Source organism: Microbacterium sp. NPDC077663 (genome assembly GCF_044542795.1).
In the GTDB taxonomy this organism is placed as follows: domain Bacteria; phylum Actinomycetota; class Actinomycetes; order Actinomycetales; family Microbacteriaceae; genus Microbacterium.
In genome coordinates, this window is record NZ_JBITVE010000002.1 from 733,298 (window position 1) to 787,469 (window position 54,172).

The following is a 54,172-nucleotide window of genomic DNA, read 5'->3' on the forward strand; positions in this document are numbered from 1 at the left end:
TCTTGCGGTCGGCGTCGCTGGTGAGCACGAGCTGCGCGCACTTGAGCCCCGGGAGGTTCCAGGCCTTCGACGCGCTCATCGCCGTGATCGTGTGCTGCGCTGCAGCGGGGGAGACCGTCGCATAGGGGATGTGGCTAGAGCCGCTGTAGACGAGCGGCGCCCAGATCTCGTCCGAGAACACGCGGCCGCCGTTGCGTTCGACGACCTCGGAGATCGCGACGAGCTCCTCCCGCGAGAACACGCGACCCACCGGGTTGTACGGGTTGCACAGCAGGAGCAGGCCCCCGCCGTCGTCGAAGGCGCGCTGCAGGGCGTCGAGGTCGAACTCGTAGCGGCCGCTCCGGACGGCGAGCGGCACCTCGATGACCTCGCGCCCCCGCATCGGCGGCACCATCAGGAACGGCATGTACGACGGCGTCGGCACGATGATCTTCGAGCCCGGCGCGGAACAGTGCTCCATGGCGAGCTCGAGGCCCATGATGACGTCGGGGATCGGCTGGACGTCGGATGCCGCGACCTGCCATCCGTACCGGCGGTCGAGGAACTCGGCTGTCGCCTCGGACAGGTCGGCGCTGATCCGGCGCGGCATGTAGCCGAACGAGCCGTCGTCGACCGCACGGTGGAGGGCCTCGGTGATCTTCGGGTCGATGCCGAAGTCCATCTCCGCCACGAACGCCCCGAGCGCCCCGTCGTCGGCCGACCACTTGGTCGCGCCCGTCGCCCGCAGCTGTTCGATGGTCGTCGCATCCACGCGTCGTGCGAAGTCACTCATGCTGCTCCCTTTTCTCGGCCCCTCCGATTCTGGTCGATCGGCGGCATTCTCGTCGCGAGCGCGCGCGTGATACCCACCGCCGACGATCCATGCAACCTCATGGATCGATTTGATCCCGGTCAACGGTCTTCGTTAGCGTCGATACGGGCCTTGAGCCCTCGACGACCAGTCCGCGCCCCTTCGAACCGACATCCTGAGGTGTCGACGACGAGCGGGCGTATGGTCGGCGGTCTGGATGACGAGCCCGATGTTCGTCGTCGGAGCACTGCACTCGAGTGACGTTTTCGCTCGTGCGGATGCCGGTGATCGCCACCCGGGCGCTACCGATGCGGACGCGTGCGCGCCCGCCGAGGGAAGCACGTGACACCTGCCGCTGTCGAAGCGAAGAACCTGTTCAAAGTCTTCGGACGATCTCCCGCCCAGGCCGTCAAGCGCCTGCAGGCGGGAGAACGCCGGGACGCCGTCCGCGATGCGGGTACCGCCGCCGTGATCGACGCGAGCTTCCGCGTCGAGAAGGGCGAGATCTTCGTGATCATGGGCCTGTCGGGATCGGGCAAGTCCACGATCATCCGCATGCTCAACGGGCTGCACGACGCGACCGACGGTGAAGTGCTCGTGCACGGCGAGCCCATCACCGGCATCCCGGCGGCGAAGCTGCGCGGCATCCGTCGCGAGCGCATCGCGATGGTGTTCCAGCACTTCGCCCTGCTGCCGCACCGCACCGTCGCCGCCAACGTCGCCTACCCGCTCGAGCTGCAAGGCGTCGGCAAGGCCGAGCGCCTCGCGAAGGCCGAGGAGATCCTTGCCCTCGTCGGCCTCGAGGGCTGGGGCGACAAGCTGCCGTCCGCGCTCTCGGGTGGAATGCAGCAGCGCGTCGGGATCGCCCGCGCGCTCGCCGCCGATACCGACATCCTGCTGATGGACGAGGCGTTCAGCGCGCTCGACCCGCTCATCCGCCGCGAGATGCAGGAGCAGCTGCTCGAGCTGCAGCAGACCCTGCAGAAGACGATCGTCTTCATCACGCACGACCTCAACGAGGCGATGTTCCTCGGCGACCGCATCGCCGTCATGCGCGATGGCCGCATCGTGCAGATCGGCACGCCCGAGGATATCCTCACCGACCCCGCCAACGACTACGTCGAGCAGTTCGTGCAGGACGTCGACCGGGCCCGCGTCCTGACCGCCGCCAACGTGATGGAGCGTCCCGGCTCGGTCTCGGTGACGGATGCCGCCGGCCCCCGCACCGCCCTGCGCACCATGCGGGACGCGCGGATGGCCGCCGTGTACGTGACCGATCGCAGTCGAAAGCTGCTCGGCATGCTGACCGACCGCGACGCGCTCAAGCTCGTCCGCCGCGGCGAGACCACGATCTCGTCGCTGCTGCGCCCGGTGCCGCAGGCGGTGGGCCGCGACGACGTCCTCATGGACCTCTTCGTCCCCGCCGCCGAGTCCCCGCTGCCGCTGGCGGTGACGGATGCCGAGGGCCGCCTCGTCGGCGTCATCCCGCGCATCACGCTGCTCACCGCCCTCGGCCCCTCGACGACCGAGACGACGGAGATCCCCGTGATCCTCGATCCGGTGCCCGGCGCCGAGATCGATGAGGCCCTCGCCCGTGACGCCGTCGGAGCGACGGCGTCCGAGAAGGAGGAGGTGCGCTGATGGACGGGTTCCGCATCCCCATCGGTCAGTGGGCGGACGCCGGCGTCGACTGGATCCGCGACACTCTCGGCTGGCTGCTGTCGGGCATCTCGGCCGTGGTCGGCTGGTTCGTCGACGCGCTCGCGAACGCACTCCTGTCGCTGCCCATCGTCGCCGTCATCGTCGTCTTCGCCGCCCTCGCGTGGCTGCTGCGCTCCTGGCGCTTCGCCATCGGCACGGTCGTCGGCTTCGTCCTCATCCTCGGCGTCGGCCAGTGGGTGACCTCGATGCAGACGCTCGCGCTCGTTCTCGTGGCGGCGATCATCGCCGTCGTCATCGCGGTTCCGCTCGGCATCGCGGCGGCGCGGAACGACACGTTCAGCGCGATCCTGCGCCCCGTGCTCGACCTCATGCAGAGCATGCCGGCGTTCGTCTACCTGATCCCCGCGATCGTCTTCTTCAGCATCGGCGTGGTCCCCGGTGTCGTCGCCACGGTGATCTTCGCGCTGCCCCCGGGTGTGCGTCTGACCGAGCTCGGCATCCGCGGTGTGGACAGCGAGACGGTCGAAGCGGGACACGCATTCGGCGCGACCCCGTCGCAGATCCTCCGCGGCGTGCAGCTCCCGCTCGCGATGCCGAGCATCATGGCCGGTGTCAACCAGCTCATCATGCTCGCGCTGTCGATGGCGGTCATCGCCGGCATCGCCGGCGCCGATGGTCTCGGCAAGGAGATCGTCCAGGCCATGTCGACGGTCGACATCGCGAAGGGTGTCGAGGCCGGCCTCAGCGTCGTCATCCTCGCCGTCTACCTCGACCGTCTCACCGGGGCGCTCGGCGCGCTGAAGAACCAGCGCGGCTCGCTCCTCGGCGCGATCGCGCGTCGCCGGGGACCCGGTCAGAAGGGCGGCGAGACGTCGCATCCTCGGGATGCTGCGCAGGATGCCGCCACCGAGGCGGAGCGCGAGCAGGCGTCGCCTCGCCGGGCGCCGATCGCCACGGGCGGCATCTGACCCCACACACGTGCGGCCTCGGTCGCACGGTCCGGCAGCACCCGGACCTGCACGATACGGAACCAGCAATCACATACGGAAGGCATTCATGAACAAGCGACACCTGACCGGCATCCTCGCGATCGGGGCGACGGCATCCCTCGCCCTGGCCGGCTGCGCCACCGGCAACCAGGCCGCCGGCGGCTCCCAGGAGGGCGGCGAGGACAGCCTCGGCACGATCACGCTCGGCTACCTGCCGTCGTGGACCGACGGTCTCAGCACGGCGTACCTGCTCGAGGACCAGCTCGAGAAGATCGGCTACACGGTCAAGATGCAGGAGCTCACCGAGGCGGGCCCGCTCTACGCCGGCCTCGCGCAGGGTGATGTCGACATCTACCCGTCGGCCTGGCCCGAGCTGACCCACAAGTCGTACATGGACAAGTACGGCGACAAGATCGAGGACCTCGGCGAGTACTACGGCGGCGCGAAGCTCACGATCGCCGTCCCCGAGTACGTCGACATCGACTCGATCGAGGACCTGACGGACAACGCCGACCGCTTCGGCGGCAAGATCTACGGCATCGAGCCCGGCGCCGGTCTGACGGCGCAGACGCAGGACTCGATGATCCCCGAGTACGGTCTGAGCGACAGCTACCAGCTCGTCACCTCCTCCACGGCGGCGATGCTCACCGAGCTCGACAGCGCCGAGGCGGCGCAGCGCGACATCGTCGTGACCTCGTGGCGCCCCTTCTGGGCCAACGACCGGTACGGCCTGAAGGACCTCGAGGACCCGAAGGGCGCGATGGGCGAGGCCGAGGCGCTGCACTTCCTCGGCACCGACGGTTTCGCGGAAGAGTACCCGGAGGCTGCCGAGTACATCGCCGGCATCTCGCTGGATGACGAGCAGTACGCGTCCCTCGAGGACATGGTCGTCAACGAGTACGGCGAGGGCAAGGAAGCCGAGGCGGTCGACGCCTGGCTCGAGGCGCACCCCGACGCGTACGACACCATCGTCACCGACTGATCCGTCAGTGACCTCGAGGGGATCCGGCTGCGGCCGGGTCCCCTTCGTCGTTCAGGCCGCGGGCGGAGGCTCGGTCGAGGGCTTCTCGGTGAGCGGCTGCGCGACCTGCTTCTCGAGCACTTCGACGGCCTCGTCCGACAGGGCGATGAGGCCGTCGATCTCCTCGCGGACGCGCTGGTAGGCGAGGTGCCGCTCGGCAGGCGTCGCAGCGTCGTCGGTGGCGACGGCCAGCATGCGGGATGCCGTGGCGAGCCGTTTGCGCTCGGCATCCGTCAGTCCCGAATCCCGCACCCGACGGGCCTCGCGCTCAGCGAGGTCGAAGGCGACCTCGAAATCGGTGACGGCCTTGCGGTACTCCCGCACCTGGTCGGCGGAGGGCTTGACGCCGTCGGCCGGGCGCGTGCGGTCGGCGACCTTCTTGGCGCGCAGGAAGCCGGCGGTGAGCGCGTCGCGGCCGTCGCTCATCGACGGGAAGGCGATGAGCTTGGCGACATCGAGCTCGTAGTCGAGCCAGCGATGGGTGACCTCGTCGTGCACGGCGCGCAGGTCGTCGAGCTGGTCCACAAGCGATTGCGACGGTGCCTCGACCTCGGCGGCGGACGCCGATCCGACGCCGCGCTTGGCGGCGGCGCGCGCGGCGGTGAGCTCCGCCTTCGCCTTCATGATCTCCAGGCGCTGCTTGTGCCGACGCTTCGAGGCGGACGCCCATGAGCCGCTTGCTGCCGACGCGAGACCGAAGAGCGGGAACACGAGCCACCAGTAGTTGCCGGCGAAGGCCCAGAATCCGTCCACTCGCTACACCTTACGTGCGAGGTCGATCGTCTCGACCGCCGCGTCGCGACCGGTAGGCGTCGAGAGCGGATGCCGCCCCTTCGGCCGCGCGCGTGATGCCGTCGACCGAGCGGGCGATCGCCTCGCTCGCGATCACCGTCCAGACGGGTGCGGGGGACTCTTCGGACGGAGCGTCGGCCGGGCGGTGCCCGGCGCGGCGCCAGGCCTCCTGCTCCGCCGCCGCGAACGCCCGCCCGGCGTCGTCGACGGCCGCGCGGTACATCGTGAACTGCTCGGGGGTCAGCTTCGTCGTGGGGGATGCCGGGCGGTGCTCGCGAGCGATGCCCTCGAGGCGCAGGAACTCGGCCGTCGCGGGGACGCGCACGTCGCTCAGCGCGGGGAAGGCGAGGCGGCGGGCGGCATCCGTCTCGTACTCCATCCACCGCGCGGCGATCGCATCGTGGGTGGCCATGAGGCGGGCTAGGGGGAGGTGCTTCGGGTCGGTGCCGCGGGCGGGGACGGCGGCGCGCTCCGCACTCACCCGGGCGCGGGCGACGCGGATCGTCGCCGTCGCCGCGGCCTTGGCCCGCTGGGCGGTCTCGAGCGCACGGCGAGCGGCGCGCACGTCGTCGGGCCGGGCGCGGCCCGCGGCGCGTTCGGCTTCGGCGCGGGTGAGCTCGGCCTGCGCGACCCGTGCCGCGGCGCGCGCGCCGATCGCGTCGGTGCGCGCCTGCTGCAGCTCGTGCTGCGCCGCCTTCAGCCCGAGGCGCCTTGCGCGGGTCGACCGCCCGCGGCGCACGCCGACGAACCCGACCGCACCGGCGCCGACCGCGGCGGGGGCGACCCACCAGAACTCCGCCACTGCGGCCCCGATCGCGACGATCCAGAGCTGCATTCCGCCATGCTAGCCGCGCACGGTGACAGTGCTCTCAGGTGTTCACGCTCCGCGCACGCATGAACCGCGTGACCACCCCGGGGTGCCCGGCGGGCATCGCCAGGACGGAGTCCGGCGCTCTATCCGCGAGACCGGGGAACCCGGCATCCGCCAGCAGTCCGTCGTCGAGGCGCTCGACCTCGGCGCGGACCAGCGGCCACGGCTCGTGCTCGTTCGCGGCCCAGATCGAGCGTCCGAGGTGCCGTTCGTGGAAGCCCCAGCGCGCCGTGAGGAACCGGCTCAGCTCGTCGTCCACGCCCTCGGTTCCGGGGACGACGCGGATGCGGGTGCGTACGCGTTCACCGAATCCCGGATGCCGTCGCGACGCGTACTCGACCGTGTCGCCGTGCGTGCGCACCGCGGCCTTCGCCCACCGGTACGGGAGGCCGAACACGGCGCGGGCGCCGAGCACCGGCAGCAGGTGCTCGGCCTCGAGCGTCTGGAAGACGACACCGCGGCGGCCGTCGGCATCCTTCGCGTACGTCCGCACGTTGATCTCGACGAACCGGCCCACGAAGGGGACCGGGGGCAGCGGCAGGAAGCGGAACTCGCTGAGGACGAACGGGACGAGCCCGACCCAGGCCGAGCCGTCGAAGAGGTCGGGCTCGGTCCCCGCCGGCAGCAGCGGCACGACCTGCGACGGCTCGACCCGCCAGTGGAGGAAGCAGGCGCCGCTCCAGCGCTGCTGCAGCACCGCACGTCCCGGCAGGGCAGGCGCGGTGGCGTCCATGACCCGGGTCAGCCGAACAGGAGCGTGAGGACGGTCGCGCCGCCACCCACGAGCACCATCGAGACGATCACGGTCCACGCGATCACCTTCGTCCGGGCGCGCCTGCGCCCGACGAACTCGGCGTACTCCGGGTCGTCGCTCACGCGGGGACCTCGTCGACGATCGGACCGAACGCGGCGGGAAGGGTCGCCTTCGCGATGCGGCGCAGCTCGGGCACCGGGATCGAGAACACGTCCTGCACCTCGAGCGTCGACTGCTCGCCCTCGGGCGCGGAGTCGGTCACACCGATGCGCAGGACGGGGTAGCCGCGGCCCTCGCACAGGCCGCGGAACTTCACGTCCTCCTCGCGGGGCACCGACACGATGACCCGGCCGGTCGACTCGCTGAACAGGGCGGTCGCGGCATCCACTCCGTCGCGCTCCATGATCTCGCGCAGCCAGACGCGGGCACCGACGCCGAACCGCGTCGTGGCCTCGGCCAGCGCCTGCGCGAGTCCGCCGGCGGACAGGTCGTGGGCGCTCGAGACGAGCATCTCGTCGCGCGCGGCCTGCAGCAGGCCCGCGAGGGTCTTCTCGCCCGCGAGGTCGACCTTCGGCGGGCGCCCGCCGAGGTGGCCGTGGACGGTGTCGGCCCAGGCCGAGCCGTCGAGCTCGGTCGCGGTCGTGCCCAGCAGGTAGATGTTCTCGCCGGCATCCTGCCAGCCGCTCGGGATGCGGCGGGCGACGTCGTCGATGATGCCCAGCACGCCGACCACGGGGGTCGGGAAGATGGGCTGGTCGCCGGTCTGGTTGTAGAAGCTGACGTTGCCGCCGGTAACCGGGACGCCGAGCTCGAAGCACGCGTCGGCGAGGCCGTCGACGGCCTGGCCGAACTGCCACATGACCTCGGGGTTCTCGGGGCTGCCGAAGTTGAGGCAGTCGGTGACCGCCGTCGGCTGCGCACCCGTGACGGCCACGTTGCGGTACGCCTCGGCGAGGGCGAGCTGCGCACCCGCATACGGGTCGAGCTGGCAGTAGCGGCCGTTGCAGTCGGTCGCGATCGCGAAGCCGAGGCCAGACTCCTCGTCGACGCGGATCATCCCCGCGTCGTCCGGGAAGCTCAGGGCCGTGTTGCCCATGACGTAGTAGTCGTACTGGTTGGTGACCCACGACGTGTCGGCGAGGTTCGGGCTGCCGAGCAGCTGCAGGAACTGCTCGCGGAGCACCGTCGGGTCGTCGGTGCGCTCGAGGTGCGCGGCCGAGTCGTCGCGGAGGGCGTCGATCCAGGTGGGGTAGGCGACGGGACGCTCGTAGACGGGGCCGTCGACCGCGACCGTCGAGGGGTCGACGTCGACGATCTGCTCGCCGTGCCAGAAGATCTGCAGACGGCCGTCGCCGGTGACCTCGCCGAGGACGCTCGTCTCGACATCCCACTTCTCGACAACGGCGAGGAACGCGTCGAGCTTCTCGGGGGCGACGATCGCCATCATGCGCTCCTGGCTCTCGCTCATGAGGATCTCCTCGGGCGTGAGCGACGGGTCGCGCAGCAGCACCTTCTCGAGGTCGACCTTCATGCCCGAACCGCCGTTGGCGGCGAGCTCGCTCGTCGCGCACGAGATACCCGCGGCGCCGAGGTCCTGGATCGCCTCGACGAGTTCGCCCTGGTACAGCTCGAGGCAGCACTCGATGAGCACCTTCTCGGCGAACGGGTCGCCGACCTGGACGGCGGGACGCTTGGTGGGGCCGCCGTCGGCGAAGGTGTCGGATGCCAGGATCGAGGCGCCGCCGATGCCGTCGCCACCCGTGCGGGCACCGAAGAGGACGACCTTGTTGCCGGCTCCGGTCGCGTTGGCGAGCTTGATGTCCTCGTGGCGGAGGACACCGACCGCGAGCGCGTTGACGAGCGGGTTGCCCTGGTAGACCTTGTCGAAGACGGTCTCGCCGCCGATGTTGGGGAGGCCGAGGCAGTTCGCGTAGAAGCTGATGCCGCTGACGACGCCGTGCACGACGCGCGCCGTGTCGGGATCGGCGATGTCGCCGAAGCGGAGCTGGTCCATCACGGCGACGGGGCGCGCGCCCATGGAGATGATGTCGCGCACGATGCCGCCCACGCCGGTCGCGGCGCCCTGGAACGGCTCGATGTAGCTGGGGTGGTTGTGCGACTCGACCTTGAAGGTGACGGCCCAGCCCTCGCCGACGTCGACGACGCCGGCGTTCTGGCCCATGCCGACCATGAGCCGTTCCTTCATCTCGTCCGAGACCTTCTGGCCGAATCGGCGCAGGTAGATCTTCGAGGACTTGTAGGAGCAGTGCTCGCTCCACATCACGGAGTACATGGCGAGCTCGCCCGAGGTGGGGCGGCGTCCGAGGATCTCGCGGATCTTGTCGTACTCGTCGGGCTTCAAGCCGAGGGCGCCGTACGGCTGCTCCCGCTCCGGCGTGGCGATGGCGTTCTCGACGGTGTCTGCGATCGAGGGGCTGACTGGGGTGCTCACGCGGCTGGGCTCCAAGACTCGGGATGCCGGGGGACGCCCCCATCCTATCGGCGGCATCGTGTGCGGAACGGTCCGGTACCGGTACGCTGACGCCGTCAGCTCGGCGCGCACTCCTGGGGGAACACATGTCGACAGCAACGCGTCGCAGGCGCCTTCCCGCTGCTGCCGCCGCAGGGGTCATCCTCCTCCTCGCGGCCACGCCCCTGCTCGCGGGGTGCGCGGAGGTCATGCTCGGGGTCGCACGAGGGATCGTGCGGGCGGAGAACGGGCCGGTCGTTCCGCCCGAGGACGACGATCCGTCGTCGCATCTGCAGGTCAGCCTGAGCGCGCTCGATGTGGGCGACTGCTACGACATCCCCGAGCTCGACGAGTCGGCGCCCTCGTGGAGCTCGGCGGTCTATCCGGTGTCCTGCGACGAGCCCCACATGTACGAGCTGTACGCGGACATCGTTCTGTCGGAATCACGGTTTCCGGCGGACGAGTTCCCGGACGACGAGTATCCCGGTGAAGAAGACGTCTGGGCGGCGGCGGACGAGGTCTGCTACCCCGCCTTCGAGGCCTATGTCGGTGAGGCGTACGAGGACTCGCCGTTCGAGTTCTGGTACTACACGCCCGCCGAGCAGTCGTGGCGTCGCGGCGACCGTCAGGTCTTGTGCGTCCTGGGCCACGAGGAAGAGATGATCACGGGCAGCGCCGAGGGCAGCGGAGGGGAGACATCATGAGGCAGGCGCATCGTGCGGTTGTGCTGGGCGCCGCGGGGTTGCTTCTGGTCGGTCCCCTCCTGGCGGGATGCAGCGAGGCGAGCTTCTACGAGATGTCGGGCATGGTCTACCGCGATCCCGGCGGCACCATCACGGTGGGCGGTGAGCTCGACGTCTTCGATCTCGTGGTGGGCGACTGCTTCGCCGACGACGAGGGGGACGGCGGACCGGACGCGGACGGCAGGGTGTCGTCGGTGCGCGCGATCCCGTGCGATGACCCGCATCCGTACGAGGTCTTCCACGTCTTCTCCCTGCCGTGGCAACCGTACCCGGGCGACGACGCCGTGGTGCAGGCCGCGGACGACGGCTGCTATGCGGAGTTCGCGGACTTCGTCGGCCAGCCCTACGAGGACTCGTCAGTCGACTTCTCCTACTTCACGCCGCTCGAGGGCGAGTGGAAGGGCGGCCGTCACGACCGGATGGTGCAGTGCTTCGTCATCCCGAGCGGAGACGTGTCGGGGACGCTGGCGGACAGCGGACGCGAGGCGTCCTAGGCTCCCGGTTCGTCCGTCTCGCTCGGGTCGGAATCGATGACGCCGATACCGACGGCGTGGTGGCTGGGCTCCTCGTCCTGCTGCGCCGGCGCCTTGGGCTCCTCGCCGGGCTCCTTGGCGACGCTGGGCTCCTCGAGCTCGTCGGTGTCGGGCATCTCCTCGGGGTCGGCGTGCTCCGTGCCCTCGTTGTCCGTGCCTTCGTTGTCGGCCATGGCGGCTCCTTCCGTTGCGTCCACTGTGCGGGTGGGATGCCGCGGTCGCGACGGTCTTGACGACCTCGCCGTCGGTGGGTACGCCTACGCTGACCGGATGGATCCGATCGAGCGGCTGAGGGAGCGCGAGCGTGAGCTGCGGGCTCAGCTCGCGCGCCTCGAGGCGGATGACGCGGCCCTCCGCGTCGATCGCTCGGACGCGACGGCGGACGACGAGCACGACCCCGAGGGCTCCACGCTCTCGGGCGAATGGCAGCGGGTCGATGCTCTCCGGGCGTCCACGCGCGACGAGCTCGCGCAGGTCGCGATCGCGCTGTCGCGGGTGGATGCCGGGACGTACGGCGTCTGCGAACGGTGCGGACGGCCGATCCCCGAGGCACGCCTCGAGGTGCGCCCGCAGGCGACGATGTGCGTCGCGTGCGCCTCGCTCGGCTGAGGTCGCTCGAGTCGCGAATCGCTCTTGACGCCGCGGGTCCGCTGCCCTAACGTACAACCAAATGGTTGCACAAATGGAGCTCAGCGATGACCAGATCGACCGCGTCTTCCACGCGCTCGCCACAGCGACGCGCCGCGACATCCTGCGTCGCACCCTCCAGCACGAGCAGTCCATCTCCGCGCTGGCGGCCGACTACGACATGTCGTTCGCGGCGGTGCAGAAGCACATCGCGGTGCTCGAGGCGGCCGAGCTCGTCGTCAAGCGTGCCGACGGCCGCGAGCGACTCGTCCGAGCGGACCCCGAGATGATCGCCCGGGCTCGCGCGCTCCTCGCGCAGTACGAAGACCTGTGGCGTGCCCGCATCGACCGCCTCGATGCGCTGCTCGCCGAACCCGAACCCGAACCCGAACCCCAGAACTGACCGATCGTCCACCGAAGGAGAAGGACATGCCCGTCACCGACATCACCACCGACACCGAGAACCTCACGATGACGCTCACCGCCGACGTCGACGCCCCCGTCGACCGGCTCTGGCGAGCGTTCACCCAGCCGCGTCAGCTCGAGCGCTTCTGGGGCCCTCCCGGCTGGCCGGCCACCTTCACCGCCTTCGACTTCACCGTCGGCGGCCACGCGCACTACGCGATGACCAGCCCGCAGGGCGAGAAGTCCCGCGGAACGTGGGAGTTCCTCGCCATCGACGAGGGGCGCAGCTTCGAGGTCCTCGACGCCTTCGCCGATGAGAATGGCGAACCGATGGCGGAGTTCCCGTCGATGCGCATGGTCTTCGCGTTCACCGAGACCGCCGGTGGGTCGCGCCTGTCCAACGTCACTCACTTCACCTCGGCCGAGGCGCTGGAACAGGTCGTCGCGATGGGCGCCGTCGAGGGATCCCGCATGGCGATGGACCAGCTCGACACGGTGCTGCACGGGCTGCGCGAGTGGTTCCAGAGCAAGGGCACGAACGTCGAGCTGCTCGACGACACCCACGTGCGCATCACCCGCCTCGTCGACGGACCCCGCGAGCTCGTGTGGCGCGCGCACCACGAGCCGGAGCTCATGAAGAAGTGGATGCTGGGTCCCGACGGCTGGTCGATGGTCGAGTGCGTCGTCGGCGACCACTACCGCTACGTATGGGAAGAGGGCGGCAACCCCGAGAGTCGCTTCGGTTTCGAGGGCGAGACCCTCCTGGTCGACGAGCCCCGACGCTCGGTGAGCACCGAGAAGATGATCGGCATGGACGGACCGTCGACCACGAACGACCTGCAGTTCTACGAGGAGGACGGCGCCACCCTGCTGACGCTGCTCATCGAGTACCCCGACAAGGACACACGCGACATGATCCTCGCCACCGGCATGGCCGACGGCATGGAGAGCTCCTACGCCCGCCTCGAGCGCGAGGTGCTGCAGGCGGCCTGACGTCGAGGCTGCGCAACGGCGGTTCAGGCCCGGGCGAGGGCGTCCTCGAGCGCGACCCACGCGAGCATCGCGCACTTCACACGGGCCGAGAACTTCGACACTCCCGACAGCGCCGCCGCGTCGGCGAACGTCTCCTCGTCGAGAGGGATCGCGCCGCGCGAGCGGAGCGCCTCGCGGAACCCGTCGATCAGCTTCACGGCATCCTCGCGCGGCAGTCCGTCGTTGCCGCCGTCCTCCTCGACGAGAGCGGCGAGCATCGACGCGGACGCCTGAGAGATCGAGCAGCCCGACCCCTCCCACGAGAGGTCGACGATCCGCTCGCCGGCGTCGTCGACGCGCACGCGCAGCGTGATGTCGTCACCGCACATCGGGTTGTGCTGGTGCGAGCTCGCGGTCCGTCCCTCCTCCGGCGACAGGCCGCGCCCGTGCGGATGCTTCGAGTGGTCGAGGATGAGCTCCTGATACAGCGAGTCGAGACCGTTCATGCGTCCACTCCGAAGTAGGAACGGATGCCTCCTACGGCATCCACGAGGGCATCGACATCCTCGTCGGTGTTGTAGAGCGCGGCGGAGGCGCGGACGGATGCCGTCACGCCGAACCGCCGGTGCAGGGGCGCCGCACAGTGATGTCCGACCCGCACGGCGATGCCCTGCGCATCGAGGTACTGACCGGCGTCGTGCGCGTGCACGCCGTCGACCGTGAAGCTCCACAACCCGACACGCTCCGAGCTCTCGGCGTCGCCCAGCAGGCGGATGCCGGGGATGTCGACGAGCCCCTCGCGCATGCGCGACGCCAGGCGAGCTTCATGCGCGTGCACGGCGGGCATCCCGGCATCCTCGAGGTACGACACCGCGGCGGCCAGGCCGATCGCCGGACCGATCGGCTGGGTGCCCGCCTCGAACCGCTGCGGCGGCGGCAGGTACCCCGCCTCCTCCAGCGTGACGGTCGTGATCATCGATCCGCCGGTGAGGAACGGCGGCAGCGCCTCGAGCACGTCGCTCCGGCCGTACAGGCCGCCGACGCCGTAGGGGCCGAGCATCTTGTGACCGCTGAAGACCGCCAGGTCGACGCCCATCGACGGCAGGTCGAGGCGCATGTGCGGGGCGGACTGGCAGGCGTCGAGCACGGTGAGCGCGCCGACCGCCTGCGCCAACGCGACGATCTCGGCGACCGGGTTCACGATCCCCAGCACGTTGGACACGTGCGAGAAGGCGACGATCCGGGTGCGCTCGCCGATGATCTGGGCCGCGGCATCCAGGTCGAGCCGGCCGTCGTCATGCACGGGGATGTGCCGCAGCACCGCGCCGGTGCGCGCCGCGAGTTCCTGCCACGGGATGAGGTTCGCGTGGTGCTCGGCCTCGGTCGCGACGATCTCGTCGCCGGGCTGCAGCGCGAACCGAGCGGATGCCGGTGCCCCCCGCCCGAGCGTCGCGTTGCCGATCGCATACGCCACCAGATTCAGCCCCATCGTCGCGCCGCTCGTCCAGACGAGCTGCTCGGCGCGGGCGCCGACGAAGCGCGCGACGGTGGCCCGGGCATCCTCGAACAGATCGGTCGCCTCGGCGGCGAGCGTGTGCGCGCCGCGATGCACGGCGGCGTTGCTGCGGGTGAGGAAGTCGTACTCGGCCTGCAGGACCTGGCGCGGCTTCTGGCTCGTCGCCCCGGAGTCGAGGTAGACGAGCGGGTGCCCGTTCACCTCCTGCTGGAGGATCGGGAAGTCCGCGCGCAGCCGGGCAGCATCGAGCGTGGCCGACTCGGACAGGGCAGGAGAAGTCACCCCTCTAGGCTACGCCGGTGGCGGGTCCCGAGGCCGGTCGCGCCGGGCGTCAGAGCTCGGAGTACGGACGGTACGTGATGGATACGACCGTTTCATCCGCGGGGTCGATGTTGACCCACGGCGAGTACCCGTCGAGCTCCGCATCGTCTTCCGGCGCGTCTGCGCGGTCGATCGCGAAGAAGAAGCGCGGTTCACCCTCGGGCATCTCCACCTCGCGGTCGGGTCCGAGGGCGCGCACCTCATCGGCGGTGAGACCGATCGCGAGGTCGAACTCCGGCGTGATCGCGACGTCGCCCACGTCGGCGCCCGTGATCGTGACGAAGGCGGGGATGAAGTACTCGTCCCGCGACTTGCCGCCCTCGGTCGGGATCATGTCGAAGTACGTGAACCCGTCCCACATGTACGAGGTGTAGTCGGGGAAGTGCGTGCCGTCGCCCTCGTAGATCGACTGCGACGGCTCCGCGCCGAACGCGTCCGTGAGCGCCGTCACGGCGGCATCCGCGTCGTCGCGCCACCCGTACGTGTACAGCTCGGACCCGTCGTCCGCGACGATCGTGAAGCCTTCCGCACCCACGACGGCCTCGCTCGCCATCGGGTCCGCTGTCTCTGCCCCGGTCTCGGTGGGTGTCGGCGCCGCCTCGGACGGACCGGAGGCCTCCGGCGCCGGCGAGCCTGCTCCCGGAGCTGCGACCGATGCAGGCATCCGATTCAGCAGCAAGACGATCGCGACGACGACGGCGATCGCGAGCACGCCCGCGAGGGTCAGCAGCGGGATGAGGTTGCGTGGACGTCGAGACTCGGCCATGCGCCTCATCATGGCAGTCCGCGCACATTCATCCATCAGTTTTCGGAATGCTCCACCAAACCGTAATGACGCTGGTCGACACGGCCGCCACGGTCGTCACCGGGGAGTGGCCGCGAGCGGCGTCCGTAGACGATCTCGGACGAGTCGAGCAGCCACGGCACGAGGGTCACGGTGACGCCGTGCACCATCATCAGCTGCTGCGCGATGCGGCGTGCGCGGCGGTTGTGCAGCGGAGTCTCCCACCAGTGGCCCACGATGTACTGCGGCAGGTAGACGGTCACGACCGACGGTCCGTGCTTCTCGCGGTACTTCTCGATGAAGCCGGTCAGCGGCGACGCGTAGTGGCGGTAGGGCGAGTCCACCACGACGAGGGGCACCGGCATCCGGTGGTACTCCCAGTCGGCCTTGAGCTCGGCGATGTCGTCGGTCGTGACGGCGACGTGGACCGCGAGGGTCTTGTCGTGCTTGGCGGCCAAGGCGTAGTCGATTGCCTTCGCGACGGGCTTCTGCAGCTTGCCGACGAGGATGATGGCGAGGTCGCCCGAGGAGCCGTATCTCACGGAGTCGTCCATCTCGATCTCGTGCTCGACGTCGCGGTAGTACCGGTTGACGCCGATCATGAGGAACGCGAGCACGGGCATCGCCAGGAAGACGAGCCACGCGCCGTGGGTGAACTTCGTGACGGTGACGACCACGAGGACCGCCACGGTGAACGCGGCTCCCACGCTGTTGATGACGAGCCCCGCCGTCGCCTCACGCCGGGCCGACGCGGGACGACCCTTCAGCAGCCGCAGCTCGCGGCGCCAGTGACGCACCATGCCGATCTGCCCGAGCGAGAACGACACGAACACACCGATGATGTAGAGCTGGATGAGGGTCGTCAGGTTCGCCTGGAAGACGACGAGGATCGCGATCGCCGCGCCGCCGAGGATCAGCATCCCGTTCGAGAAGACGAGGCGGTCGCCGCGCGAGTTGAGCGCCTTCGGTGCGTAGCTGTCACGGGCGAGCACCGAACCGAGCAGCGGGAACCCGTTGAAGGCGGTGTTGGCGGCCAGCAGCAGCACGCACGCGGTCGCCGCCTGGATCACGAAGAAGAGGATGGAATCGCCGCCGAACGTCGCAGCGGCGACCTGGGCCATGAGGCTCGGCTGGGGTGCGGATTCGCAGTCGAAGCCGATGAGCTTGCAGGGGTTCTCGGCGTAGTGCACACCCGCGATGAGGGCGAGGGCCGTGAGTCCGGCGAACAGCACGATCGCGATGCCGCCCATGAGTACGAGGGTCGTCTGCGCGTTCTTGACCTTCGGCGTGCGGAAGGCGGGCACGCCGTTGCTGACCGCTTCGACGCCGGTGAGGGCGGAGCATCCGCTCGAGAAGGCGCGCAGCAGGAGCAGGATGAACGCGACCTGCGACAGGCTCTCGGCCTCGACGGTGAAGTCGGCGCTCGAGGCGACGGGGGCATCGCCCACCGCCCACCGGAACAGGCCGGTCACGATCATGAGGGCGACCGACCCGATGAAGACGTACGTCGGGATCGCGAAGGCCTGCGACGCCTCGCGCACGCCGCGCAGGTTGACGATGACCAGCAGGATGACGAAGCCCACCGCGAGCTCCACCCGCCACGGGTCGAGCATCGGCAGCGCCGAGATGATGTTGTCCACGCCCGACGAGACCGACACGGCGACCGTCAGCACGTAGTCGACGAGCAGAGCGGATGCCACGACGACACCGGCCTTCTCGCCCAGGTTCGTGCGCGCCACCTCGTAGTCGCCGCCGCCCGACGGGTAGGCCTTGATCAGCTGCCGGTAGCTGAGCACCACGACGATGAGGAGCACGACGACAGCGGCCGCGACCGGCGGCGCGAAGGCCATGAACGCGGTGCCGCCGAGCAGCAGGATCATCAGCAGTTCCTGAGGTGCGTAGGCGACCGATGAGAGCGCGTCCGAGGCGAAGATCGGCAGCGCCCGCTTCTTGGGCAGGAGCTGCCCCTCGAGCTTTTCGGTGTCGAGGGGTTCGCCGATCAGCATGCGCTTCACGGCGGGGGAGGGGGCCGCGTTCGGATCGCGGCTGTCACTGGTCACGGCGGGCGACATTACGCCTACCGCGAACGCGGTGCAACGTGAGGCGAATGCGGCGTCGTCCCTAGACTCCAGGGATGACCGGCCAGATCTTCCCCGCTGCGGTGGCCGTGCTCTTCGGAGCCGTGGTCGGACTACTGCTCTTCGTCCCGATCGTCGCGATCAGCTACCGGCGACGGGGGCGATTGACCCTCGGCCGACTGGGCTTCTGGGCGGCATCCCTCGTCTACTTCATGGCGCTGTGGACCTACACGCTGCTGCCCCTTCCCGCCTCCGACGACTATCGCTGCGCGGGCGCCGTGCTCTCGCTCGGGCCCACCGTCGACGATGTCGTCGGTGCGTTCGCCGACGGTGCGGCCCTCACCGACGTCCGGCTGCTGCAGGTCGTCTTCAACGTGCTGCTGTTCGTGCCCCTCGGCTTCCTTCTCCGGGTCGTGACGCTGCGGGGGGTGATCGTCGCCCTGCTGGCGGGCCTCGGTCTGTCGCTCCTGATCGAGCTGACGCAGCTCACCGGCGTCTGGGGCCTCTACCCCTGTGGTTACCGCCTCTTCGACGTCGGCGACCTGACCACCAACACCCTGGGCGCCCTGATCGGCTCCGTCGCCGGCCTGCTCGTCCCGACACGCGTGCGCGGGCTGACCAGGGCAGCTGATGCCGGTGCCCCACGCCCTGTGACGCGGAGGCGCCGTGTGCTCGCCGCCCTGTGCGACCTCCTCGGCGCCACGATCGTCGGGGGCGCAGCGGGCACCGTCATCCAGCTCTTCCTGCAGTTCGCGCTGCGTCGTGAAGACCTCGTAACCGACGCCGTGATCGCGGACATCGCCGCGGGATGGACTCCGATCCTGATCTGGTCGACCGTGGTCCTCGCCACCGGTCGCACGGTGGGCGACCTGGCGGTCGAGCTGCGCTACGAGGGCGGGCGTCAGGCGGAGTGGGTGGCGCGGCTGCTGCGCTTCGTCGGCGGTATCGGCGGGTACCTGCTGCTCGGTCTGATCGTCGGCGATGGCGGCGCGATCGCCGGGCTGTTCGCGCTCGTGTCGGTCGTGCTGGTCTTCACAACACGCTCCGGCCGCGGCCTTCCGGGGCTTGTGACCGGGCGTCACCTGACCGACGCGCGGGCCCCCGTGTCACAGATCGACGTGACGGGCGCCGAGGATCACTGACCGCGGGCGCGGAACGTGTACGTGATCGTCGCGACCTTCTGCGCGGATTCGTCGGACTCGACGAAGGCGCTGAAGACCCGCTCGCCGTTGTTGTAGAACGTGCCGCGGCCCTCGCCGTAGGTCAGGCGCAGACGACCGTTCGTGAGCGCGAACTCGTCGAACGGGCCCTTGCTGCGAGCCTGGTCGATCGTGTCACCGACGGCGACACCGAACTCGTTGGTGACCTGGACGTCGGCCGGCAGGCCCGCGCTGACCGTCACCCACGTCGGTGCCGGCACCTCGCTGCGCGAGCGTCCGCCATCGCCGAGGAAGACGTCGTAGAGGCGGAAGCCGGGCCACACGTGGATGTCGTACGCCCAGTTCTCGGCGTCGCCGTTGACGAAGTCCTCTTCGGGAGCGGTGCCGAACGCTTCGGTGAGTGCCGCGATCGCGGGAGCCGCGTCATCCGCCCACTGGTGCGTGAACTCGCCGTCCGCCGACGTGATCGTGAAGCCCGAGCCGTTCACGGCGATGATCGACGCCGCCGCCGGGGGCTCTTCGGCGGGAGTCTCGGAGGGCTGCGGCTGCTCCTGCGGGGTCGTCGACGTCGGCTGCGGGGCGGCGGAGCTCGGGGCCGGCGGTGCGGCCGTCGTGGGCTCGGTCGCGCGCAGCAGGTACGCGCTCACGACGACGATCACGGCGACCAGCAGCACGCCGGCGACGGCGCCCAGGATCATCGGGACGCGGTTCGGGTTCTCGGGGCGCTCCGGCTCGCGGTGCTCCTGCGGGTCGAGGGGGGCGAAGGGCAGCCAGTCGTCGTTGCTCATGCGAGGAACTCCCGCGCGGCGACGGCGAGGGCGTCGACACCGCGCTCGATGGTCGGATGCAGAACGGGGGCGAAGTACGGAGAGTGGTTCGTAGGGATGTCGCGCGAGATCGTGCCGGCAGCGGCGGCATCCGCGTACTGCTGCGGGTCGACGCCGCCCCAGAACCAGTAGACGAGCGGGGCACCGGATTCGCGGGCGAACCACGAGACGTCCTCGCTGCCGGTGAACATGCCGGGGTCGACGACCGTGCCCTCGCCGAACGCGCGGTCGAGCGCGGCGGTCAGCCGGGCCGTCGCATCCGCGTCGTTGATGGTCGGCGGCAGGGAGTGCAGCGTCGCGATCGTCGGTTCCTGCTCCGCACCGGATGCCGCGGCCTCGGCCCGGACGACCCGCTCGACACGGGCGAGGATGTCGGCGCGCGCCTCGTCGTTCGGGTAGCGCAGGCTCAGCTCGAGGGTCGCCTCGGCGGGGATGATGTTGTTCTTCAGCCCCGCGTGGATCGCACCGACGGTGACGACGGCCATCTCGCGCGGGTCGACCTCTCGGGAGACGATCGTCTGCAGGCGCATCACGGTGGCCGCCGCCATCACGACGGGGTCGATCGTCGCGTGCGGGCGCGAGCCGTGGCCGCCGCGGCCGTGCAGCGTGACGGTGATGCCGTCGGATGCCGCCATCTGCGTTCCCGGACGCACACCGATCGTTCCGGCCGGGAGCGGGGTCAGGTGCTGGCCGAGGACGACGTCGGGCTTCGGGTACCGGTCGAACACGCCGTCGGCGATCATCGCCTGCGCGCCCGCGCCGTACTCCTCGGCGGGCTGGAAGACGGCGACGACGGTGCCGGACCACTCGCCCCGCGTCGCCTGCAGCTTCTCGAGGGCGCCCAGCAGCGCGGTGACGTGCATGTCGTGGCCGCAGGCGTGCATGACCGGAACGTCCTGCCCGGCCGGGTCGACGCCACGGGCGGTGCTGGCGTAGGGGAGGCCGGTCTGCTCGGCGACGGGCAGGCCGTCCATGTCGGCACGGAGCCAGACGACCGGACCGTCACCGCTGCGGACGACGGTGACCACACCCGTGCGGCCGACGCCCTCCTCGTACTCGAGGCCGAGCGCCGCGAGCTCGCGCGTGATGACGCCGGCTGTCCGGGTCTCCTGGAACGACAGTTCCGGATGCCGGTGCAGATCGGTGTAGATCGCTTCGAGATCGAGAGGCATGCCCACGAGCCTACGGCGCGGGAGCCCTCGGTACCTCCGCGAGTCCTCCATGCGGAGCGCTCGTCGAGGTGCGTTCGACCAGGCGGAACGACAGCTCCCCGAGCTCGGCGCGACCGTCGACGGCGGCCAGGACGGCGTCCGCGGCTCGCTCGCCCTGCTCGTGCGGGAACTGCGCGATCGTGGTCAGCCCGAAGAAGTCGTCCATCTCGTGGCCGTCGACGCCGACCACCGAGAGGTCGCCGGGGACGTCGAGTCCGTGATCCCGCGCCGCGAAGAGGGCGCCGAAGGCGAGTTCGTCGGACGCCGCGAAGATCGCCGTCGGGGGCTCCGCGCCCCGCAGCAGCGCGTCGGCCGCCCGGTAGCCGCCGTCGATCGTGAAGTCGGCGGCCACGAACGGGGCAGCGGGGATGCCGGCATCCGCCATCGTCGTCGCGAACCCGTGCCGGCGCAGCGACGGGATGTCGAGGCCCGGGTCCCCGGGGTACCCGGCGCCGATGTGGGCGATGCGACGGTGTCCGAGGGCGAGCAGGTGCTCGGTGGCCAGGCGCGCGACGGCGACGTCGTCGACCCGCAGCGCCGGCAACCGGGGGCTCGGGGCCCCGAGCCCCACGACGGGGAGGTCCAGCGCCAGCAGACGGTCGACCTCGTCGTCGGCGAGGGTGAGAGAGAGGACGATGAGCCCGTCCACGCGCCCGCGGCGCAGCGAGACGTCGAGCACACCGTCGCGTTGGGCGCGGTCGGCGCTCATGCTGTAGAGCGTCATGTCGTACCCGCGCGGGGTGAGCCGGCTCGCGATCCCGTCGAGCACGTTCGCGAAGAACCAGCGGTCGAGCAGCGGCACCACGACACCGATGTTCGCCGCGTGCCCCGTCGCGAGAGCGGATGCCGCCGCCGAGACCACATAGCCGAGGTCGGCCGCGGCGGCGCGCACGCGGGCGCGGGTCGCATCCGAGATGCGCCCGCGCCCGCTGAGTGCGCGAGAGACGGTCGCCGCCGACACGCCTGCGGCGCGGGCGACGTCGTCGATGCCGGTCACGTCAGTCCGCGGCGATCCACACCGTGGTGTCGGCGGGCAGTTCCCGACCGAGGAACGCGTCGCTCTCGACGAGCAGCGTGCCCTTGGGCAGGGCGACCGGCGTCGAGCCGACGTTCGCGACGACGGTCACGTCGCCGTTGCGGAACGCGATGACGTCGTCGCCGAACCCGTCCAGCCACTCGAGGTCGCCCGAGCCGAGCTCGTGCGCGCGACGGGTGGCGAGCAGCGTGCGGTAGAGCCACAGCGTCGACTCGGGCTGGTCCTCCTGCACGTCGCGGGCGAGGGCGCTCCACTCGGCCGGCTGCGGCAGCCAGCTCTCGCCCGTCGGGCTGAAGCCGAACGCGCCCTGATCGGCGGTCCAGGGCAGCGGCACGCGGCATCCGTCACGTCCGTAGCGCTCGCCGTCGGTGCGGAACCAGGTCGGATCCTGGCGGACGTCGTCGGGCAGCTCCATCGCCTCGGGGAGGCCCAGCTCCTCGCCCTGGTACAGGTACGACGAGCCCGGCAGGGCGAGCATCAGAGCGGTCGCGGCGCGGGCGCGGCGCAGACCCGCGGCGGCGTCGGGCTTGCCGGGGGTCTTCGGTCCGACACCGTGGCCCTGCGGGTGACCGGGCATCGCGAGCCGGGTCGCGTGGCGGATCACGTCGTGGTTCGACAGGACCCAGGTCGCCGGGGCGCCGACGGCGGGGAAGGCCCGCAGGGACTCGCTGATGACGACGCGCAGCTGCGCGGCATCCCACTCGCTCATCGCGTAGGGGAAGTTGAACGCCTGGTGCATCTCATCGGAGCGCACCCACTTGGCGGTCTCGTCGACCGTCGGCAGCCACGCCTCGGCGCACAGGGCGCGATCGCCCTCGTACTCGTCGAGCACGCGGTGCCATTCGCGCCACACCTCGTGCACGCCGTCCTGGCCCCAGTAGGGGACGGGCTCGGCGCCGCCCATCGAGTCCGCCTCGGCGGGCGGGGTGTAGTCGGGCAGGCCGTCGGCCTTGATGAGGCCGTGCGCCACATCGACGCGGAAGCCGTCGACACCGCGGTCGAGCCAGAAGCGGAGCGTCGCCTCGAACTCGGCGCGCACCTCGGGGTTGTTCCAGTCGAAGTCGGGCTGCGAGGAGTCGAAGAGGTGCAGGTACCACTGGCCGTCCGCCACGCGGGTCCAGGCCGGGCCGCCGAACACGGACTCCCAGTTGTTGGGGGGCAGCTCGCCGTCCTCGCCCGTGCCGTCGCGGAACATGTACCGCGCACGCTCGGGGCTTCCGGGTTCGGCCGCCAGGGCCTGCTGGAACCAGACGTGGTTGTCGGAGGAGTGGTTCGGGACGAGGTCGATGATGACCCGGATGCCGCGGGCGTGGGCCGCCTCGAGCATGTCGTCGAAGTCTCCGAGGGTGCCGAAGAGCGGGTCGACGTCGCGGTAGTCGGCGACGTCGTAGCCGGCGTCCTTCTGCGGCGACGTGAAGAAGGGGCTGAGCCAGACGGCGTCGACGCCGAGCGAGGCGAGATCGTCGAGGTGCGCCGTGATGCCGGGCAGGTCGCCGATGCCGTCGCCCGAGGCGTCCGCGAACGAGCGGGGGTAGATCTGGTAGATCACGGCGGTGCGCCACCACTCGGCGCCGGGGCGGCTCTCGCCGATCGGGGCCAGCGTCGAGGTGACGGTCGAGACGGGGGTCGAAGTCATGCGCGTCAGCCTAGCGCAAGCGCTTGCGCACCCCGCAACAGGCGGCATCCAGCGCGAGGCGAGTACCCTCGACCCAGTGAATCCCGACGCACTCGCCCGAGCCGAATCGCTCATCGCGACGATCCCCGACTTCCCCGAGCCCGGCATCCTCTTCCGCGACATCTCGCCGCTGCTGGCGGATGCCGCGGCCCTCCGCACGACCGCAATGGCCATGGCCGAGCCGTTCCTCGGCTCGTTCGACGTGGTCGCCGGCGTCGAGGCGCGCGGCTTCCTGCTCGCCGGTGCGATCGCGGTCGCGTCGGGAACGGGACTCGCGCCGATCCGCAAAGCCGGCAAGCTGCCGCGCCCCGCCGGATCGGTCAGCTACGACCTCGAGTACGGCAGCGCGACGATCGAGATGACCGACGACCTCGTCGCCGGTGCGCGCGTCCTCCTCGTCGACGACGTGCTCGCGACCGGCGGCACGCTGCGCGCCGGCCAGCAGCTCCTCGAGCAGCTCGGCTACACGCTCGCCGGCACCTCGGTGCTCATGGAGCTGACCGCACTCGACGGCCGCGCCGTCTGCGGCGACGTGCACAGCGTCTTCACCGTCTGAGCGGGGTGCTCACGTCCGGATGACGACGTTCTCCGGCTCCTCACCCGCCAGTAGGTGCCCGATCTGTCGGCGGAGCAGGCGCACGACCCGCGGGTGCATCGCGTCGGTCGCGCCGCCGACGTGCGGGGCGATGACGACGCCCTCGAGCGTCCACAGCGGGTGATCCTCGGGGAGCGGTTCGGGATCGGTGACGTCCAGGGCCGCACGGATGCCGCGGCTGCGCACGTGTGCGACGAGGGCGTCCGTGTCGACGAGGGACCCGCGACCGACGTTCACGATGAGAGCCCCCTCGGGAAGGGTTGACAGGAACGCGTCGTCGACGATGTGCCGCGTCGCCTCGCCCCCGGGAAGTGTGACGACCACGATGTCGACGCCGGGCAGCAGCTCGGGCAGCTCGTCGACCGCGTGGACGTGCACGCCGTCTTCGTCGCGGGCGGTCGAGGCGACCGCGACGAGGTCGACCTCGAAGGGCGCGAGACGCGCGGCGACGGCCTTGCCGACGCCGCCGTATCCCAGCACCATGACGCGGCGGTCGGCGAGCCCGGTCGCCTGGAACGGGCGCCACTGCCGCGCATCCTGTGCACGGACGAACCGGTCGATGCCCCGCTGCGCAGTCAGTGTCAACGCGACGGCGAGCTCGGCCGTCGACGCCTCGTGCACGGTCGTCGCGTTGGCGAACAGCACGCCGGCGGGAAGACGTCCCTCGATGCCCTCGTAACCGATCGACTGACCCTGGACGAGTCCGACCTCGACTCCCTCGAGCCAGGGGAGGGGACTGCCCGAGGCCATGTACGGCGGGACCACGATGTCGATGCGCGGGCGGGGCGAGGCGGCATCCATCTTCCAGACGAACACGTCCGCGCCGTCGATGTCGGCGAGGTCCTCGGCGAGGCGGTCGGTGGGCACGCTGACGCTGATCGAAGCCATGCTCCGAGGCTACCGTCGGGTCACTCGACGGTCGTCGCCATACCCATCCGGGCGAGGACGACGTTCTCGACGATCTGCACGAGGTTGTAGAGCACGAGCGTCACGAGCGTGATGATCGCGACCGATGCCCACAGATCGTCGAACCGTGCTTGCGCCGAGAGCTTCTGGATCGCCCCGCCGACGCCCGTTCCCGTCGACAGCCACTCGGCCAGCAGCGCACCGGTCACCGCGCCCGGGACCGACACCCGCGCCGCGGCGAACAGCGACGGCAGCGCACCCGGCACGTCGACCTTGCGCAACTGCGTCCACCGCCCGCCGCCGTAGACACGCACGAGGTCGAGGCTCTGCGGCGACGCGCGCGACAGGCCGAACAGGATCGAGGCGAGCGCGGGGAACAGCACGACGATGCTCCCGATGACGGCGACGGATGCCGCGGTGCCGCGTCCGGTGATGAGGATGATGACCGGGGCGATGGCGACGAGCGGGATGCTGCGCAGCAGCAGGGCGAGCGGCATCACACCGGCCTCGACGGCGCGCGAGAGGGAGAAGACGATCGCGAGGACGAGTGCGGCTGCCATGCCGGTCACGAAGCCGAGCGCGGCGTCGCCGAGGGTCTGCCGCACGAGAGGGACCAGGGCGTCGCGGTGGGCCGCAGCATCCTCGTCTGCGAACAGGAACTCCCACACGTCAACGGGACCCTTGGCGATGTACGGCGAGATCCCGGTGAAGGTGACCACCGCCCACCACGCGGCGACGACGATGACGAGCGTCAGTGCGGCGTTCGCGGTGGAGCGCCCCAGCGCGCGGCCGGCGCCCTTCACGAGCGGGCTCCGGCGACCCAGGGGGTCACGATCCGCGAGAGCAGGCCGAGGAGTACGTAGCCGAGGAGGGCGACGAGCGCGGTCAGCAGGAACACCGCCCACACGCGGGGCGAGTCGAGGTCGCCCTGCAGCTTGATGAGGGTGATCCCGACGCCCCGATCGATCCCCCCCATGTACTCGCCGAGGATCGCGCCGAGGAACGCCGTCGGCACCGCGATCTGCAGGGCGTTGAGGATCGCCGGCGCCGCCGCGATCAGGCGCACCTTGCGCAACTGCGTGAAACGGGAGCCGCCGTAGACGCGGACGACGTCGAGTGCGGCGCGGTCGGCGGCCTTGAATCCGACGAGCGCTCCCACGACGGTCGTGAAGAAGACGGCGAGGGCGGCGAGGAAGATCGCGGTCGCGCTGAGGTCGCCCGCGCGCTTCGCGGCCGGCAGGACGACGACGGCGATACCGCCGACGGCGACGACGGGCAGGCAGTAGCTGACCACCGCGATCTGGGTCACGACGGTCTCGGCCCTCGGGATGAGCAGGACGACCGAGGCGAGGAGCAGGGCGATCGCGTTCCCCCACGCGAACCCGATGAGGGCTTCGGAGATCGTCACCTGGAAGACCGGCCAATACGCCGCGAGGCCGTCGGAGGCGATCGTCGTGAACACCGTCCACGGGTCGGGCACCGGGGTGAAGGTGGTCCCCGGCGCCGGCACGAAGGCGGTCGCGGAGAACAGCCACCACGCACCGAGCAGGGCGGCGACCCCCACGACGGCGGCGGTGCCCCGCGGTGCGCGTCGCGGCCGCCGGGGTGCGGGGGTGCTCGTCATGACTCGGCGGCCGCGCGGCCGTCGCCCGTGAAGAGCAGATCGGAAGCCCGATCCACGAGCGCGTGGAACTCCGGAGTCCGCTGCATCTCGGGCAGACGAGGGCGCGGCAGGTCGACCTCGATGACCTCCTTGATCCGACCGGGTCGGGGCGACATCACGGCGACGCGGTCGGAGAGGAAGATGGCCTCGGAGATGCCGTGGGTCACCATGAGGGTCGTCGCCGGCTTCTCGGTCCAGATCCGGAGCAGCTCGAGGTTGAGGTTCTGCCGGGTCATGTCGTCGAGGGCACCGAACGGCTCGTCGAGAAGCAGCACCGAGGGCTTGAGGCTCAGGGCCCGGGCGATCGACACCCGCTGGCGCATCCCGCCCGACAGCTGTGCCGGCTTGGCCTTCTCGAATCCGCGGAGCCCCACGAGTCCGATCAGCTCGTCGATGTAGTCGCGGTCGGGGGTGCGCCCGGCGACCTCGAACGGCAGGCGGATGTTCGCGAGCACGCTCCGCCAGGGCAGCAGGGCGTGGTCCTGGAACGCGATGCCGAGCTCGTGGTCGCGCCGCAGCTGTGCGGGGGACTTGCCGTCGACGCGGACGTCGCCGCGCGTGGGCTGTTCGAGGTCGGCGAGGATGCGCAGGATCGTGGACTTGCCGCATCCCGAGGGTCCGAGCAGTGACAGGAACGACCCCTGATCGGTGTGCAGGTGCGTGTCGGAGAGGGCCTCGACGGTGCGGCCCCGACCGGTGTGGAAGGTCTTCGCGAGACCGTCGATGCGGATGCCGGTGCCCGCGAGGGCTCCGGCATCCGCGACGTTGGTGCTGGTCATGTCAGGGCAGGTAGTCCTTGAGTTCGGGGTTCTCGGCGTAGATCTCGTCGATGATCGTCGTGTCGAAGAGGTCTTCGACGCTGACGTCCCAGCCGGCGGCGGCGAGGGAGTCCACCGTCTGCTGCTGGAGTTCGTCGGAGATCGTGAACAGGCCGTTCGCCTCGGTCTCGTCGGTCGAGACGAGGAGGTTCTGCGCCTCGATCCCCTTGGCCGTCTTCTCGGGGTCGAGGGCGCCGAACACGGACTCGAGGCCGTCCTCGGACTCCTCGGCCGCCTGGTTGTAATACTTCTCGACGAGCGACACGGTGTCCTCGACCGGCTCCTGGAAGACGTGGGTCCAGCCCTTGATCTCGGCGGTGAGGAAGTCCTTCAGCAGCTCCTCGTTCTCGGCGAGGTACTGGTCGGTGACCGTGAAGGTCTCGGCCACGTAGGGAACGCCGTTCTCGGCGTAGGCGAGGTTCGTGACGTCGTAGCCGGCGAGCTCGACCGTGAGGGCCTCGTTCGTCAGGTACGCCATGAAGCCGTCGACCTCGCCGTTCATGACGGGGGTGGGGTTGAAGTCGACCGGGACGACCTCGACATCGGCCGGGTCGATGCCGTTCGCATTGAGCAGCGCCGCGAAGACCGAGGCATTCGAGTCCTGCACACCGATCTTCTTGCCGACCAGGTCCTGCGGCGTCTGGATGTTCGCGCCGTCGGCGAGCGAGAGGATCGTGAACGGGTTCTTCTGGAATGTGGCGCCGATGATCTTCAGGGGTGCGTCCTGCTCGGCGACGGCCGCACCGACGGATGCCGCATCGCTCAGCGCGACCTGCACGGTGCCCGAGAGCAGCTTGGCGACACCGGTGTCGGGGCCGGAGATGCCGACGACGTCGGAGAAGCCGGCATCGTCGTAGTACCCCTTCTCGTAGGCGTAGAACTCGCCGGCGAACTCCTCGTTCTTGATCCAGGAGTACTGGACGCTGATCTCGCCGTGGTCCTCCGATCCGCCGGAGGATGCCGGTGCGCCGCCGGAGGCGCAGCCGGCGAGGACGAGGGTGGCCGCGGCGGCAAGGGCGACGAGGGGGGCGAAACGGCGCAAGGGGACTCCTTGATCATGCTGCGGGTGACATGCGAGGGTGCGGATCCGACGCTAGACCTCGCGTATTTCCGCATCGTTTCGCCCGCGTGGCGCTACTGTCGCCCTCACAGCCCATCGGTGTCAGGAGGTCCCCGTGGTTCCCGAGATCAACTATTGGAGCGTCATCCTCGCCACCCTCGCGGGGACCGCGGTCGGCGCGATCTGGTACGGCCCGAAGACCTTCGGGCCGAGATGGGCGCGCCTCGCGCGCGTCGTGACGGACCGGCCGAAGGGGTCCGCGGCCATCGCGATCGGCGTCTCGACGCTCGTCACGTTCGCGACGGCGTGGGTGCTGGCGGGCGCGACGACGATCGCCTGGCACTTCTACGCGGGGTCGTACCTGTGGGCGGCGATCGTGACGGCGGTGCTGCTGTGGGCGGGGTTCACGGCCGCGCGGGTGATCACGCACGACGGTTTCGAGGGGCGCCCGTCCTCGCTCACCGTGATCACGATCGGCTACGAACTGACCGTCGCAGTCGTCATGGCCGTGATCATCGGCGTGTGGCCGCCCGCCGGGACGGTGTGACCGGACTCAGGCGGCGGTGTGCACGACCGCCGAGACCGCGGCGGTGAAGAAACGCAGACCGTCGACCCCCGACCGCATGGCGGCGGCGGTGTCGGGGCCGAAGCCGGGCTCGATCGCATGCTCGGGGTGCGGCATGAGGCCCACGACGTTGCCGTGCTCGTTCGTGAGGCCGGCGATGTCGTCCATCGAACCGTTGGGGTTGACGCCCGCGTAGCGGAAGGCGACGAGGCCCTCGCCCTCGACCCGCTTGAGCGTCTCGTCGGAGGCGATGTACCCGCCGTCGGCGTTCTTGAGCGGGATGACGATCTCCTGGCCGCGGCGGAACTCGCTCGTCCACGCGGTGTCGGCGTTCTCGACCACGAGGCGCTGGTCGCGGCGGATGAACTGCTGGTGCGCGTTGCGGATCAGGCCGCCGGGCAGCAGGTGCGCCTCGACGAGCATCTGGAAGCCGTTGCAGATGCCGAGGACGGGCATGCCCTTGGCGGCGGCATCCTTCACCTCGGACATGATCGGCGCGAGTGCGGCGATCGCGCCGGCGCGCAGGTAGTCGCCATAACTGAAGCCGCCCGGGAGGACGAGCGCGTCGACTCCCTCGAGGTCGTGGGAACCGTGCCAGAGCGCGACGGGCTCGGCACCGGCGAGCCGGACGGCGCGGCGGGCGTCGCCGTCGTCGAGCGAGCCGGGGAAGGTGATGACCCCGATGCGGACCGTCACTCGACGACCTCGATGCCGACGACGTCCTCGATCACGGAGTTCGAGAGGATCTCCTCGGCGATGGTCCGTGCCGCGGCGAGGGTCTCCTCGTCGGCGGTCTCGACGGTGAGCTCGAAACGCTTGCCGATGCGCACGTCGCCGAATCCGGCGTGGCCGAGTCGGTGCAGCGCACCGGCGACGGCCTTCCCCTGCGGGTCCAGGAGCTCGGCCTTGGGCATGACGTCGACGACGATGGTGGGCATCAGAAAGCTCCGGGATGTCGCGGGCAGGGGTGCGCGACCAGTCTAGAGCCCGCGCCGCACCGCCCGTGATCCCCGTCATCATGCGGGCGTGACCAAACCGTGATCACCGTCGTGGGAGCGCTCCCTTGACACTCGTGGGAGCGATCCCATATCGTCATCGCCAACCGCTGAGAGCGCTCCCACCACCTGCACCTCGCGCTCTCCACACCACAAAGGAGTGTCCTGTGAACTCACGCGCCCTGCGTCGCGTCGGCGTCCTCGCCGCCGTCGCATCGACGTCCGCCCTCGCCCTGGCCGGTTGCGCCGGCGGCGGCGAGCCCGCCGCGAACGGTGACGAGAAGGTCACGCTGACCATCGCCACCTTCAACAACTTCGGCTACACCGACGAGTTCCTCCGGAAGTACGAGGACGAGAACCCGAACGTCACGATCGTCCACAACAAGGCGGCGGAGTCCGGCGACGCCCGCAAGAACTTCTTCCAGAAGCTCGGCAAGGGTGGACTCGCCGACATCGAGGCCGTCGAGGTCGACTGGCTGTCCGAGGCGATGCAGTACTCGGACCTGCTGGCTCCCGTTCCGGACGACCTCAAGGGCCGCTGGCTCGACTGGAAGGAAGCCGCTGCGACGGATGCCGACGGCAACCTCATCGGCTACGGCACCGACATCGGGCCGCAGGCGATCTGCTACCGCGCCGACCTGTTCGAGGCGGCGGGTCTCCCGTCCGAGCCCGCCGAGGTCGAGGCCCTCTTCGACGGCGACTGGAACACGTACTTCGACGTGGCCGACCAGTACCGCGAGGCATCCGGTAAAGCGATGATCGACTCGGCCAACTCGGTCCTGCAGGGCATCGTGAACCAGATCGAGTACACCTACGACGAGCCCGACGGAACGGTCATCGCGACCTCGAACCCCGAGATCGCCGACGCCTACAAGAGCGTCGTCGAGCGCGCCGTTCCGAACTCGGCGTACTCCGCGCAGTGGGGCGACGACTGGATCGCGTCCTTCCAGGGCGACGACTTCGCGACGGTCCTGTGCCCCGGCTGGATGCAGGGCATCATCGCCGGCTACGCGCCCGACCAGGCGAACTGGCGGATCGCGAACACCTTCCCGAACGGCGGCGGAAACTGGGGTGGCTCGTACCTGACCATCCCGGCCAACGGCAAGAACGTCGCAGAGGCGCAGAAGCTCGCCGACTGGCTGTCGGCCCCCGAGCAGCAGGTCGAGGCGTTCCTCAACGTCGGTGCGTTCCCCAGCCAGGTCGACGCGTACGAGAACGCCGACCTGACGGCCTACGTCAACGACTACTACGGCGGCGCCAAGACCGGTGAGATCGGTGCCGACCGCGCCGAGGCCGTGACTGTGCAGCCCTTCAAGAGCGCGAACTACTTCACGTACCACGACGCTCTGCAGAACGCGGTCAACCGCGTCTTCGACGGCTCGGAGTCCGAGTCGGCCGCCTGGGACACCTGGGTCGCCGAGGTCGAGGCCTTCTGACCCGTTCCTGACCGGATGCCGGCCGCCCCTGCAGCGGCCGGCATCCACCATCCACGCCGACCACGGAGACGACACGTGACGACCACAGACATCCGCCCCCGGACCCCGCTGGAGGATCGGCCCGCTCACGCGGATCGTCCGGTCCGTGTGCTCTCGTTCCGCCAGCGCCTCAGCCGGTGGGACGTGAAGGTCTCGCCGTACCTCTACATCTCGCCGTTCTTCATCCTTTTCGCGGTCGTGGGCCTGTTCCCGATCGGCTTCACGGCGATCATCTCGTTCCAGGAGTGGGACCTCATCCGCAACTCCGGCACCTTCGTTGGGGTCGAGCAGTACGCCTGGATCCTGAACGACCCGAAGTTCTGGGTCGCCCTTCGCAACACCTTCAGCATCTTCCTGCTCTCGACGGTGCCGCAGCTGATCCTCGCGGTGTTCATCGCCGCGATGCTCGACCGCAACATCCGGGCCAAGACCTTCTGGCGCATGAGCGTCCTGCTGCCGTTCGTCATGGCGCCCGTCGCCGTCGCGCTCATCTTCAGCAACATGTTCGGTGACGTCCACGGGCTCGTGAACAACGCCCTGACCGCCGTCGGGCTCGACCCCGTCGCGTGGCACAAGGATCCGTTCTGGAGCCACGTCGCCATCGCCACCATGGTCAACTTCCGCTGGACCGGCTACAACGCGCTGATCCTGCTGGCTGCCATGCAGGCCGTGCCCCGCGAATACTACGAGGCGGCCACGGTCGACGGCGCGGGGGCGTTCCGCCAGTTCGTCAGCATCACACTGCCGTCGCTGCGCCCGACTCTCATCTTCGTGATCATCACCTCGACCATCGGTGGCCTGCAGATCTTCGACGAGCCTCGGATGTTCGACAACACCGGTGAGGGCGGGCCCGCCCAGCAGTGGCTCACGATCACGCTGTACCTCTACAACATCGGCTGGGGCGAGTTCAACTTCGGCCGCGCCGCCGCCCTCGCCTGGATCCTCTTCATCATCATCGTGGTGATCGGCCTCCTGAACCTCTTCATCACCCGCCGCCTCGTCCGCGACGAGGGCGGCCGCGGCGTGAAAGCGCCGCGACGCGCACGGAAGGATGCCGCGCGATGACCGCTGTCAGCGAACCGCCCCTCGCCATCGTCGAGGAGAACATCCCCCACGCCTCACGGCGTCGGAGGGGTGAGCGCACCACCCGCATCCGCGGCGTCCGTGCGGGCTTCTGGGTCTACGTCGGCCTGGGGGTCGTGGCCGTGTCGGCGATCTTCCCGTACTACTGGTCGTTCCTCATCGGTTCCGGCGACCAGTTCACGATCAACGACCCCGAGATGTCGTGGATCCCCGGTGCCAACTTCGTGACGAACGCGCTGTCAGTGATGAACGACCCGGCCGTGAACTTCTGGCTGGCCCTGTGGAACTCGGTCTTCAGCTCGACGGTGATCGCGGCATCCGTCGTCGTCTTCTCGACCCTCGCCGGCTGGGCCTTCGCGAAGCTCCGATTCCGCGGCAGCAAGGTGCTGCTGGCCTTCGTCGTCGCGACCATGGCCGTCCCGATGCAGCTCGGTGTCGTGCCCCTCTACATCCTGTTCGCCGATCTCGGCTGGACCGGCACGATCGGCGCCATCATCGTCCCGGCGCTCACCAGCGCCTTCGGCGTGTTCTGGATGACGCAGTACATCGGCCAGACGGTCCCCGACGAGCTCATCGAGGCCGCGCGCGTCGACGGCGCGAGTCAGATCCGGACGTTCTGGACCGTGGGGGTCACCGCCGCGCGGCCCGCGGCCGCGATGCTGTTCCTGTTCACCTTCGTCGGCGCGTGGAACCAGTTCTTCTGGCCGTTCATCGTGCTCGACCGGCAGAGCCCGACCCTCCCGGTCGCGCTGTCGCTGCTGCAGGCGAACTACTTCGTCGACTACTCGGTCGTGCTGGCCGGGGTCCTCCTCGCGACGATCCCACTGATCCTGCTCTTCGTCTTCGCGGGCAAGCAGCTGGTCAGCGGCATCATGGCCGGCGCGGTCAAGGGCTGAGGCGCATCCGGTGAACGTCCTTTCGCAGGAGTACTCTGCCTCCGTGCCCGCACTCGCAGCCCGCCCGTTCCCGACCGGCTTCCTCTTCGGCGCGGCGACCGCCGCCTATCAGATCGAGGGCGCCGCCTTCGAGGACGGTCGCACCGCGTCCATCTGGGACGCCTTCAGCCGCGTGCCCGGTGCCGTGATCAACGCTGACAACGGCGACGTCGCGTGCGACCACTACCACCGCTACCGCGGCGACGTCGCCCTCATGAAAGAGCTCGGCCTCGACACCTACCGGTTCTCCACCTCCTGGTCGCGCGTGCGTCCCGACGGCGGTGCGGTCAACCCCACGGGGATCGACTTCTACGAGCGCCTCGTCGACGAACTGCTCGGCGCCGGCATCCGCCCGTGGCTCACCCTCTATCACTGGGATCTGCCGCAGGCGCTCGAGGAGCGGGGCGGATGGACCGCGCGCGAGACGAGCGAGCGCTTCCTCGAGTACGCGATGTCGGTCCACGACGCCCTCGGCGACCGGGTCACCGACTGGACCACGCTGAACGAGCCGTGGTGCTCGTCGTTCCTCAGCTACACCGGCGGCATCCACGCCCCGGGCCGGTTCAGCATCGCCGACGGCATGCTGGCATCCCATCACCTGCTGCGGGGTCACGGTCTCGTCGTCGGCGAACTCCGCCGACGCGACGCCGCGCTGAACCTCGGCATCACGCTGAACCTCACCGTCGCCGAGGCGGCCGACCCGGCGCGCCCCGAGGACGTCGACGCCGCGCGACGCATCGACGGGCAATTCAACCGCTGGTTCCTCGACCCGATCTTCCGCGGGAGCTACCCCGACGACATCGTCGCCGACATCCGTGCGGTGGACGCCGACGCCGTCGCACGCTTCGAGGCCGCCGTCCTGCCCGGCGACCTCGGCACCATCTCTCAGCCGCTCGACGTCCTGGGCGTGAACTACTACCACGGCGAGTTCGTCGGCGGCACGGCTCCCGCAGACCCGCCGCTGCCCGGCGATGCCCCGACCGACCGCGCCGTGGGCTCGCCGTGGCCGGCGGGCCACGACATCCACTGGTACGAACGCGGCCTGCCGCGGACGGCGATGCACTGGGAGGTGCAGCCCGAGGCGCTGACGGTCCTGCTCGAGTGGGTCTGGAACGAGTACGCGCAGGATGCCGGTACCGCTCTGTTCGTGACGGAGAACGGTGCCGCGTACGACGACGAGAGCGTCGTCGAGGACGGTGCCGTCCGCGTGCACGATGCGGACCGTGTCGAGTTCCTGCGCGGTCACCTCACCGCCATCCTCGATGCGGCCGACGCCGGCGTCGACGTCCGCGGCTACTTCTACTGGTCGCTCATGGACAACTTCGAGTGGGCGTGGGGATACGACAAGCGGTTCGGCCTCATCCGGGTCGATTACGCCACGCAGGAACGAGCCTTCAAAGACAGCGCCCTGGAGTATCGTCGGGTCATCGCCGCCCGAGCGATGGAATGACTGCACTCCGCGAGGTGACCGTGTCCGATACCCTCCACCCCCCGGTGACGATCGAGGAGGTCGCCTCCGCGGCGGGGGTGTCCCGCTCCACGGTGTCTCGCGTCGTGAACGGGTCCACGGCGGTCAGCCCCGCCGCCCTCGCCGCTGTCCGGCGAGCGATCGACGACCTCAACTACGTGCCGAACCGGGCCGCCCGCTCCCTCGCCAGTCGCGCGACGATGGCCATCGCGCTCGTCGTCCCCGAGGACACGACACGCTTCTTCGGCGACCCGTTCTTCGCGGCGATCGTCAGCGGCATCAACACACGGATCTCGAGATCCGACTACGTCCTCAACCTGATCATTGCCAGCGACGATCCGAACGACAAGGCGACCGAGTATCTGCGCAGCGGAGCGGTCGACGGCGCGATCATCGTGTCGCACCACACCAGTGACGCGTTCATCGACCGCATCGCCGCCGCCATGCCCGTCGTCTACGGCGGTCGGCCCGTGCGTCAGCGCGAGCGAGACTTCTACGTCGACGTCGACAACGTCGAGGGCGGTCGCGTCGCGACGCAACATCTGCTCGACCGGGGTCGACGTCGGCTGGCCATGATCACGGGTCCGACGACGATGCCCGGCGGGATCGACCGCCTGACCGGATTCCGAGAGGCGCTGGATGCCGCCGGTGTGTCGGAGGTCGCCGTCGAGGACGGCGACTTCACCGCCGCGGGCGGAGCGGCCGCGGTCACGCGCATCCTCCGGTCGGGAGCGGAGTTCGACGGCCTGTTCGTCGCGAGCGACCTCATGGCGGGCAGTGTCCTCACCGAGCTGACCCGTGCCGGCATCCGCGCCCCCGAGCAGGTCGCGATCGTCGGCTACGACGACTCGCCCGTCGCCACGTCGGTCTCGCCGGCGCTGACGACGGTGCGTCAGCCCTCACTCGAGCAGGGCGAGGTGATGGCGGACATCCTCCTCACCCTGCTGTCGGGCGGGTATCCGCCGCGCGAGACCCTGCTCGAGACGCAGCTGATCGTGCGCGAATCGGCCTGACGGGCGTCACGCGGCGGTCGCATGCAGCGTGTTGTGCCAGGGATCGGTGAAGGTCACCGTGCGACCGTCGTCGGCGATCTGCACGCCGTGATGGCGCAGGCGCTCGCCCAGTTCGCCGAGGCTGTCGGCGCCGGGAAGGGCGAGATCGACCCGCCCCAGCCCGAGCGCCGGCATGCGGGGCCCGGCGCCCCGCGAGTTCCACACGTTCATCGCCATGTGGTGGTGGTAGCCGCCGGCGCTCACGAACAGCGCTGAACCGCTCAGCTCAGCGGTGACGTCGAACCCGAGGGCGTCGACGTAGAACGAGCGCGCGGTCTCGACGTCTCCGACCGACAGGTGCACGTGACCGACGGATGCCGCGTCGTCGGCGGTCGCACCCTCCGCGGCCGCATCGGTCAGGTGCTCGCGGATGAACGCGTTCGGGTCGAGGAAGAGCGTCGCCATCTCGACGCGGCCGTGGGTCCAGGACCAGTCGCTGCGGTCGCGGTCCCAGTAGAGCTCGATGCCGTTGCCCTCGGGGTCGGTGGCGTAGAACGCCTGACTGACGAGATGGTCGGCACTTCCCGTGAAGGTCTGCGGCGCGTGACGCGCGAGCGAGAACAGCGCCGCCGCGAGCGCCGTCTGCGACTCGAAGAGGATCGCGGTGTGGAACAGTCCGGCGGAGCCCGTGGGGGCGTGGCGCAACGACGGCTCGGCGCGGAGCACGACGATCGCGCGGCCGGCGCGCCCGAGGGTCACCGTGTCGCCGTCGGCGCTCAGGACCTGCAGGGTGATGACGTCGCGGTAGAACCGGGTCATCCCATCGAGGTCCCCGACGAGCAGGGTCACGGCGCCCATCGAGGTGTCGGATGCGAGGCGATCCGCTCCGGGTGTATTCATGCGAATCGGTAACGCCGCCAGGCCCCCGGTATTCCGCTGCGCGCGGCGTGGCGATCAGTCCGGGTCGCCGCCCAGCTGGCCGATGGGGACGATCGGACCCCCGTCATCCGCCCCCGTCTTGCGTGCGCGGGCGATCGCGTTGCCGCCGTGGTAGATCGCGAGCGCGGCGACGGTGCCGAGGACGATGCCGCCGAACTGCAGCAGGCCGAGGTCCATGGTGAAGTTCGCGATCGCGATGACGAAGGCGACGGCGACCGTGTACTGGTTGACCGGACGCGAGAAGTCCACCTGGTTGTCGACCCAGATCTTGATGCCGATGACGCCGATGAGGCCGTACAGCGCGGTCGTCACGCCGCCGATGACACCGCTCGGGATCGTGAACAGCACGGCACCGACGACGGGCGAGAACGACAGGAGCACCGCGATGATGCCCGCCACCCAGTAGGCCGCGGTGGAGTAGATGCGGGTCGCCGCCATGACGCCGATGTTCTCGCCGTAGGTCGTCGTGCCCGAGCCGCCGAAGGCTCCCGCGAGCGTGGTCGCGAGACCGTCGGCGAGCAGCGCGCGGCCGGTGCGGTTGTTCACCGTCGGGTCGCCGGTCATGGTCGCGACGCCGCGGACGTGCCCGACGTTCTCGGCCACGAGGACCAGGACCACCGGCAGGAACATCGGGAGGAGACTCCACGCGACCGGGTCGGCGAACGAGGGGAGGTGGAAGGCGGGGAGACCGAACCACGCGCCGTCCTCGATGAGCTCGGCCACATCCGAGAAGTCGATCCGTCCCATGATCAGCGCGGCGACGTACCCCACGACGACACCGAGGAAGATCGAGACGCGACCCAGGATCCCGCGGAACAGCACAGCGAACAGGATGCAGGCGACCAGTGTGATGGTGGCCAGCACCGCGTCGGTCTGGAAGTTGTTCCAGGCGGCGGGCGCGAGGTTCAGTCCGATGAGGGCGACGATCGCGCCCGACACGACCGGTGGCATGAGCTTCTCGAGCCAGCGCGTGCCGGTGGCCTGCACGAGGAAGCCGACGCCGGCGAGCAGGATGCCCGCGATGAACACGCCGACCAGCGCCTGCCCGATCTGCTCGGGGCTGTCGAGCGGCTTGCCGTCGCCCGGGCCGAACGCGGTGATGGGGGCGATGAAGGCGAACGACGATCCGAGGTAGCTCGGGAGGCGGTTCCGGGTGAGGAGGAGGAACAGCAGCGTCCCGAGACCCGAGAAGAGCAGAGTCGTGCTGACGGGGAAGCCGGTCAGCAGCGGAACGAGGAACGTCGCACCGAACATCGCGACGACGTGCTGGGCGCCGACCGCGATCGTCGTGCCCCAGCCGAGGCGCTCCCGGGGGGTGACGACGGCACCGGGGGCGACGCGGCGGCCGTCGCCGTGGAGGGTCCAGATGGGCATGCGTGTGCTCCTCAGGTCGGGGGATGCCTGGGTCAGGCTACCTGGGAGCGGGCTGAGTGCGTGCGAGCGACGCCGTCAGGACGTGAGGCGTTCGAGGAGCTCGCGGTACTTGGCCGCCGTCTGGGCGACGATTCCCTCGGGGACGACGGGCGGCGTGCCCTGCTTGTCCCAATTCCCGGCCAGCCAGTCGCGGACGATCTGCTTGTCGAAGCTCGCCATGCGCGCGGCGGGGCTCTCGCCGGTGCGCCAGGTCTCGGCATCCCAGTACCGCGAGGAATCACTGGTGAGCACTTCGTCGGCGAGGGTGAGGACCCCGTCGGCGTCGAGGCCGAACTCGAACTTCGTGTCGGCGAGGATCAGCCCCTTCGCCTCGGCGAGGGCCGCGGCCCGGCGGTAGATCTCGAGCGAGGCGTCGCGCAGCTGTGCCGCCCGATCAGCGCCGACGAGCTCGACCGTGCGCTCGAACGAGATGTTCTCGTCGTGCTCGCCGAGCGGGGCCTTGTACGCGGGGGTGAAGATCGGCTCCGGCAGGCGGTCACCGTTGCCGAGTCCCGCCGGCAGCGCGATGCCGCAGACCGTGCCGTCGGCCTGATACTCCGCCCATCCCGAACCGGTGAGATAGCCGCGGACGACGCACTCGATCGGCAGCATCTCGAGCGAACGGACGACCATGCCGCGCCCCCCGGTCTCGGCGGGCGGCGTCTGGCCGGGCAGGAGGTGGTTGGCGATCGCGCGGCCGCCGTCGGCGCCCGCCAGCTGATCGAACCACCACAGCGACAGCTCCGTGAGGAGCGCGCCCTTGCCAGGGATCGCCGGCTCGAGGACGTGGTCGAACGCGCTGACGCGGTCACTCGCTACGACGAGCAGCCGCCCGTCGTCACCTGCCTCGGCGGGCCGGTAGAGGTCGCGGACCTTGCCCGAGTACACGTGGGTCCATCCGGGGAAGGGGGTCGCGGCATCCGTCACCAGCCCATTATGTCGGGCGCGCCGACCGCGTACCGTGGCGGGATGCGTCGCCGACTGCTCGCCCTCACCGCCCTCGCGCTGTCGATCGCGCTGGGCGGCTGCGTCTCGACGGCCTCGGTGGATGACTCCGCGCCGACACCGTCGTCTTCCCCGACCTCGTCCGCGAAGCCCGCGCCGACCCCGACCCCGACCCCGACGCCGGAGCCCGAGGTCTCGCCGGACCCCACCTACGGCATTCCCGTGGAGGACCCGCTCGAGGCTTCGCGTCTCGTCTTCGAGAGCGATGCGGTCGGCGTCGACCCCGTGACCGTCGTGAGTGTGTCGGCCAGTGCGGTGAGGGACCAGGAGTACGTCCTCGAGTTCGACTGCATCCCGCGGGACGCCACCATCACGCTGTCCCTCTCGCCGGCCGTCGGCGAGGACGACCCGCCGGTGAACTTCAGTGGACCGATCGCGGTCACGCAGGGGTGCAGTGCCCCGGGCCGGACGGCGGGCATCCGCGTCGATCGGATGGTCGGCGTCCAGATCTCGATGAGCGGCGACGACGTCTCGCGAGCATGGGCGGTGCTGCGACCCGCCGAGTGATCCATCGTGTCGACGGACCGGCGTATAGTCCACATGGACTAATACGTGGGAGGACGCATGGCACGCGAGAAGGCGACGCTGACGCCGACTGCCGTCATGCTCCTCGCGCTCCTGCACGAAGACGACATGCACACGTACGAGATGGTGCGCCTGCTCCGCGAGCGCCGTGCCGACCGGCTGATCGCTCTCACCCACGGCACGATCTACCACACGGTGGCCCGTCTCGAGCGGCAGGGTCGCATCGTCGAGGTCGGCAGCGACCGCGACGGCAACCGTCCCGAGCGCACCACGTACGCGTTGACGGATGCCGGGGCCGCCGACCTGATCGCTTGGATCCGTCGCGAGCTGGTGTCCATCGATGACCCCGACCGGTTCCGGATCGCCCTCACCGAGGTTCACAACCTGCCCCGTGACGAGGTGCTCGCGCTGCTCGCGGAGCGCCGGGAGCTGCTCGCGGCATCCCGGGACGCCCATCGCAGCGCCCGCGATCACGCGATCGCGCACGGATCCCATGCCCAGTTCCTCATCGAGGTCCACCGCCAGGCGGCCCTCCTCGATGCCGACATCAGCTGGCTCGACGAAGCGGTCGAGTTCATCCGTCGTCCCGACACCGTCTGGGGTGTCGTCGACATCCCCGTCACCGACCGCTATCTGGCACAGAGAGAAGCCGCACGCGCATGAGCGAGAGCACATCCACCGTCCGCACCCCGGGCGCATCCGCCGCACCCGTGAGCCCGTGGCCCGCCCTCTGGGCGCTCGTCATCGGGTTCTTCATGATCCTCGTCGACACGACGATCGTCTCGGTCGCCAATCCGGCGATCAAGGCCGCCCTCGACCCCTCGACCTCCAACCTCGACAACGTCGTGTGGGTGACGTCGGCCTACCTGCTGACGTACGCCGTGCCGCTGCTGGTCACCGGACGCCTCGGTGACCGGTTCGGGCCGAAGAACATCTACCTCATCGGTCTCGCGATCTTCACCCTCGCCTCGCTGGCGTGCGGGCTGTCGGGGTCGCTCATGGCCCTGATCCTCGCGCGTGCCGCGCAGGGCCTCGGTGCCGCGCTGATGACGCCGCAGACGATGGCCGTCATCACCCGCACCTTCCCGGCCGAGCGCCGCGGCGCGGCGATGGGCCTGTGGGGCGCGACCGCCGGCGTCGCGACCCTCGTCGGGCCGCTGGCGGGCGGTCTGCTCGTCGACGGATTCGGCTGGGAGTGGATCTTCTTCGTCAACATCCCCGTGGGAGTCGTGGCTTTCGTGCTCGCGTGGCGGCTGGTCCCGCAGCTCGAGACGCACCCCCACCGGTTCGACGTCCTCGGGGTCGTGCTCAGCGCGGTCGCCCTGTTCCTCATCGTGTTCGGGCTGCAGGAGGGTGAGCACTACGACTGGGCCGCGTGGGTGTGGGGGATGATCGCCGCCGGCGTCGTCGTCCTGGCGGTCTTCATCTGGACGCAGGCCACGACCAAGAGCGAGCCCCTCGTTCCGCTGGGGCTCTTCCGCGACCGCAACTTCGCGATCTCCAATCTCGCGATCGCGGCCGTGGGCTTCACCGTCACGAGCATGGCTCTGCCGATGGCGTTCTTCACCCAGCTCGCCCGCGGGCTGACGCCGACCGAGTCGGCGCTGCTGCTCATCCCGATGGCGGTGCTGTCGGGTGTGCTCGCCCCGTTCGCGGGTCGGATCCTCGACCGCGTCGACCCCCGCGTGCTGCTGGTCCCCGGACTGGCGCTCATGGCCGTGGGCCTCGTCGGCTACTCCCTGCTGATGAACACCGAGGCGCCGATCCTCCTCCTGCTGATCCCCTCGGCGATCATCGGCGTCGCCAACGCAGGGATGTGGGGGCCGCTCGCGACGACGGCCACCCGCAACCTGCCGCCGCAGCAGGCGGGTGCCGGCTCAGGCATCTACAACACGACCCGCACGATCGGATCGGTCATCGGGTCCGCGGCGATCGCGGCGGTCATGCAGTCGCGCCTCGAGGCGAACCTGCCGGGAGCCGGCGACGCCGCGGGCGGCGACTTCGGCGGCGGGGGCGGGATGCCGCCCGTCGTCGCCGAGGGGTTCTCCGCCGCGATGGCGCAGGCCATGATCCTGCCGGCCGCGGTCATCGCGATCGGTGTCGTGCTCGTGCTGTTCCTACGCCGCCCGGCGCACCTCGCGCAGCGCTGAGGAGCCGCCGCGCCGCGCTCAGCGCGCGGCGCGGAGGGCGATGTCGCGGCGGTAGTGCGCGCCCTTGAGGGAGATGTGCTCGAGGGCCGCGTACGCCCGCTCGCGGGCGTCGGCGAGGTCGGCACCGACGGCGACGACGTTCAGCACGCGCCCACCGGTCGCGAGCAGCCCGCCCTCGTCGGTGGCGGCGGTCGCCGCATGGGCCAGATGCACGCCCTCGACGGATGCCGCTGCATCCGTCCCCTCGATGACGCGACCGGTCTGCGGGGCATCCGGATACCCCTCGCTCGCGAGGACGACCGTGACGGCGGCCTCAGGGGAGAACACGGGCGCGGGCTCGGATTCGAGCGTGCCGGCGGCGGCGGCCAGCAGCAGGCGCGACAGCGGGCTGCGCAGGCGCGCCAGCACGACCTGAGTCTCGGGGTCGCCGAAGCGGGCGTTGAACTCGATGACCTTGACGCCGGCGTCGGTGAGGATGAGGCCCGCGTAGAGCAGTCCGATGAACGGGGTGCCCTCGGCATCCAGCTGGCGGATGACGGGCTCGGCCACCTCGGCCGTCACCTGCGCCACGAATTCGGCCTCGCTCGCGAACCGGTCGTCGAGCCAGGGGAGCGGCGAGTACGCGCCCATGCCGCCCGTGTTCGGGCCCTCGTCGCCGTCGTGGGCGCGCTTGAAGTCCTGCGCGGGGCTGAGCGCGCGGACGGTGTCGCCGTCCGAGACGAAGAAGAGCGAAACCTCGGGACCGGCCAGGAACTCCTCGACGAGCACCGGACCCGACACCAGGTACGTGTCGGCGTGGGCGAGCGCCGCGTCGCGATCGGAGGTGACGATGACGCCCTTGCCGGCCGCGAGGCCGTCGGCCTTGACGACGTAGGGGGCGCCGAACTCGTCGATCGCCGCTGCCACCTCGTCCCGGGTGTGCGCGCGGGCCGCGCGACCGGTCGGGACACCCGCGGCATCCATGATCCGCTTCGCGAACGCCTTCGATCCCTCGAGGCGGGCGGCGGCCCTGCCGGGTCCGAAGACCGGGATGCCGCGCTCGCGGAGGGCGTCGGCGACACCGGCGACCAGGGGCGCCTCCGGACCGATGACGACGAGGTCGATCGCGGCCTCGTTCGCATAGGCGGTGACGGCGGCCGGGTCGTTCTGGTCGAGGCCCGCGACGATCGTCGCGTCAGCGGCGATGCCGGCGTTGCCGGGAGCCGCGAAGATCTCGTGCCCGGCGCCTTCGGCGACGAGGGCGAGGATGATGGCGTGCTCGCGCGCGCCCGAGCCGAGGACCAGGATCTTCACCCCGTCAGCCTACCGACCGGCCTGTGCGCGTTACGGTGGCAGCCATGGCCCGCACGATCAGCACCGGCGACGGACGCGACGCGCTCGCCGCGGTCGCCGCCGGCACGGCGACACGCCCCGAGACGGCGACCGCCGTCCGCTACCTGTTGCAGCTGCTGGTCGAGAAGGCGCCGGGCAACTCGGTCGAGGTGCGGGTTCCGCCCTTCGGCGCCGTCCAGGTCGTCGAGGGTCCGCGCCACACCCGCGGCACTCCGCCGAACGTGATCGAGACGGATGCCGCGACCTGGATCGCGCTCGCGACCGGACGGGCCGCCTGGGCGGATGCCGTCACGGCCGGCGCCGTCCGCGCGTCGGGCGTGAGAGCGAACCTCGACGGGCTGCTGCCGCTGCGGCCCTGAGGCGGGACGCCGCGCCGGTACCATCGCCTGCGGAGAGGATCCCCATGCAGGTACGGCACCCCCGGAGCGCCACCGGTTCCCTCGTCGTCGCGGTGATCGGTGCGGCTCTGGTCTTCCTGGTGCCGGCGGCACCCGCGTACGCCGCGGCGCCGACCTGTGTCGTCTCCGACGCGCGGGTGGTGTGGAACGTCGGTGCCGATGAGCTGCGGACCGACGGTGCGATCACGGCGGACGGCGGGGTGCTCACCCTCGACGGCGGTGCCGGCGTGCTCGAGCCGGTCGGGCCCTCGGGGAGCGTCAGCTTCGACGGCACGCTCGGCTACACGAGCGCGGCGGGCGTCGAGACGACGCTCTCCGCCCCCACCCTCGTGATCGACGGCGGCGCCGGGAGCCTGCTCTTCGACGTTCAGCCCGACGGGACCGAGCTCATCCCGCAGGCTGCGCTCGCCGAGGTCGACCTGCGCGCCGTGGCGCTCTCCGAATCGAGCGACACGATCAACGTCGACGGCGTCGACGCGCAGACCGGCGCCACCGCGGAAGGACGCGACGTCCTCTGGGCCGGGGAACTCGGCGACCTCGACCTCACGGTGACCGCGGACTGCACCACGGTCAGCGATGCGGTGGCCGTCGAGGAGGAAGAAGAGGATGCTGCGGCCCCCGGCATCCTCGTCCCGTTCATCGTCGTCGGGATCGCCGCGGTCGTGACGGTCGTCCTCGCTGTCGGATCGGTCCAGCGGCGCAAGCGCAACAGCGCCCGCGCGGCACAGCCGGAGACGGTCGGCGACCCGCGTCCCTGAGGCGCGGGTGGACAATGGACACATGGCCGAGCACTCCGAGACGCACGTCGAGTCCGCAGAGCTGCGGCGCACCCCGAGGTTCGCGGCGTTCTTCGCGGTCGGGGCGGCCCTCGGCATCCTCGTCGCCCTGATCCTCACCTTCGCGTTCGGCGACGGAGCGATCAGCGAGAGCACGGGAGCGCGTTACTCGCAGAGCCAGGTGTTCGGCTTCCTGCTGCTCTGGTGCGTACCCGCCGGTGTCGCGCTCGGCGCTGTGGTCGCGCTCGTCTTCGACCGCGTGCTGAGCAAGAGGCACCGCACCGTGCGGATCGAGCGCGAACGCGTCGAGGAAACGGACTGACCCGACGCGGTCAGGCGAGTTCGGCGATGATCGGCTGGATCGCCGGATCGAAGGCGGCGACATCGCCGCGCAGTCCGTCGGTCACCGCGATGGTCAACGAGCCGATCCACCAGACGCCGCGCTGCGTGAGCGGCAGGACCTGCACATTCAGCTCGAACGAGTGCGCGCGACGCCCCACCCGGCGTTCGTGTTCGGCGATCGCGCTCGCGTACGCGCGGTAGCTGCTGGCCGAGCCGGCCCTCGCCTGCATCGTGTAGCGGTCGCTGGCCCATCGCGCGAAAGCGACGGCGTCGGCGGCGAGGGGCGCCATTGCGGCGCGCAGTTCGTCGAATCCGTCGACGGGAAGCACCGCGAGGGTCTCGTATCCGCCGACGAGATCGAGGGGAACGGGGGAGGGGTGCGCCTGCGGCTCGACGGCCATGGCCCAGTAGGCGAGCCACTGCCGCTGCAGCAGACGCGCGTCGTCATCGTCGCCGGCGGGCGGCGCGGCGGGGGCGCCGCGAAGGTGAGGCAGCTCCTCGGGGGCGCGGATGCCGAGCGCCTGGCGCACGAACAAGGCGACGAGCACCGTCGTGCTCGCGTCCTCTCGCACCACCCATTCGGGCCGCTCAGCCCCGCTCATGGCGACATCCTATGGCGCAGCTGTGGTCTCGGGCCGCTCCCACGGGGAAGCAGGGGGTGCGGCGGCCGGTAGGCTGTGCAGGTGGCCTCGACTCCCACCGATCCCTACTCCGCTGCCGGCGTCGACACCGCGGCGGGGGACCTCGCCGTCGAGTTGATGAAATCGGCCGTCCGTCGCACCCAGGGCCCCGAAGTCCTCGGCGGTGTCGGCGGGTTCGCCGGCCTCTTCGACGCCTCCGCCCTTCTCGGGTACACGAAACCCCTCCTCGCGACCTCGACCGACGGCGTCGGCACCAAGGTCGCGATCGCGCAGGCCATCGACAAGCACGACACAATCGGCCAGGACCTGGTCGGCATGGTCGTCGACGACATCGTCGTGGTCGGCGCGAAGCCTCTCTTCATGACGGACTACATCGCGACGGGCAAGGTCTTCCCCGAGCGCATCGCCGACATCGTCCGCGGCATCGCCGACGGGTGCTCGGCCACCGGCACTGCTCTCGTGGGCGGCGAGACCGCCGAGCACCCGGGTCTGCTCGGCATCCACGACTACGACGTCGCGGGCGCGGCCACGGGTGTGGTCGAGGCGGATGCCGTCCTCGGCGCCGACCGGGTGCGCTCCGGTGACGTCGTGCTGGCACTCGCCTCGAGCGGTCCGCACTCCAACGGGTACTCGCTGATCCGTCACATCATCGCGAACGCGGGCGTCGGCTACGGCGACAACGCCGCCGACTTCGGCCGGACCTGGGGCGAGGAGCTCCTCGAGCCGACCCGCCTCTACACGTCGCCGCTGCTGCGGGCGATCGACGCCCATCCGGGCGCCGTCCACTCCCTCAGCCACGTCACGGGCGGGGGCATCGCCGCAAACCTCGCGCGCGTGCTGCCGGTCGGCACCTGGGTCGACGTCGACCGCTCGACCTGGTCGCCGTCGCCGGTCTTCCGGGTCCTCGCCGAGCTCGGCGGGCTGTCGCTCGAGCAGACCGAGGGCACCTGGAACCTCGGCATCGGCTTCCTCGCCGTCGTCTCGGCCGAGGCCGCCGACGCCGCGGCATCCACCCTCTCCGCGGAGGGCATCCACACCTGGCAGGTCGGAACGGTGTCGGATGCGGCACTCCCCGACGGTGACTACGAGCAGGGCGCGAAGGGCGTCGACGGCGGCGCGGTCCGCCTGGTCGGCTCCTACGCAGAAACGGACTGAGCTACTCCTATGTGCGGAATCGTCGGCGTCGTCGGACAGGGACCCGCCAACCAGGAGGTCTACGACGCCCTGCTGCTGCTGCAGCACCGCGGACAGGACTCCACCGGCATCGCGACCGCCGAGCCGAGCGGCGTCTTCCACATCGCGAAGAACCGCGGGATGGTGCGCGAGGCGTTCCGCACGCGCGACATGCGCTCGCTCCTCGGCACGATCGGCCTCGGTCACGTCCGCTACGCGACCAAGGGCACGGCGTCGAACGAGGAGGAGGCGCAGCCGTTCTACGTGAACGCCCCCTACGGCATCGTCCTCGTCCACAACGGCAACCTCACGAACACGCGCGAGCTCACCGAGGAGCTGTTCCGCACCGACCGCCGGCACCTCAACACGAGCTCCGACACCGAGCTGCTCGTCAACGTCCTCGCCAACGAACTGCAGACGGTCATCTCCGGTCTCGAGCTCGACCACGAGCAGATCTTCGACGCCGTCGCCCGGGTGCACCAGCGCGTCGAGGGTTCGTACGCCGCGATCGCGCTCATCGCCGGCTACGGACTGCTCGCGTTCCGCGACCCCTTCGGCATCCGTCCCCTCATCCTCGGCACGCGGCGCGCCGAGAACGGCCGGTACGAGTGGACGGTCGCCTCGGAATCCCTCGTCCTCGAGAACGGCGGCTTCGAGGTCGTGCGCGACGTCGAGCCGGGTGAGGCCGTGTTCATCGACCTCGACGGCAACCTCTTCACCAAGCAGTGTGCGCCGAGCCCGAAGCTCGTACCCTGCTCGTTCGAGTACGTCTACCTCGCCCGACCCGACTCGGTCATGAACGGCATCTCGGTCTACGAGGCCCGGCTGCGCATGGGCGAGCGCCTCGCCGACACCATCGCGAAGTACACGCCCGAGGGGTCGATCGACGTCGTCATGCCGATCCCCGACTCCTCGCGCCCCGCGGCGATGCAGGTCGCGCGCAAGCTCGGCATCGAGTACCGCGAGGGCTTCTACAAGAACCGCTACATCGGGCGGACGTTCATCATGCCCGGCCAGGCGATCCGCAAGAAGAGCGTGCGACAGAAGCTCAACGCGATGTCGACGGAGTTCAAGGGCAAGAACGTCCTGCTCATCGACGACTCGATCGTGCGCGGCACGACGTCGCGGGAGATCATCCAGATGGCGCGGGATGCCGGTGCGAAATCGGTGACGTTCGCGTCGGCCGCGCCCCCCATCCGCTTCCCCCACGTCTACGGCATCAACATGCCGTCGCGGCACGAACTCGTCGCGTACAACCGAACGATCCCCGAGATCGCCGAGGAGCTCGGCTGCGACTACCTCGTCTACCAGGAGATCGAGGACCTGCGGGCCGCGATCCTCGACGGGGCGCCGGACGTCGAGGACCTCGACATGAGCTGCTTCGACGGCCGATACGTCACCGGCACCGTGAGTGACGAGTACCTCGCCTGGGTCGAGGGCACGCAGGAGTCCTGAGCCGCCTAGGCTGAATCGGTGACGTCCCTCGAACCCCTCGCTGTGCGACGGGGTCGGATCCTCGCCGTCGTCGGCATCGTCCTGCTGGCCTTCTCGCTGCGCTCCGCGGTCGCCTCGCTCTCGCCGCTGTTCGATGCGATCGGCGAGGACTTCACCCTGCCGGCGGCGGTGCTCGGCCTGATCGGCACCGTGCCACCGCTGTGCTTCGCGGTGTTCGGTCTGCTCGCCTCCGGCTTCGAGCGCCGATTCGGGCTCGAGCGCACGACCCTGGTCGCACTGGGCGCGGTCGCCCTCGGGCTGGTGGCTCGGTCCGCGGCGACGGACGCGTACGGCCTGTTGCTCGGCTCGGCGCTCGTGTTCGCCGGCGTCGGGGTCGGCAACGTGCTCCTGCCTGCGCTGGTGAAGAAGTACTTCGCGGACCGCATCGGACTGATGACGACGGTCTACTCCACGATGATGGCCATCTCCACGTTCGTTCCCCCACTGGTCGCGGTGCCCGTGGCGGATGCGGCGGGCTGGCGCACCTCGCTCGGCCTGTGGGCGGTCTTCGCACTGGCAGGACTGGCGCCCTGGATCGTGCTCGCCGTACGCGCCCGCCGCGCGGCGCTCGCCGAGGTGGACCTCGAACCCGTGAGCACGCGGGTGTTCGGGCGCATGTGGCGGCTGCCCACCGCGTGGGCGCTCGCCGTGACGTTCTTCGTCTCGAGCGCGGTCGCCTACACCTCGTTCGCCTGGCTGCCCAAGATCCTCGTCGACACGGCGGGGGTGACGCCGCAGGTCGCGGGCACGCTGCTCTCGCTGTTCGCGTTGATCGGACTGCCCGCGTCGCTCGCCGTGCCGGTGCTGGTCGCCCGCAGAGACGTCGTGCTGCCGCTGTTCCTCATCGCGGCGGCATCCGGAGTGCTCGGGGCCGGCGGGCTGCTGGTGGCCCCGGCATCCGCCCCGTGGCTCTGGGTCACGCTGCTCGGCATCCTGCCGCTGCTGTTCCCGCTCGTGCTGACCTCGGTCGGCCTGCGGACGCGGACGCACGACGCGACGGTCGCGCTGAGCTCGTTCGCGCAGAGCCTCGGCTACGGCGTGACGATGCTGATGCCGATCGGCGTCGGCCTCATCCACGACGCGACGGCGTCGTGGACGGTTCCGCTGATCATGCTCGTCGTGATCTCACTCCTCGCCGTGCCGGCGGGCGTCGTGATCGCGCGACGGAAGACGGTCGAACAGGAGTGGGAACAGCGCCACGGAACGTGGTGAATCGGCGACCGAGCGGTCAGGCCTTCTCGAACGAGGCCGAGGCCGGGGCCGACGGGTCTTCTTCGTCGTCCTCGTCGGCGTACTGGTCGGCCCACTTGTCCTCGTACTGCTCGTCACCGGGCGCGCCGAGCTCCCGCTCGAGCGCGTTGATGTTCAAGCTGTACGTGTCGTACTTCAGCTCACGGGCGATCTTGGTGTTCTTCGCCTTTTGACGGCCACGCCCCATGCGTAACCCCCTCATTTCACGAGTGCGGGCTTGGTCCGGCAGCCCGACGAGTCACAGTCCGGCAGTGGCCGGGAAGAGTAGCATTCAGGGTACCACGGAGCGTTCGCACCGCCCTCGCGGCGGTGATCACGGAAGGGTGATCCGACATGTCCGATGCCGTATCGCAGCCGCAGGTCCGACGACCACACCGCCCCGTCATCGCGGGCATCGTGCCCGGCCAGCCCCCGCGCGTGCTCCGCGAGGCGGCTCAGTACGCCCGGCTCCACGGCGCGGCCCTGCTCGTCGCCCACGTCGACGTCACCCGGTTCGTCTCCTACGAGGATCCCGACGGCTACGTGCACACGGCGCCGATCAACCTCGACGCGATCCCCAGTGAGGCGCTCGAAACCCAGCTGCGCGAGCAGGCGATCGCCGCGCTCTCCGGCGTCGAGGTCGCGTGGTCGATCGAGATGCTCGCGGGCGATCCGGCTCTGGCGATGAAGGACCTCGCCGAGCGGACCGAGGCCCGCCTGATCGTCGTCGGCACGCGCAAGCGCGGCATCGGCGATTCGATCCGGGAGTTCTTCACGGGTTCGGTGGCGGCGCGACTCGCACACCGTCAGCCGCGCCCGGTCCTCGTCGTCCCCCTGGGTGAACCCGTGAAGGACGACGAGGATCCGTGGCGCGGGCGGCAGGACTGGGCCGAAGAGCTCTGACCGGGCGGGTGACTCAGCCGCGCAGCGCGCGGCGGACGGCGTCCGACGCCTCGGCGAGACCTGCTGCCAATTCGTCCACGACGGATGCCGCGAGCTCGCCGCCGCGTGCCACGTGACCGCGCAGGTCGGCGCGCAGGTCGGCGCGGAACTCGGCCAGGAGCTCGTCCGCGCGTCGCACCTGTTCGCGCGAGGCGGCACGCGGGTCGGGTGTCGTGGGGGCCGCGGGCCGGCTCGGAGCAGCGGATGCCGCGGCGAGGTCGGCCTGCAGGCTGCGCATGGCCTCCCGCACTCCGGCGCGCACCTCGTCGGCGATGAGGCGCACGCTGTCGGCGAGCCCGGCCTCGATCCCGGCGAGGTCGTCCGCGCGCGAGGCCACCTCGGCGCGACCGGCATCCGTGATCTCGTAGACCGTCTTGCGCCCGTCGACCGTCTTGGTGACGAGCCCCTCTTCTTCGAGCTTCGACAGGCGCGGGTAGACGGTGCCGGCGCTCGGTGTGTAGGTGCCACCGGTGCGGTCGGACAGCGCCTGCATCAGGTCGTACCCGTGGCGGGGCGCCTCGTCGAGCAGACTCAGCAGGTAGAGACGCAGGTCACCGTGCGAGAAGACGGGGGGCATCTCAGTACTCCTCCGTGACGGGGGCTTCGTCGGTGATCGCCGAGGTCACGCGTCGGATGACCGAGATGTCGCCCGAGACGGTGTTGGCGCGGACCTCCGCGAACGACCCGCTGAGCTCGCCGACCGACGCGCTGTAGTTCGAGCCGATGCCGCTCTGCGAGCGGTCGACGCCGTCCACGAGGAGCTTGCCGCTGACCGTGCGAAGCGTGTACTTGGCGGCCACAGCCTCGTCGAGGCGCAGAGTGGCCGCGCCGCTGACCGTGTTGAACGAGACGTTCTGGGTCGGTCCGCTCGAGTCGATGAGAACGGCACCGCTCACGGTGTCGGCGAACGCGGTGCGGATCGTGCCGGCGGCCGTGATGGCCCCCGAGACCGCGTTGGCGTTCAGAGTGCCGGTGAGACCCCGCATCTGCACGTCGCCCGAGACCGAGTTCACCGTCACGTCGCCGGTGAGGCCGTCGACGATGATGTCGCCCGAGACGGTGTTGAGCTTCGCATCGGTGGCGAGCCCCGCGACGAGGGCGCTCGCGCTGACGACGCCGAGGTTCAGGGCGATCTCACGCGGGACGGCGATGCTCACCTCGGCCTGGGGGCCGCCGCTGCCGAAGTTGCGGAAGGAGGAGAGGAAGTTGTCCCACCGCAACTGCGCGTGGTCGATCTCGACCGCGCCGTCCTGGGCCTCGATGCGCAGCTCCTTCTGCGTGACGGAGTGGACTTCGATGCGGACACCGGGCTCGTCGTGGGCGACGACGTCGACCTGTCCGCCCACGAGTCCCACTTTCAGTCGACGGATGCCGTCGAGGTCGATGACGCGGGTCTCCCCGGGCTGGATCAGCCACTTCTCGAGAGTCATGTTGTCTCCTGGAGTCGGTCGCGAATCAAGATATATCGCGTTGGAGCGAGAGTAACACGATATATCTCGAATTGTCGAGATCCGCCGGCGACCGGGCTTGACTGTGACGCAGCGTCAACTCCTAGCGTTGCCGTCATGACGCGCGAATGGTCGATCCAGCAACTCGCCCGCCTCGCCGGCACGACGAGTCGGACGCTGCGCCACTACGGGCAGGTCGGGCTCCTGCCGCCGACGCGGACGGGCGCCGGCGGTTACCGGTTCTACGACGCTGCGGCGCTGCGCCGCCTGCAGCACATCCTGCTGCTGCGCGAGCTCGGCCTGGGACTGCCTTGCATCGCCGAGGTCCTCGCCGAGGACGTCGACGAGACCGAGGCGCTGGCCGTCCACCTGGGGTGGCTCGAGACCGAACGCGCGCGCATCGACCGGCAGATCGCCGCCGTCGCATCGACCCTCGACGCGAGGAGAAGAGGAGAGGAACCCATGGCCGAGAACATGTTCGACGGCTTCGACCACACCGTGCACCGCGAGGAGGTGACCGAACGGTGGGGTGCGGACGTGTACGCGCGATCCGACGCCTGGTGGCGCGGGATGTCCGCCGACGAGAAGAAGGAGTGGAAGGAGGGCAGTGCGCAGCTGGCCGCCGACTGGAGCGACGCGGCGGTGCGCGGCATCCGTCCCGACTCCGAGGAGGCACAGGAGCTCGCCGCGCGCCACGTGGCGTGGCTGCAGGCCATCCCCGGGACGCCGGCTGCAGACGGGGGTGATCTCCGCGGGTACGTACGGGGACTCGCCGACATGTACGTGGCGGACGACCGGTTCGCAGCGAACTACGGCGGCACCGGCGCGGAGTTCGTCCGCGACGCCCTCCATCATCACGCCGACCGCGCGTGAGCGGACGTGACGAGGCCCCCTCGACCTAGATCGGGAGGGGGCCTCGATGCGCTCTTGGGGGAGAGCGCCGCTGACGCGCCTGGGGGTGCGCGTCAGACGTCAGGTGTTGCGGCGGAGTACCCGCAGCAAGAAGGCGATCAGCGCGATGACACCGATGATGATGGCCACCCAGAGCAGGAACTGGAGACCTTCCGTGATGCCACCGACGATCGCCAGTACGACGGCGATCACGATGATGATGATGAGTGCGAGGTTCATTGGAGGCTCCCTCTTGTTGTCTCCGTTGTCCGCCGGAGCGGGGGTGGCGCGGGTGTGCGCCGTACTTATTGCTATCAGCGTTCTCCCAGCCAGATCAGGGCCTTGACAGGCGCGGCGCCCGGTGACATAACGTGGCCGGACGCGGGCGATCCCTGCCCGCCGCGATCCTGTGAGGCGGATGCACCATGCCGGCAGGACGTGGCTCGAACAGCCTGAAGGACCCCGAGCTCTACGAGGAGCTCCGCAAGGACGGCGCCTCGAAGGAGAAGGCGGCGCGCATCTCGAACGCGGCCGCCCGTGATGGACGCAGCGCCGTCGGACGCCGTGGCGGCGAGTCCGGCGACTACGAGGAGTGGACGGTGCCCGACCTCCGCGCCCGGGCGAAGGAGCTCGGCATCCGCGGGTACTCGCATGCCCGGAAGGCGGAGCTCATCGACATGCTCCGGTCGCACTGACGTGCCGAGATTGAAGCGGGTGCGCCCGGGCACCGACATCGGATATCGGCGGCTGCGCTCCGGGACGGGCTTCCGCTATGTGGATGCCGACGGCGACCCGCTGCCGAAGGCGGAAGCCGACCGGGTGCGCGCGCTCGTGCTGCCACCGGCCTGGCAGGACGTGTGGATCTGCTCCGACCCGTACGGCCACATCCAGGCGACCGGCATCGACGAGGCGGGACGGGTGCAATACCGCTACCACCCGCAGTGGACGGCAGGCCGCGACAAGGGCAAGTACGCCCGCGCCCTGCAGCTCGCCGAGGCCCTGCCGCGGGCCCGTGGACGCGTCACGACCTCGATCCGCCGGGAGGACATCGACCAGGAGCGCGTCCTGGCGGCCGCCTTCCGGCTGCTCGATCTCGCCGCGCCGCGCGTCGGAGCCGAGCGGTACCTCGTCAAGCACGGCAGCCGCGGCCTCACCACGCTCCTGCGGCGGGACGCCCTCGTCGACGGGACGGTCGTCGCCCTGCGCTTTCCCGGCAAGAGCGGCCAGCGTCAGGAGATGGAGGTCGACGACCCCGACCTCGCCGCAGCGGTCGAGCTGCTCGTCGCGGGGCGCCCCAGCTCGCCCCTGCTCGCCTACCTGCGCGGCCGACGCCGGGTGGCCCTGACGCCCCGAGACGTCAACCTCTACGTCCGGTCGATGACGGGCGGGACCTTCACCGCGAAGGACTTCCGCACGCTGCGGGGCACGATCACCGCCGCCGACGCACTCGCCCGCATCGGCCCCGCCGCCAAGAAGTCCGACCTCAAGAAGGCCGAGGTCCTCGCGGTCAAGGTCACCGCCGAGGCGCTCGGCAACACCCCCTCGGTCGCGCGGAGCTCGTACATCGATCCGCGCGTGTTCGACCGCTACCGTCGCGGCATCCTGCTCGACACCGCCGTCTCGCCCGAGACCGCGATCCGCACGCTCATCCTCGCCTGACGCTCCCAGCCGGGGGTGCGGG

General features: G+C 70.3%; 60 protein-coding genes (1 of these 60 only partly in view). 29 read left to right on the plus strand and 31 right to left on the minus strand.

Features of this window, described 5'->3' with window-relative positions:
- A protein-coding gene (locus ACIGEP_RS11100; RefSeq protein ID WP_396661671.1) for a MalY/PatB family protein crosses the window boundary here: on the minus strand, window positions 1-772 show its 5' portion. 398 nt of this gene lie to the left of the window's left edge; the window shows 772 of its 1,170 coding nt (coding positions 1-772); its start codon is at window positions 770-772; its stop codon lies beyond the left edge, outside the window.
- Between the two features lie 360 nt (window positions 773-1,132).
- Between ACIGEP_RS11100 and ACIGEP_RS11105 the strand changes: the two genes are divergently transcribed.
- The 3 genes from ACIGEP_RS11105 to ACIGEP_RS11115 all read left to right on the plus strand — a co-directional run bounded on the left by ACIGEP_RS11105 (window position 1,133) and on the right by ACIGEP_RS11115 (window position 4,423).
- Window positions 1,133-2,431, plus strand: coding sequence for a glycine betaine/L-proline ABC transporter ATP-binding protein (locus ACIGEP_RS11105; protein WP_396661672.1), 1,299 nt, complete (start codon window positions 1,133-1,135; stop codon window positions 2,429-2,431).
- Window positions 2,431-3,420: an ABC transporter permease gene (locus ACIGEP_RS11110; RefSeq protein ID WP_396661673.1), complete on the plus strand. Its 990-nt coding sequence runs from the start codon at window positions 2,431-2,433 to the stop codon at window positions 3,418-3,420. Before ACIGEP_RS11105 ends, ACIGEP_RS11110 begins: the two co-directional genes overlap by 1 nt.
- A gap of 88 nt (window positions 3,421-3,508) precedes the next feature.
- Window positions 3,509-4,423 carry a glycine betaine ABC transporter substrate-binding protein gene (locus tag ACIGEP_RS11115; RefSeq protein ID WP_396661674.1) on the plus strand — a complete coding sequence of 305 codons (915 nt, stop codon included), beginning with the start codon at window positions 3,509-3,511 and terminating at the stop codon, window positions 4,421-4,423.
- Between the two features lie 51 nt (window positions 4,424-4,474).
- On the opposite strand, the gene ACIGEP_RS11120 is transcribed toward ACIGEP_RS11115, so the two are convergent.
- From ACIGEP_RS11120 to purL, 5 genes are read right to left on the minus strand one after another with little or no spacing between them, the layout of a single operon-like run.
- Entirely contained in the window at window positions 4,475-5,215 is a 741-nt protein-coding gene (locus ACIGEP_RS11120) for a hypothetical protein (protein WP_396661675.1), read from the minus strand.
- A gap of 10 nt (window positions 5,216-5,225) precedes the next feature.
- A complete protein-coding gene (locus ACIGEP_RS11125) occupies window positions 5,226-6,089 on the minus strand; it encodes a hypothetical protein (RefSeq protein ID WP_396661676.1) in 864 nt (287 codons plus the stop codon).
- A gap of 34 nt (window positions 6,090-6,123) precedes the next feature.
- Window positions 6,124-6,858 (minus strand): YqjF family protein, encoded by a 735-nt coding sequence (locus ACIGEP_RS11130; RefSeq protein WP_396661677.1) that lies wholly within the window; start codon window positions 6,856-6,858, stop codon window positions 6,124-6,126.
- 8 nt (window positions 6,859-6,866) lie between these two features.
- Window positions 6,867-7,001: a hypothetical protein gene (locus tag ACIGEP_RS11135; RefSeq protein ID WP_396661678.1), complete on the minus strand. Its 135-nt coding sequence runs from the start codon at window positions 6,999-7,001 to the stop codon at window positions 6,867-6,869.
- Window positions 6,998-9,331, minus strand: coding sequence for a phosphoribosylformylglycinamidine synthase subunit PurL (purL, locus tag ACIGEP_RS11140; RefSeq protein ID WP_396661679.1), 2,334 nt, complete (start codon window positions 9,329-9,331; stop codon window positions 6,998-7,000). The genes ACIGEP_RS11135 and purL overlap by 4 nt, the downstream gene beginning before the upstream one ends.
- 125 nt (window positions 9,332-9,456) lie before the next feature.
- Between purL and ACIGEP_RS11145 the strand changes: the two genes are divergently transcribed.
- Both ACIGEP_RS11145 and ACIGEP_RS11150 read left to right on the plus strand, forming a co-directional pair.
- Window positions 9,457-10,053, plus strand: coding sequence for a septum formation family protein (locus tag ACIGEP_RS11145; RefSeq protein ID WP_396661680.1), 597 nt, complete (start codon window positions 9,457-9,459; stop codon window positions 10,051-10,053).
- A complete protein-coding gene (locus ACIGEP_RS11150) occupies window positions 10,050-10,586 on the plus strand; it encodes a septum formation family protein (RefSeq protein WP_396661681.1) in 537 nt (178 codons plus the stop codon). Before ACIGEP_RS11145 ends, ACIGEP_RS11150 begins: the two co-directional genes overlap by 4 nt.
- On the opposite strand, the gene ACIGEP_RS11155 is transcribed toward ACIGEP_RS11150, so the two are convergent.
- Complete coding sequence (locus ACIGEP_RS11155) at window positions 10,583-10,798, minus strand: hypothetical protein (protein ID WP_396661682.1); 216 nt, start codon at window positions 10,796-10,798, stop codon at window positions 10,583-10,585. The two genes, ACIGEP_RS11150 and ACIGEP_RS11155, sit on opposite strands and share 4 nt — an antisense overlap.
- A 97-nt stretch (window positions 10,799-10,895) precedes the next feature.
- Between ACIGEP_RS11155 and ACIGEP_RS11160 the strand changes: the two genes are divergently transcribed.
- The 3 genes from ACIGEP_RS11160 to ACIGEP_RS11170 all read left to right on the plus strand — a co-directional run bounded on the left by ACIGEP_RS11160 (window position 10,896) and on the right by ACIGEP_RS11170 (window position 12,650).
- Window positions 10,896-11,234, plus strand: a complete 339-nt coding sequence (locus tag ACIGEP_RS11160) for a TraR/DksA family transcriptional regulator (RefSeq protein WP_396661683.1) — start codon at window positions 10,896-10,898, stop codon at window positions 11,232-11,234.
- A gap of 61 nt (window positions 11,235-11,295) precedes the next feature.
- Window positions 11,296-11,655, plus strand: a complete 360-nt coding sequence (locus ACIGEP_RS11165) for an ArsR/SmtB family transcription factor (protein ID WP_396661684.1) — start codon at window positions 11,296-11,298, stop codon at window positions 11,653-11,655.
- A 26-nt stretch (window positions 11,656-11,681) separates the two neighbouring features.
- A complete protein-coding gene (locus ACIGEP_RS11170) occupies window positions 11,682-12,650 on the plus strand; it encodes an SRPBCC domain-containing protein (protein ID WP_396661685.1) in 969 nt (322 codons plus the stop codon).
- Window positions 12,651-12,673: 23 nt separating this feature from the next.
- On the opposite strand, the gene sufU is transcribed toward ACIGEP_RS11170, so the two are convergent.
- The 4 genes from sufU to ACIGEP_RS11190 are packed head-to-tail and all read right to left on the minus strand — an operon-like array spanning window position 12,674 to window position 17,322.
- Window positions 12,674-13,135, minus strand: a complete 462-nt coding sequence (gene sufU, locus ACIGEP_RS11175; RefSeq protein ID WP_396661686.1) for a Fe-S cluster assembly sulfur transfer protein SufU — start codon at window positions 13,133-13,135, stop codon at window positions 12,674-12,676.
- Window positions 13,132-14,427 (minus strand): SufS family cysteine desulfurase, encoded by a 1,296-nt coding sequence (locus ACIGEP_RS11180; RefSeq protein ID WP_396661687.1) that lies wholly within the window; start codon window positions 14,425-14,427, stop codon window positions 13,132-13,134. The genes sufU and ACIGEP_RS11180 overlap by 4 nt, the downstream gene beginning before the upstream one ends.
- 49 nt (window positions 14,428-14,476) lie before the next feature.
- Window positions 14,477-15,232: a hypothetical protein gene (locus ACIGEP_RS11185; RefSeq protein WP_396661688.1), complete on the minus strand. Its 756-nt coding sequence runs from the start codon at window positions 15,230-15,232 to the stop codon at window positions 14,477-14,479.
- 35 nt (window positions 15,233-15,267) lie between these two features.
- Window positions 15,268-17,322 carry an APC family permease gene (locus ACIGEP_RS11190; protein WP_396661689.1) on the minus strand — a complete coding sequence of 685 codons (2,055 nt, stop codon included), beginning with the start codon at window positions 17,320-17,322 and terminating at the stop codon, window positions 15,268-15,270.
- Window positions 17,323-17,384: 62 nt separating this feature from the next.
- Between ACIGEP_RS11190 and ACIGEP_RS11195 the strand changes: the two genes are divergently transcribed.
- Window positions 17,385-18,470 carry a VanZ family protein gene (locus ACIGEP_RS11195; RefSeq protein ID WP_396661690.1) on the plus strand — a complete coding sequence of 362 codons (1,086 nt, stop codon included), beginning with the start codon at window positions 17,385-17,387 and terminating at the stop codon, window positions 18,468-18,470.
- On the opposite strand, the gene ACIGEP_RS11200 is transcribed toward ACIGEP_RS11195, so the two are convergent.
- From ACIGEP_RS11200 to ACIGEP_RS11215, 4 genes are read right to left on the minus strand one after another with little or no spacing between them, the layout of a single operon-like run.
- Window positions 18,464-19,276: a hypothetical protein gene (locus ACIGEP_RS11200; protein WP_396661691.1), complete on the minus strand. Its 813-nt coding sequence runs from the start codon at window positions 19,274-19,276 to the stop codon at window positions 18,464-18,466. The two genes, ACIGEP_RS11195 and ACIGEP_RS11200, sit on opposite strands and share 7 nt — an antisense overlap.
- Window positions 19,273-20,487, minus strand: a complete 1,215-nt coding sequence (locus ACIGEP_RS11205; RefSeq protein ID WP_396661692.1) for an amidohydrolase — start codon at window positions 20,485-20,487, stop codon at window positions 19,273-19,275. Before ACIGEP_RS11205 ends, ACIGEP_RS11200 begins: the two co-directional genes overlap by 4 nt.
- A 10-nt stretch (window positions 20,488-20,497) precedes the next feature.
- A complete protein-coding gene (locus ACIGEP_RS11210; RefSeq protein WP_396661693.1) occupies window positions 20,498-21,523 on the minus strand; it encodes a LacI family DNA-binding transcriptional regulator in 1,026 nt (341 codons plus the stop codon).
- A gap of 1 nt (window position 21,524) precedes the next feature.
- Complete coding sequence (locus ACIGEP_RS11215; RefSeq protein ID WP_396661694.1) at window positions 21,525-23,198, minus strand: alpha-amylase family glycosyl hydrolase; 1,674 nt, start codon at window positions 23,196-23,198, stop codon at window positions 21,525-21,527.
- Between the two features lie 76 nt (window positions 23,199-23,274).
- Here ACIGEP_RS11215 and ACIGEP_RS11220 point away from each other — a divergent pair, with 76 nt between their 5' ends.
- Window positions 23,275-23,793, plus strand: coding sequence for an adenine phosphoribosyltransferase (locus tag ACIGEP_RS11220; protein ID WP_396661695.1), 519 nt, complete (start codon window positions 23,275-23,277; stop codon window positions 23,791-23,793).
- A gap of 9 nt (window positions 23,794-23,802) precedes the next feature.
- Here ACIGEP_RS11220 and ACIGEP_RS11225 read toward each other — a convergent pair whose 3' ends face one another.
- The 5 genes from ACIGEP_RS11225 to ACIGEP_RS11245 are packed head-to-tail and all read right to left on the minus strand — an operon-like array spanning window position 23,803 to window position 28,261.
- A complete protein-coding gene (locus tag ACIGEP_RS11225) occupies window positions 23,803-24,720 on the minus strand; it encodes a 2-hydroxyacid dehydrogenase (protein WP_396661696.1) in 918 nt (305 codons plus the stop codon).
- A gap of 20 nt (window positions 24,721-24,740) precedes the next feature.
- On the minus strand, window positions 24,741-25,541 hold the full coding sequence (locus ACIGEP_RS11230) for an ABC transporter permease (protein WP_396661697.1): 801 nt from the start codon (window positions 25,539-25,541) through the stop codon (window positions 24,741-24,743).
- Window positions 25,538-26,362, minus strand: a complete 825-nt coding sequence (locus tag ACIGEP_RS11235; protein ID WP_396661698.1) for an ABC transporter permease — start codon at window positions 26,360-26,362, stop codon at window positions 25,538-25,540. The genes ACIGEP_RS11230 and ACIGEP_RS11235 overlap by 4 nt, the downstream gene beginning before the upstream one ends.
- Window positions 26,359-27,180 carry an ABC transporter ATP-binding protein gene (locus ACIGEP_RS11240; protein ID WP_396661699.1) on the minus strand — a complete coding sequence of 274 codons (822 nt, stop codon included), beginning with the start codon at window positions 27,178-27,180 and terminating at the stop codon, window positions 26,359-26,361. The genes ACIGEP_RS11235 and ACIGEP_RS11240 overlap by 4 nt, the downstream gene beginning before the upstream one ends.
- Before the next feature lies 1 nt (window position 27,181).
- Complete coding sequence (locus ACIGEP_RS11245; RefSeq protein ID WP_396661700.1) at window positions 27,182-28,261, minus strand: ABC transporter substrate-binding protein; 1,080 nt, start codon at window positions 28,259-28,261, stop codon at window positions 27,182-27,184.
- Window positions 28,262-28,394: 133 nt separating this feature from the next.
- Here ACIGEP_RS11245 and ACIGEP_RS11250 point away from each other — a divergent pair, with 133 nt between their 5' ends.
- A complete protein-coding gene (locus ACIGEP_RS11250; protein ID WP_396661701.1) occupies window positions 28,395-28,826 on the plus strand; it encodes a DUF1761 domain-containing protein in 432 nt (143 codons plus the stop codon).
- Window positions 28,827-28,832: 6 nt separating this feature from the next.
- On the opposite strand, the gene purQ is transcribed toward ACIGEP_RS11250, so the two are convergent.
- The gene (purQ, locus tag ACIGEP_RS11255; protein ID WP_396661702.1) at window positions 28,833-29,540 is read right to left on the minus strand and encodes a phosphoribosylformylglycinamidine synthase subunit PurQ; all 708 of its coding nucleotides are present in this window, start codon (window positions 29,538-29,540) and stop codon (window positions 28,833-28,835) included.
- A complete protein-coding gene (purS, locus tag ACIGEP_RS11260) occupies window positions 29,537-29,782 on the minus strand; it encodes a phosphoribosylformylglycinamidine synthase subunit PurS (protein ID WP_396661703.1) in 246 nt (81 codons plus the stop codon). Before purS ends, purQ begins: the two co-directional genes overlap by 4 nt.
- 224 nt (window positions 29,783-30,006) lie before the next feature.
- On the opposite strand from purS, the gene ACIGEP_RS11265 reads away from it, so the two are divergent.
- The 5 genes from ACIGEP_RS11265 to ACIGEP_RS11285 all read left to right on the plus strand — a co-directional run bounded on the left by ACIGEP_RS11265 (window position 30,007) and on the right by ACIGEP_RS11285 (window position 35,813).
- Complete coding sequence (locus tag ACIGEP_RS11265) at window positions 30,007-31,275, plus strand: ABC transporter substrate-binding protein (RefSeq protein WP_396661704.1); 1,269 nt, start codon at window positions 30,007-30,009, stop codon at window positions 31,273-31,275.
- 75 nt (window positions 31,276-31,350) lie between these two features.
- Window positions 31,351-32,379: a carbohydrate ABC transporter permease gene (locus ACIGEP_RS11270; protein WP_396661705.1), complete on the plus strand. Its 1,029-nt coding sequence runs from the start codon at window positions 31,351-31,353 to the stop codon at window positions 32,377-32,379.
- Window positions 32,376-33,293 (plus strand): carbohydrate ABC transporter permease, encoded by a 918-nt coding sequence (locus ACIGEP_RS11275; protein ID WP_396661706.1) that lies wholly within the window; start codon window positions 32,376-32,378, stop codon window positions 33,291-33,293. Before ACIGEP_RS11270 ends, ACIGEP_RS11275 begins: the two co-directional genes overlap by 4 nt.
- Window positions 33,294-33,336: 43 nt before the next feature.
- Window positions 33,337-34,782 (plus strand): GH1 family beta-glucosidase, encoded by a 1,446-nt coding sequence (locus ACIGEP_RS11280; protein ID WP_396661707.1) that lies wholly within the window; start codon window positions 33,337-33,339, stop codon window positions 34,780-34,782.
- Window positions 34,779-35,813: a LacI family DNA-binding transcriptional regulator gene (locus ACIGEP_RS11285; RefSeq protein ID WP_396661708.1), complete on the plus strand. Its 1,035-nt coding sequence runs from the start codon at window positions 34,779-34,781 to the stop codon at window positions 35,811-35,813. Before ACIGEP_RS11280 ends, ACIGEP_RS11285 begins: the two co-directional genes overlap by 4 nt.
- A 6-nt stretch (window positions 35,814-35,819) precedes the next feature.
- On the opposite strand, the gene ACIGEP_RS11290 is transcribed toward ACIGEP_RS11285, so the two are convergent.
- The 3 genes from ACIGEP_RS11290 to ACIGEP_RS11300 form a co-directional block, all read right to left on the minus strand.
- A complete protein-coding gene (locus tag ACIGEP_RS11290) occupies window positions 35,820-36,692 on the minus strand; it encodes a VOC family protein (protein WP_396661709.1) in 873 nt (290 codons plus the stop codon).
- A 54-nt stretch (window positions 36,693-36,746) separates the two neighbouring features.
- Complete coding sequence (locus tag ACIGEP_RS11295; protein WP_396661710.1) at window positions 36,747-38,105, minus strand: uracil-xanthine permease family protein; 1,359 nt, start codon at window positions 38,103-38,105, stop codon at window positions 36,747-36,749.
- Between the two features lie 75 nt (window positions 38,106-38,180).
- Complete coding sequence (locus tag ACIGEP_RS11300; protein WP_396661711.1) at window positions 38,181-39,071, minus strand: phosphoribosylaminoimidazolesuccinocarboxamide synthase; 891 nt, start codon at window positions 39,069-39,071, stop codon at window positions 38,181-38,183.
- Window positions 39,072-39,113: 42 nt separating this feature from the next.
- Between ACIGEP_RS11300 and ACIGEP_RS11305 the strand changes: the two genes are divergently transcribed.
- The 3 genes from ACIGEP_RS11305 to ACIGEP_RS11315 are packed head-to-tail and all read left to right on the plus strand — an operon-like array spanning window position 39,114 to window position 41,824.
- The gene (locus tag ACIGEP_RS11305) at window positions 39,114-39,656 is read left to right on the plus strand and encodes a hypothetical protein (protein ID WP_396661712.1); all 543 of its coding nucleotides are present in this window, start codon (window positions 39,114-39,116) and stop codon (window positions 39,654-39,656) included.
- A 57-nt stretch (window positions 39,657-39,713) separates the two neighbouring features.
- Complete coding sequence (locus tag ACIGEP_RS11310; RefSeq protein WP_396661713.1) at window positions 39,714-40,337, plus strand: PadR family transcriptional regulator; 624 nt, start codon at window positions 39,714-39,716, stop codon at window positions 40,335-40,337.
- The gene (locus ACIGEP_RS11315; protein WP_396661714.1) at window positions 40,334-41,824 is read left to right on the plus strand and encodes an MFS transporter; all 1,491 of its coding nucleotides are present in this window, start codon (window positions 40,334-40,336) and stop codon (window positions 41,822-41,824) included. The genes ACIGEP_RS11310 and ACIGEP_RS11315 overlap by 4 nt, the downstream gene beginning before the upstream one ends.
- An 18-nt stretch (window positions 41,825-41,842) precedes the next feature.
- Here ACIGEP_RS11315 and purD read toward each other — a convergent pair whose 3' ends face one another.
- Window positions 41,843-43,117, minus strand: coding sequence for a phosphoribosylamine--glycine ligase (gene purD, locus ACIGEP_RS11320; protein ID WP_396661715.1), 1,275 nt, complete (start codon window positions 43,115-43,117; stop codon window positions 41,843-41,845).
- A gap of 44 nt (window positions 43,118-43,161) precedes the next feature.
- On the opposite strand from purD, the gene ACIGEP_RS11325 reads away from it, so the two are divergent.
- The 3 genes from ACIGEP_RS11325 to ACIGEP_RS11335 are packed head-to-tail and all read left to right on the plus strand — an operon-like array spanning window position 43,162 to window position 44,652.
- Complete coding sequence (locus tag ACIGEP_RS11325) at window positions 43,162-43,515, plus strand: sterol carrier family protein (RefSeq protein ID WP_396661716.1); 354 nt, start codon at window positions 43,162-43,164, stop codon at window positions 43,513-43,515.
- A gap of 44 nt (window positions 43,516-43,559) precedes the next feature.
- Window positions 43,560-44,312, plus strand: coding sequence for an HtaA domain-containing protein (locus ACIGEP_RS11330; RefSeq protein WP_396661717.1), 753 nt, complete (start codon window positions 43,560-43,562; stop codon window positions 44,310-44,312).
- 22 nt (window positions 44,313-44,334) lie between these two features.
- Window positions 44,335-44,652 (plus strand): potassium transporter Trk, encoded by a 318-nt coding sequence (locus tag ACIGEP_RS11335; protein ID WP_396661718.1) that lies wholly within the window; start codon window positions 44,335-44,337, stop codon window positions 44,650-44,652.
- 10 nt (window positions 44,653-44,662) lie between these two features.
- Here ACIGEP_RS11335 and ACIGEP_RS11340 read toward each other — a convergent pair whose 3' ends face one another.
- On the minus strand, window positions 44,663-45,274 hold the full coding sequence (locus ACIGEP_RS11340; protein WP_396661719.1) for a zinc-binding alcohol dehydrogenase: 612 nt from the start codon (window positions 45,272-45,274) through the stop codon (window positions 44,663-44,665).
- A gap of 75 nt (window positions 45,275-45,349) precedes the next feature.
- On the opposite strand from ACIGEP_RS11340, the gene purM reads away from it, so the two are divergent.
- Genes purM through ACIGEP_RS11355 form a run of 3 tightly spaced genes read left to right on the plus strand, consistent with a single transcriptional unit; the run spans window position 45,350 to window position 49,192 of the window.
- A complete protein-coding gene (gene purM, locus ACIGEP_RS11345; protein WP_396661720.1) occupies window positions 45,350-46,468 on the plus strand; it encodes a phosphoribosylformylglycinamidine cyclo-ligase in 1,119 nt (372 codons plus the stop codon).
- A 9-nt stretch (window positions 46,469-46,477) separates the two neighbouring features.
- Complete coding sequence (gene purF / locus ACIGEP_RS11350) at window positions 46,478-47,941, plus strand: amidophosphoribosyltransferase (RefSeq protein WP_396661721.1); 1,464 nt, start codon at window positions 46,478-46,480, stop codon at window positions 47,939-47,941.
- Window positions 47,942-47,959: 18 nt separating this feature from the next.
- A complete protein-coding gene (locus ACIGEP_RS11355; protein ID WP_396661722.1) occupies window positions 47,960-49,192 on the plus strand; it encodes an MFS transporter in 1,233 nt (410 codons plus the stop codon).
- Between the two features lie 16 nt (window positions 49,193-49,208).
- Here ACIGEP_RS11355 and ACIGEP_RS11360 read toward each other — a convergent pair whose 3' ends face one another.
- Window positions 49,209-49,418, minus strand: a complete 210-nt coding sequence (locus tag ACIGEP_RS11360; protein WP_251577585.1) for a DUF3073 family protein — start codon at window positions 49,416-49,418, stop codon at window positions 49,209-49,211.
- Window positions 49,419-49,564: 146 nt separating this feature from the next.
- On the opposite strand from ACIGEP_RS11360, the gene ACIGEP_RS11365 reads away from it, so the two are divergent.
- Window positions 49,565-50,113, plus strand: a complete 549-nt coding sequence (locus tag ACIGEP_RS11365) for a universal stress protein (RefSeq protein WP_396661723.1) — start codon at window positions 49,565-49,567, stop codon at window positions 50,111-50,113.
- 13 nt (window positions 50,114-50,126) lie between these two features.
- Here ACIGEP_RS11365 and ACIGEP_RS11370 read toward each other — a convergent pair whose 3' ends face one another.
- Window positions 50,127-50,729, minus strand: coding sequence for a PadR family transcriptional regulator (locus ACIGEP_RS11370; RefSeq protein WP_396661724.1), 603 nt, complete (start codon window positions 50,727-50,729; stop codon window positions 50,127-50,129).
- Window position 50,730: 1 nt separating this feature from the next.
- Window positions 50,731-51,582: a DUF4097 family beta strand repeat-containing protein gene (locus tag ACIGEP_RS11375; protein ID WP_396661725.1), complete on the minus strand. Its 852-nt coding sequence runs from the start codon at window positions 51,580-51,582 to the stop codon at window positions 50,731-50,733.
- Between the two features lie 135 nt (window positions 51,583-51,717).
- Between ACIGEP_RS11375 and ACIGEP_RS11380 the strand changes: the two genes are divergently transcribed.
- The gene (locus ACIGEP_RS11380) at window positions 51,718-52,473 is read left to right on the plus strand and encodes a MerR family transcriptional regulator (RefSeq protein ID WP_396661726.1); all 756 of its coding nucleotides are present in this window, start codon (window positions 51,718-51,720) and stop codon (window positions 52,471-52,473) included.
- A gap of 99 nt (window positions 52,474-52,572) precedes the next feature.
- Here ACIGEP_RS11380 and ACIGEP_RS11385 read toward each other — a convergent pair whose 3' ends face one another.
- Complete coding sequence (locus ACIGEP_RS11385) at window positions 52,573-52,731, minus strand: hypothetical protein (RefSeq protein WP_396661727.1); 159 nt, start codon at window positions 52,729-52,731, stop codon at window positions 52,573-52,575.
- Window positions 52,732-52,916: 185 nt separating this feature from the next.
- Here ACIGEP_RS11385 and ACIGEP_RS11390 point away from each other — a divergent pair, with 185 nt between their 5' ends.
- Window positions 52,917-53,186: a Rho termination factor N-terminal domain-containing protein gene (locus ACIGEP_RS11390; RefSeq protein WP_396661728.1), complete on the plus strand. Its 270-nt coding sequence runs from the start codon at window positions 52,917-52,919 to the stop codon at window positions 53,184-53,186.
- 19 nt (window positions 53,187-53,205) lie between these two features.
- A complete protein-coding gene (locus ACIGEP_RS11395) occupies window positions 53,206-54,150 on the plus strand; it encodes a DNA topoisomerase IB (RefSeq protein WP_396661729.1) in 945 nt (314 codons plus the stop codon).
- Window positions 54,151-54,172 lie beyond the last annotated feature (22 nt).

What these genes read in the sequence shown, in the direction of transcription:
- ACIGEP_RS11275 (WP_396661706.1), top strand. Translation starts at nt 32,376, where the DNA reads ATGACCGCTGTCAGCGAACCGCCCCTCGCCATCGTCGAGGAGAACATC.
- ACIGEP_RS11290 (WP_396661709.1), bottom strand. Translation starts at nt 36,692, where the DNA reads ATGAATACACCCGGAGCGGATCGCCTCGCATCCGACACCTCGATGGGC.
- purF (WP_396661721.1), top strand. Translation starts at nt 46,478, where the DNA reads ATGTGCGGAATCGTCGGCGTCGTCGGACAGGGACCCGCCAACCAGGAG.
- ACIGEP_RS11310 (WP_396661713.1), top strand. Translation starts at nt 39,714, where the DNA reads ATGGCACGCGAGAAGGCGACGCTGACGCCGACTGCCGTCATGCTCCTC.
- ACIGEP_RS11385 (WP_396661727.1), bottom strand. Translation starts at nt 52,731, where the DNA reads ATGAACCTCGCACTCATCATCATCATCGTGATCGCCGTCGTACTGGCG.
- ACIGEP_RS11335 (WP_396661718.1), top strand. Translation starts at nt 44,335, where the DNA reads ATGGCCGAGCACTCCGAGACGCACGTCGAGTCCGCAGAGCTGCGGCGC.
- ACIGEP_RS11235 (WP_396661698.1), bottom strand. Translation starts at nt 26,362, where the DNA reads ATGACGAGCACCCCCGCACCCCGGCGGCCGCGACGCGCACCGCGGGGC.
- ACIGEP_RS11150 (WP_396661681.1), top strand. Translation starts at nt 10,050, where the DNA reads ATGAGGCAGGCGCATCGTGCGGTTGTGCTGGGCGCCGCGGGGTTGCTT.
- ACIGEP_RS11380 (WP_396661726.1), top strand. Translation starts at nt 51,718, where the DNA reads ATGACGCGCGAATGGTCGATCCAGCAACTCGCCCGCCTCGCCGGCACG.
- ACIGEP_RS11305 (WP_396661712.1), top strand. Translation starts at nt 39,114, where the DNA reads ATGCGTCGCCGACTGCTCGCCCTCACCGCCCTCGCGCTGTCGATCGCG.
- ACIGEP_RS11360 (WP_251577585.1), bottom strand. Translation starts at nt 49,418, where the DNA reads ATGGGGCGTGGCCGTCAAAAGGCGAAGAACACCAAGATCGCCCGTGAG.
- ACIGEP_RS11190 (WP_396661689.1), bottom strand. Translation starts at nt 17,322, where the DNA reads ATGTCGCCCGCCGTGACCAGTGACAGCCGCGATCCGAACGCGGCCCCC.
- ACIGEP_RS11240 (WP_396661699.1), bottom strand. Translation starts at nt 27,180, where the DNA reads ATGACCAGCACCAACGTCGCGGATGCCGGAGCCCTCGCGGGCACCGGC.
- ACIGEP_RS11155 (WP_396661682.1), bottom strand. Translation starts at nt 10,798, where the DNA reads ATGGCCGACAACGAAGGCACGGACAACGAGGGCACGGAGCACGCCGAC.
- ACIGEP_RS11200 (WP_396661691.1), bottom strand. Translation starts at nt 19,276, where the DNA reads ATGAGCAACGACGACTGGCTGCCCTTCGCCCCCCTCGACCCGCAGGAG.
- ACIGEP_RS11375 (WP_396661725.1), bottom strand. Translation starts at nt 51,582, where the DNA reads ATGACTCTCGAGAAGTGGCTGATCCAGCCCGGGGAGACCCGCGTCATC.
- ACIGEP_RS11295 (WP_396661710.1), bottom strand. Translation starts at nt 38,105, where the DNA reads ATGCCCATCTGGACCCTCCACGGCGACGGCCGCCGCGTCGCCCCCGGT.
- ACIGEP_RS11130 (WP_396661677.1), bottom strand. Translation starts at nt 6,858, where the DNA reads ATGGACGCCACCGCGCCTGCCCTGCCGGGACGTGCGGTGCTGCAGCAG.
- ACIGEP_RS11185 (WP_396661688.1), bottom strand. Translation starts at nt 15,232, where the DNA reads ATGGCCGAGTCTCGACGTCCACGCAACCTCATCCCGCTGCTGACCCTC.
- ACIGEP_RS11215 (WP_396661694.1), bottom strand. Translation starts at nt 23,198, where the DNA reads ATGACTTCGACCCCCGTCTCGACCGTCACCTCGACGCTGGCCCCGATC.
- ACIGEP_RS11340 (WP_396661719.1), bottom strand. Translation starts at nt 45,274, where the DNA reads ATGAGCGGGGCTGAGCGGCCCGAATGGGTGGTGCGAGAGGACGCGAGC.
- ACIGEP_RS11225 (WP_396661696.1), bottom strand. Translation starts at nt 24,720, where the DNA reads ATGGCTTCGATCAGCGTCAGCGTGCCCACCGACCGCCTCGCCGAGGAC.
- ACIGEP_RS11390 (WP_396661728.1), top strand. Translation starts at nt 52,917, where the DNA reads ATGCCGGCAGGACGTGGCTCGAACAGCCTGAAGGACCCCGAGCTCTAC.
- ACIGEP_RS11160 (WP_396661683.1), top strand. Translation starts at nt 10,896, where the DNA reads ATGGATCCGATCGAGCGGCTGAGGGAGCGCGAGCGTGAGCTGCGGGCT.
- ACIGEP_RS11205 (WP_396661692.1), bottom strand. Translation starts at nt 20,487, where the DNA reads ATGCCTCTCGATCTCGAAGCGATCTACACCGATCTGCACCGGCATCCG.
- ACIGEP_RS11110 (WP_396661673.1), top strand. Translation starts at nt 2,431, where the DNA reads ATGGACGGGTTCCGCATCCCCATCGGTCAGTGGGCGGACGCCGGCGTC.
- ACIGEP_RS11285 (WP_396661708.1), top strand. Translation starts at nt 34,779, where the DNA reads ATGACTGCACTCCGCGAGGTGACCGTGTCCGATACCCTCCACCCCCCG.
- sufU (WP_396661686.1), bottom strand. Translation starts at nt 13,135, where the DNA reads ATGAACGGTCTCGACTCGCTGTATCAGGAGCTCATCCTCGACCACTCG.
- ACIGEP_RS11315 (WP_396661714.1), top strand. Translation starts at nt 40,334, where the DNA reads ATGAGCGAGAGCACATCCACCGTCCGCACCCCGGGCGCATCCGCCGCA.
- ACIGEP_RS11115 (WP_396661674.1), top strand. Translation starts at nt 3,509, where the DNA reads ATGAACAAGCGACACCTGACCGGCATCCTCGCGATCGGGGCGACGGCA.
- ACIGEP_RS11330 (WP_396661717.1), top strand. Translation starts at nt 43,560, where the DNA reads ATGCAGGTACGGCACCCCCGGAGCGCCACCGGTTCCCTCGTCGTCGCG.
- ACIGEP_RS11365 (WP_396661723.1), top strand. Translation starts at nt 49,565, where the DNA reads ATGTCCGATGCCGTATCGCAGCCGCAGGTCCGACGACCACACCGCCCC.
- ACIGEP_RS11325 (WP_396661716.1), top strand. Translation starts at nt 43,162, where the DNA reads ATGGCCCGCACGATCAGCACCGGCGACGGACGCGACGCGCTCGCCGCG.
- ACIGEP_RS11195 (WP_396661690.1), top strand. Translation starts at nt 17,385, where the DNA reads ATGACCGGCCAGATCTTCCCCGCTGCGGTGGCCGTGCTCTTCGGAGCC.
- ACIGEP_RS11170 (WP_396661685.1), top strand. Translation starts at nt 11,682, where the DNA reads ATGCCCGTCACCGACATCACCACCGACACCGAGAACCTCACGATGACG.
- ACIGEP_RS11165 (WP_396661684.1), top strand. Translation starts at nt 11,296, where the DNA reads ATGGTTGCACAAATGGAGCTCAGCGATGACCAGATCGACCGCGTCTTC.
- ACIGEP_RS11125 (WP_396661676.1), bottom strand. Translation starts at nt 6,089, where the DNA reads ATGCAGCTCTGGATCGTCGCGATCGGGGCCGCAGTGGCGGAGTTCTGG.
- ACIGEP_RS11145 (WP_396661680.1), top strand. Translation starts at nt 9,457, where the DNA reads ATGTCGACAGCAACGCGTCGCAGGCGCCTTCCCGCTGCTGCCGCCGCA.
- ACIGEP_RS11370 (WP_396661724.1), bottom strand. Translation starts at nt 50,729, where the DNA reads ATGCCCCCCGTCTTCTCGCACGGTGACCTGCGTCTCTACCTGCTGAGT.
- purS (WP_396661703.1), bottom strand. Translation starts at nt 29,782, where the DNA reads ATGCCCACCATCGTCGTCGACGTCATGCCCAAGGCCGAGCTCCTGGAC.